At 50.4% G+C, this 57,671-nt stretch carries 42 protein-coding genes, 1 tRNA gene and 1 pseudogene (1 of these 44 running past the window's edge); 24 read left to right on the forward strand and 20 right to left on the reverse strand.

Features of this window, described 5'->3' with window-relative positions; all coding sequences use genetic code 11:
• A partial coding sequence (locus tag BAQU_RS01720; RefSeq protein ID WP_211277084.1) for a transposase occupies positions 1-449 on the reverse strand: 449 nt, incomplete at its 3' end.
• A 288-nt stretch (positions 450-737) separates the two neighbouring features.
• Here BAQU_RS01720 and BAQU_RS01725 point away from each other — a divergent pair.
• The 3 genes from BAQU_RS01725 to BAQU_RS01735 all read left to right on the forward strand — a co-directional run bounded on the left by BAQU_RS01725 (position 738) and on the right by BAQU_RS01735 (position 9,982).
• The gene (locus tag BAQU_RS01725; protein WP_094692359.1) at positions 738-5,753 is read left to right on the forward strand and encodes a SpaA isopeptide-forming pilin-related protein; all 5,016 of its coding nucleotides are present in this window, start codon (positions 738-740) and stop codon (positions 5,751-5,753) included.
• 330 nt (positions 5,754-6,083) lie between these two features.
• Positions 6,084-9,392 (forward strand): GH92 family glycosyl hydrolase, encoded by a 3,309-nt coding sequence (locus tag BAQU_RS01730; protein ID WP_094692360.1) that lies wholly within the window; start codon positions 6,084-6,086, stop codon positions 9,390-9,392.
• A 110-nt stretch (positions 9,393-9,502) separates the two neighbouring features.
• Complete coding sequence (locus BAQU_RS01735) at positions 9,503-9,982, forward strand: phage tail protein (RefSeq protein ID WP_094692361.1); 480 nt, start codon at positions 9,503-9,505, stop codon at positions 9,980-9,982.
• A 2-nt stretch (positions 9,983-9,984) separates the two neighbouring features.
• Here the strand turns inward: BAQU_RS01735 and BAQU_RS01740 are convergent, their stop codons facing one another.
• The 4 genes from BAQU_RS01740 to BAQU_RS01755 form a co-directional block, all read right to left on the reverse strand.
• Positions 9,985-14,040, reverse strand: a complete 4,056-nt coding sequence (locus BAQU_RS01740) for an Eco57I restriction-modification methylase domain-containing protein (RefSeq protein ID WP_244568394.1) — start codon at positions 14,038-14,040, stop codon at positions 9,985-9,987.
• A gap of 30 nt (positions 14,041-14,070) precedes the next feature.
• The gene (locus BAQU_RS10565) at positions 14,071-14,562 is read right to left on the reverse strand and encodes a hypothetical protein (RefSeq protein ID WP_244568395.1); all 492 of its coding nucleotides are present in this window, start codon (positions 14,560-14,562) and stop codon (positions 14,071-14,073) included.
• Positions 14,563-15,198: 636 nt separating this feature from the next.
• Positions 15,199-15,271, reverse strand: a tRNA-Ala gene (locus BAQU_RS01750).
• 157 nt (positions 15,272-15,428) lie between these two features.
• Entirely contained in the window at positions 15,429-16,100 is a 672-nt protein-coding gene (locus BAQU_RS01755) for a VTT domain-containing protein (RefSeq protein WP_094692363.1), read from the reverse strand.
• Positions 16,101-16,443: 343 nt separating this feature from the next.
• Here BAQU_RS01755 and BAQU_RS01760 point away from each other — a divergent pair, with 343 nt between their 5' ends.
• The gene (locus BAQU_RS01760) at positions 16,444-17,412 is read left to right on the forward strand and encodes an ABC transporter ATP-binding protein (RefSeq protein WP_094692364.1); all 969 of its coding nucleotides are present in this window, start codon (positions 16,444-16,446) and stop codon (positions 17,410-17,412) included.
• Complete coding sequence (locus tag BAQU_RS01765) at positions 17,409-19,034, forward strand: ABC transporter permease (protein ID WP_211277085.1); 1,626 nt, start codon at positions 17,409-17,411, stop codon at positions 19,032-19,034. Before BAQU_RS01760 ends, BAQU_RS01765 begins: the two co-directional genes overlap by 4 nt.
• 41 nt (positions 19,035-19,075) lie before the next feature.
• Here BAQU_RS01765 and BAQU_RS01770 read toward each other — a convergent pair whose 3' ends face one another.
• Complete coding sequence (locus BAQU_RS01770) at positions 19,076-20,623, reverse strand: dolichyl-phosphate-mannose--protein mannosyltransferase (RefSeq protein ID WP_244568409.1); 1,548 nt, start codon at positions 20,621-20,623, stop codon at positions 19,076-19,078.
• 314 nt (positions 20,624-20,937) lie between these two features.
• Here BAQU_RS01770 and rsmI point away from each other — a divergent pair.
• Positions 20,938-21,819 (forward strand): annotated as a pseudogene (rsmI, locus tag BAQU_RS01775) (16S rRNA (cytidine(1402)-2'-O)-methyltransferase); the annotation flags it as partial.
• On the opposite strand, the gene BAQU_RS10810 reads toward rsmI, so the two are convergent.
• On the reverse strand, positions 21,789-22,256 hold the full coding sequence (locus tag BAQU_RS10810; RefSeq protein ID WP_462906371.1) for a variant leucine-rich repeat-containing protein: 468 nt from the start codon (positions 22,254-22,256) through the stop codon (positions 21,789-21,791). The pseudogene rsmI and the gene BAQU_RS10810 overlap by 31 nt on opposite strands.
• Positions 22,183-22,971 carry a hypothetical protein gene (locus tag BAQU_RS01785; RefSeq protein WP_094692367.1) on the reverse strand — a complete coding sequence of 263 codons (789 nt, stop codon included), beginning with the start codon at positions 22,969-22,971 and terminating at the stop codon, positions 22,183-22,185. Before BAQU_RS01785 ends, BAQU_RS10810 begins: the two co-directional genes overlap by 74 nt.
• Positions 22,972-23,122: 151 nt before the next feature.
• Between BAQU_RS01785 and metG the strand changes: the two genes are divergently transcribed.
• The 6 genes from metG (at position 23,123) to gndA (ending at position 31,787) form a co-directional block, all read left to right on the forward strand.
• Positions 23,123-25,000, forward strand: coding sequence for a methionine--tRNA ligase (metG, locus tag BAQU_RS01790; RefSeq protein ID WP_094692368.1), 1,878 nt, complete (start codon positions 23,123-23,125; stop codon positions 24,998-25,000).
• Between the two features lie 366 nt (positions 25,001-25,366).
• Positions 25,367-26,323, forward strand: a complete 957-nt coding sequence (locus tag BAQU_RS01795; RefSeq protein WP_094692369.1) for a TatD family hydrolase — start codon at positions 25,367-25,369, stop codon at positions 26,321-26,323.
• The gene (locus BAQU_RS10400) at positions 26,313-26,468 is read left to right on the forward strand and encodes a hypothetical protein (RefSeq protein WP_158215608.1); all 156 of its coding nucleotides are present in this window, start codon (positions 26,313-26,315) and stop codon (positions 26,466-26,468) included. Before BAQU_RS01795 ends, BAQU_RS10400 begins: the two co-directional genes overlap by 11 nt.
• A gap of 93 nt (positions 26,469-26,561) precedes the next feature.
• Entirely contained in the window at positions 26,562-29,093 is a 2,532-nt protein-coding gene (locus tag BAQU_RS01800; protein ID WP_244568396.1) for a KUP/HAK/KT family potassium transporter, read from the forward strand.
• A 194-nt stretch (positions 29,094-29,287) separates the two neighbouring features.
• Positions 29,288-30,157, forward strand: coding sequence for a class II glutamine amidotransferase (locus BAQU_RS01805; protein WP_094692370.1), 870 nt, complete (start codon positions 29,288-29,290; stop codon positions 30,155-30,157).
• 163 nt (positions 30,158-30,320) lie between these two features.
• On the forward strand, positions 30,321-31,787 hold the full coding sequence (gndA, locus tag BAQU_RS01810; protein ID WP_094692633.1) for an NADP-dependent phosphogluconate dehydrogenase: 1,467 nt from the start codon (positions 30,321-30,323) through the stop codon (positions 31,785-31,787).
• 299 nt (positions 31,788-32,086) lie between these two features.
• On the opposite strand, the gene pgl is transcribed toward gndA, so the two are convergent.
• The 3 genes from pgl to zwf are packed head-to-tail and all read right to left on the reverse strand — an operon-like array spanning position 32,087 to position 35,497.
• Positions 32,087-32,893: a 6-phosphogluconolactonase gene (gene pgl / locus BAQU_RS01815; RefSeq protein WP_094692371.1), complete on the reverse strand. Its 807-nt coding sequence runs from the start codon at positions 32,891-32,893 to the stop codon at positions 32,087-32,089.
• The gene (locus BAQU_RS01820) at positions 32,886-33,818 is read right to left on the reverse strand and encodes a glucose-6-phosphate dehydrogenase assembly protein OpcA (protein WP_094692372.1); all 933 of its coding nucleotides are present in this window, start codon (positions 33,816-33,818) and stop codon (positions 32,886-32,888) included. The genes pgl and BAQU_RS01820 overlap by 8 nt, the downstream gene beginning before the upstream one ends.
• Positions 33,815-35,497: a glucose-6-phosphate dehydrogenase gene (zwf, locus tag BAQU_RS01825; RefSeq protein WP_094692373.1), complete on the reverse strand. Its 1,683-nt coding sequence runs from the start codon at positions 35,495-35,497 to the stop codon at positions 33,815-33,817. The genes BAQU_RS01820 and zwf overlap by 4 nt, the downstream gene beginning before the upstream one ends.
• A gap of 155 nt (positions 35,498-35,652) precedes the next feature.
• On the opposite strand from zwf, the gene BAQU_RS01830 reads away from it, so the two are divergent.
• Positions 35,653-36,291: an HD domain-containing protein gene (locus BAQU_RS01830; protein WP_094692635.1), complete on the forward strand. Its 639-nt coding sequence runs from the start codon at positions 35,653-35,655 to the stop codon at positions 36,289-36,291.
• Positions 36,292-36,502: 211 nt separating this feature from the next.
• Here the strand turns inward: BAQU_RS01830 and BAQU_RS01835 are convergent, their stop codons facing one another.
• Entirely contained in the window at positions 36,503-37,135 is a 633-nt protein-coding gene (locus tag BAQU_RS01835) for a TetR/AcrR family transcriptional regulator (protein ID WP_143241944.1), read from the reverse strand.
• A 200-nt stretch (positions 37,136-37,335) separates the two neighbouring features.
• Entirely contained in the window at positions 37,336-38,427 is a 1,092-nt protein-coding gene (locus tag BAQU_RS01840; protein WP_094692375.1) for a hypothetical protein, read from the reverse strand.
• Positions 38,428-38,532: 105 nt separating this feature from the next.
• Here BAQU_RS01840 and BAQU_RS01845 point away from each other — a divergent pair, with 105 nt between their 5' ends.
• Genes BAQU_RS01845 through BAQU_RS01855 form a run of 3 tightly spaced genes read left to right on the forward strand, consistent with a single transcriptional unit; the run spans position 38,533 to position 41,165 of the window.
• Positions 38,533-39,072, forward strand: coding sequence for an NADPH-dependent FMN reductase (locus BAQU_RS01845; RefSeq protein WP_094692376.1), 540 nt, complete (start codon positions 38,533-38,535; stop codon positions 39,070-39,072).
• A 34-nt stretch (positions 39,073-39,106) separates the two neighbouring features.
• Positions 39,107-40,366 carry a CE1758 family FMN-dependent luciferase-like monooxygenase gene (locus BAQU_RS01850; RefSeq protein ID WP_244568398.1) on the forward strand — a complete coding sequence of 420 codons (1,260 nt, stop codon included), beginning with the start codon at positions 39,107-39,109 and terminating at the stop codon, positions 40,364-40,366.
• Between the two features lie 31 nt (positions 40,367-40,397).
• Positions 40,398-41,165 carry a CE1759 family FMN reductase gene (locus BAQU_RS01855; protein WP_094692377.1) on the forward strand — a complete coding sequence of 256 codons (768 nt, stop codon included), beginning with the start codon at positions 40,398-40,400 and terminating at the stop codon, positions 41,163-41,165.
• A gap of 137 nt (positions 41,166-41,302) precedes the next feature.
• On the opposite strand, the gene BAQU_RS01860 is transcribed toward BAQU_RS01855, so the two are convergent.
• Positions 41,303-42,742 carry an Nramp family divalent metal transporter gene (locus BAQU_RS01860; protein WP_094692378.1) on the reverse strand — a complete coding sequence of 480 codons (1,440 nt, stop codon included), beginning with the start codon at positions 42,740-42,742 and terminating at the stop codon, positions 41,303-41,305.
• Positions 42,743-43,102: 360 nt separating this feature from the next.
• Between BAQU_RS01860 and BAQU_RS01865 the strand changes: the two genes are divergently transcribed.
• Positions 43,103-43,801: a metal-dependent transcriptional regulator gene (locus BAQU_RS01865; protein ID WP_094692639.1), complete on the forward strand. Its 699-nt coding sequence runs from the start codon at positions 43,103-43,105 to the stop codon at positions 43,799-43,801.
• A 30-nt stretch (positions 43,802-43,831) separates the two neighbouring features.
• Here the strand turns inward: BAQU_RS01865 and BAQU_RS01870 are convergent, their stop codons facing one another.
• From BAQU_RS01870 to BAQU_RS01900, 6 genes are all read right to left on the reverse strand, one after another.
• Positions 43,832-44,725, reverse strand: a complete 894-nt coding sequence (locus BAQU_RS01870) for a putative RNA methyltransferase (RefSeq protein WP_094692379.1) — start codon at positions 44,723-44,725, stop codon at positions 43,832-43,834.
• A 209-nt stretch (positions 44,726-44,934) separates the two neighbouring features.
• Complete coding sequence (locus BAQU_RS01880; RefSeq protein ID WP_094692381.1) at positions 44,935-45,993, reverse strand: ATP-binding cassette domain-containing protein; 1,059 nt, start codon at positions 45,991-45,993, stop codon at positions 44,935-44,937.
• Entirely contained in the window at positions 45,990-47,387 is a 1,398-nt protein-coding gene (locus tag BAQU_RS01885; RefSeq protein ID WP_094692382.1) for an ABC transporter permease, read from the reverse strand. The genes BAQU_RS01880 and BAQU_RS01885 overlap by 4 nt, the downstream gene beginning before the upstream one ends.
• A gap of 221 nt (positions 47,388-47,608) precedes the next feature.
• Positions 47,609-48,310 carry a DUF4232 domain-containing protein gene (locus tag BAQU_RS01890; protein WP_094692383.1) on the reverse strand — a complete coding sequence of 234 codons (702 nt, stop codon included), beginning with the start codon at positions 48,308-48,310 and terminating at the stop codon, positions 47,609-47,611.
• A gap of 31 nt (positions 48,311-48,341) precedes the next feature.
• Complete coding sequence (locus tag BAQU_RS01895; RefSeq protein WP_094692384.1) at positions 48,342-49,652, reverse strand: MFS transporter; 1,311 nt, start codon at positions 49,650-49,652, stop codon at positions 48,342-48,344.
• An 810-nt stretch (positions 49,653-50,462) separates the two neighbouring features.
• Entirely contained in the window at positions 50,463-50,864 is a 402-nt protein-coding gene (locus tag BAQU_RS01900) for a glycerophosphodiester phosphodiesterase (protein ID WP_094692385.1), read from the reverse strand.
• Positions 50,865-51,128: 264 nt separating this feature from the next.
• Here BAQU_RS01900 and BAQU_RS01905 point away from each other — a divergent pair, with 264 nt between their 5' ends.
• From BAQU_RS01905 to BAQU_RS01935, 7 genes are all read left to right on the forward strand, one after another.
• On the forward strand, positions 51,129-52,145 hold the full coding sequence (locus tag BAQU_RS01905; RefSeq protein WP_094692386.1) for a LacI family DNA-binding transcriptional regulator: 1,017 nt from the start codon (positions 51,129-51,131) through the stop codon (positions 52,143-52,145).
• Between the two features lie 99 nt (positions 52,146-52,244).
• Positions 52,245-52,643 carry a D-ribose pyranase gene (gene rbsD, locus BAQU_RS01910; RefSeq protein ID WP_094692387.1) on the forward strand — a complete coding sequence of 133 codons (399 nt, stop codon included), beginning with the start codon at positions 52,245-52,247 and terminating at the stop codon, positions 52,641-52,643.
• 36 nt (positions 52,644-52,679) lie between these two features.
• Positions 52,680-54,161 carry a sugar ABC transporter ATP-binding protein gene (locus BAQU_RS01915; protein ID WP_094692388.1) on the forward strand — a complete coding sequence of 494 codons (1,482 nt, stop codon included), beginning with the start codon at positions 52,680-52,682 and terminating at the stop codon, positions 54,159-54,161.
• A gap of 1 nt (position 54,162) precedes the next feature.
• On the forward strand, positions 54,163-55,122 hold the full coding sequence (locus tag BAQU_RS01920; protein WP_094692389.1) for an ABC transporter permease: 960 nt from the start codon (positions 54,163-54,165) through the stop codon (positions 55,120-55,122).
• Between the two features lie 133 nt (positions 55,123-55,255).
• Positions 55,256-56,236, forward strand: coding sequence for a substrate-binding domain-containing protein (locus tag BAQU_RS01925; RefSeq protein WP_211277086.1), 981 nt, complete (start codon positions 55,256-55,258; stop codon positions 56,234-56,236).
• A 131-nt stretch (positions 56,237-56,367) separates the two neighbouring features.
• Entirely contained in the window at positions 56,368-57,372 is a 1,005-nt protein-coding gene (locus BAQU_RS01930) for a ribokinase (protein ID WP_094692390.1), read from the forward strand.
• A gap of 143 nt (positions 57,373-57,515) precedes the next feature.
• Positions 57,516-57,671, forward strand: the start of a protein-coding gene (locus tag BAQU_RS01935; RefSeq protein WP_094692391.1) for a hypothetical protein. Its footprint extends 684 nt past the window's final position; 156 of the gene's 840 nt are visible here — the first part of the coding sequence; it begins with the start codon at positions 57,516-57,518; its stop codon lies beyond the right edge, outside the window.

The raw sequence follows: 57,671 nt of genomic DNA on the forward strand, positions 1-57,671 counted from the left end.
GGGCGTTCGCGCCAGGCGTCGATGTCCCCGTAGACCTTCCTGAGCTTGTCCGACAGGGTCTGCGACGGCATCCGCGCTCCCCACAGCGCCTGGGAGATGTCGTCGACGCGGCGGGTGGACACGCCCGCCAGGTACATGTCGATCAAGGCCTCCTCCACGCTCTCCTCCCGGCGTCGGTACCGTTCGATGACCGCCGACTCGAACAGGGCGCCCTTCAGCTTCGGCACCCTCACACTCAATTTGCCGGCCTTGACCGTCAGATCGCGTTCGTAATGGCCGGCACGATACGCCTTCCTGCCGCAGGAACGCTCGTAGCGGGCCGCGCCGGTGATCTCGTCGGCCTCGGCGTCCAGCATCCGGTTGAGGATCTCGGTGACCTTCTCGCTCACCATCCGGTCCAGTTGGGTCTCGAACATGGGTTGATTCACCTGTAAAATGTGCTTGGGCATGGCCCGTACCTGCTTTCCAATCGGTTTTCTCTTTCAGCGATTGAAAATCGTACACACAGGACGGGCTATGCTCCCACCACCTCAAAACTGCGCAAGAATCCGGACGTTATCGATTTATTGCATTGTAAAAAAACTAAGTTAACTAAATATAATAATATAAATCGCTAACTTTGTGGTATTCTTTGCCATTGGGGAATACGGGCAATCTTGCACAGATTCATTGTTATTAACGCCTTATATAACCTCGCTGCTGCAACGCCGAGCGCTTGATAAGGTCAAGGGGGATGTATGAAAAAGTCTTCTAGCCTACCGAAGACGGGAATAGTCCAAAAAATATTGGCATTCCTGGTGGCTGTAGCCACATTGGTAGTAGTATTCCAAACGTCAAGCCAAACAGCAGCCGCTGATGATCAGACTGTGACCCATCCGTTGGACATCAGTACATGCTTGCCAGATCCTAAGGCACCAGCAACTGAAAAAACAATTATTACTGATGCAACGACTTCATTCACGGACGCCAATGGAGGCCAGGTTGACCCTCTGAACGTGAATAAAGACACCAATGTGAAATTGCATTATGACTGGGCCATTCCCAATAGCGTTAATGAGGCATGCGATTTGCAGGCCGGTGATTACTTCACCTTTAAGCTCCCTGCTGGTGTCCAAGCCAGACAGGCCTCAGGCAGCTTAGGTGATTATGGTACCTATTCGATTGCAACTGATGGTACTGTCACATTTGTTTTCAACAACCAGGTCGAAAGCAACGATACCATTTCTGGGGACTTTGATTTTTCGTCAACAATTTCAACAACAACCAGCACGGGCAAACAGACAATTACCATCCCAACGACTGAGGAGCCGAAGAATACAACAATCGTTGTCAATCCGATTGGTGGCAGCGATATAACAAAATCCGGTACCCTCACAGGTGCAGATGGTTCAGGGAAGAATCCCACTGGAATCACTTGGGACGTTATCATCAACACCGATGGTAAAAATCTGAAAAATGCCACTGTTGCCGATACGATGCCGAGTGCAACTGATAAGACAGACACGTCGACTACAACGGTAAGTTCCTCACTGGATAAGCTTGTCGTTTATCCCTTGACTGTCAATCTTGATGGGAATGTGACTGCTACCGGTGACCCACTGGTAAAGGACACTGACTATACGGTGAATGCGGATGGCACTATAGCTTTCATTGGCAAATATGCGGATACGTACAGTGCCTTCAAGATTGAGTACCAAACTAGTCTGGATAATTCTCAGGTTCCACAAGACGGTGGGAACTATCCCTTTGACAATACAGCCTATCTTTCAAGTGACGGACAGCCAACTGCCCATGCAGAAGCTTCGACCACGGCCGAATACGGTAAGTTCATCAACAAGAGCTTCCAAGGTCAGGATAATCATGGCGGGCAGCTCTATAACTGGGAAATTGACTATAATGGTCAGAATAAATCGCTCCCGGCAGGTACCACAATTACCGATACTCTTTCAGAGGGGCAAGTATTTAATCAGGATGCAGAGTCCATCGCATTGGTCTATGCAGATTCGGGCAATGCTACTCCCATCAAATACAAAGTCGCTTACTCTGCAGATGGTGTAAAGCCTGCTGTAATGACAATCACGTTCCTGCAAGAGGTTGATTCTGCAGTCAAGATCACGTATCAGTCGAAAGTCACATCCCCAATCGATGCTGATACATCTGATGCCACAGAGCAAATTTCAAATACCGCCACGAGTAACGGGTCTTCGACAGATGCACATTCTAGAAACCTGAATCAGCAAGGTCTTACGAAGACGGTTTCAGCTGTGAATTATGATGCAAAACAGGTTACTTGGAAATACGACATTAATATGGCACGTCAGGAAATGTCGAACTGGCAATTGAAAGACACTGTTCCTGAAGGCCTTACCGTTGACTACGATTCTTTCAAGCTCGTTGATACAGATGATACTTCTGCTGATCTGAAAGAGGGCACGGCATTCACCGTTACGAAGACTGACACAGGATTTACAGTAGACTTCATTGGGCCTCTGGCCGGTGACACCAAAGACAGTGTCGCCAAAGATTGGTATACACTGACCTACACCACCACATTTGACACTTCTCAGCTCCCAAGCGCTGGAAAGTGGACCAACACAGGTAAATCAACCTGGTATGACCAGGATAAAAATGAGCATGACAACTCGTCTCAGGCAGATTTTGCTCCTAATACCAATTTCCAGAAAGATGGCAGCAAGTCGGGAAGCTACAATCCTGTAACGAAAAGAATTACATGGACAGTGGTAGTAAATTACAATCAGCGTAAGCTCTCAGGAGCAACGATTTCCGATAAGATTCTTGGAAATCAAACGTATGTTGAGGGAAGTGCCAAACTTTCCGAGGCGTCAATCAGTGCTGATAACAATGGCACTGCAAGCGCAACAACCGATGTGACTTCACAGTACAAGCCCTCCTACGATGACAACTCCAAGACCGTATCGGTAGAGCTTCCAGATGGCAGCACTCATGCCTATATTCTGACCTTCGAGACCAGTCTTGAAGGCACGGTCATTGGCAGTGATTCCACGGGTGAGTTTAATGACAATCCAGTAAAGAATGATGCCATATATACCAATGACTCAAAAAGCAGCACGCTGCATGGCGAGGTAACCGTACCCAATGCAGGTAACTTTGTCGAAAAAACAGGTTCGCAGTCTACTCAGAACGGTGCCTATGTTAATTGGAATATTACGGTCAATAAATCCCAATCGACATTGAGTGATGTAAAGCTCCTGGATGAACCAACTGCTAACCAGATCATTGATGAAAACAGTATTGCCATCTATCCAGAAACCACTGTGGATGGGAATACATTCACACCGCATACGGATCAGCCTTTGGTAAAAGATGTGGATTATTCCGTTGATTTGACTACAGGATCAGATGGGACACAAAAGCTCATCATCAAGTTCCTCAAACAGATTAATTCAGCTTATTCGGTGCAATATAACTCACTCATTCAGTCCGATGAGGACCAGCCGACATTGGGCAATACCGTCACCATTACAGGTGATGGTAGCGAAACCATCACAGACAACACTTCAACTTCTACACGAGTTCAAAACAGCGGTGGTTCTTCAACAGGCAAGAACACGAACCTACTGATCCAGAAAACAGACAAGGATACGGGTAAGGCTCTGCCTGGCGCGCAATTTGAACTCTTTAGCGTTGTTAATAATAAACCATCGGTGCAGTTGCGTGCTGGAACGACGGATGATAACGGTCAATTGAAATGGCAGAATGTCAAATCGGGCAAATATATTCTTGTCGAAACTCAGGCCCCAAATGGCTACGTGATACCGACGGATCTGGCATCTGGAAGAGCGATCGATATTAACTATGACAACGCTCAGAATGATTATGTTGAAGAGGATGTTACCAATCAGCAAGGCAAGCTGAGCATTGAAAAAACTGATGGGGACACTTCAAAACCGCTAGCAGGTGCAACATTCGCCTTGTACCAATGCCCGTCTGATTCAGCATGCGATTCGAATGGAACACTGGTCAGCGATTCCCTGAAGACTGATGAGAACGGCAAGGCCACTTACACTGGGCTCAATGCGGGAAGCTATTATGTCGTTGAAAAATCTGCTCCTGCTGGATATGAGCTGAATAGCCAGGTTCAAAAGTTCACAATCAACGGTTCAAACATTGAGCAGAGCGAATCCTTCACGAATGCTGAGAAGACTGGTTCGGTGGTGTTGACGAAGACCGATAGTGATACTGGCAAGGTGTTGGCTGGTGTTGGCTTCAATCTGTATGATTCTTCCGACAAGATTGTAAAAGAAGGGTTGACTACTGGTTCTGATGGCAAGATCACGGTTAATGATCTTAAGCCTGGTAACTATTACTTTAAGGAGACTTCTGCTCCTGCGGGTTATAGTTTTGATAAGGATAAGCAGTGGACCTTTACGGTTGACTTGCAGACATCTGAGAAGATTGCCACGGTTAATGCCACAAATGCTGAGATCACGGGTTCGGTGGTGTTGACGAAGACCGATAGTGATACTGGCGATCCTTTGGCTGGTGCGGTGTTTGATCTTTATTCGAAGGCTGGCGTGCTGGTGAAGTCTGGTTTGTCGACGGATTCGAAGGGTCAGATTTCCTATGATGGTTTGAAGCCTGGTGACTATTACTTTAAGGAGGTTTCTGCTCCTGCGGGTTATAGTTTTGATAAGGATAAGCAGTGGACCTTTACGGTTGACTTGCAGACATCTGAGAAGGTTGCCACGGTTGATGCCACGAATGCTGAGAAGACTGGTTCGGTGGTGTTGACGAAGACGGATAGTGATACGAACAAGGCTTTGGCTGGTGCGGTGTTCAGCTTGTATAAGGATGGTCAGACTGATGCGTTGAAGACGGATCTGACGACTGGTTCTGATGGCACGGTGACGGTCGATGGTTTGAAGCCTGGTGACTATTACTTTGTTGAGATTCAGGCGCCTGCTGGCTATGTGTTGAATGACTCGAAACTCAACTTCACGGTTGAGTTGCAGACAGAGGTAAAGGTTGCGACTGCTTCGGCTACGAATGCTGAGAAGACTGGTTCGGTGGTGTTGACCAAGACCGATAGCGATACGAACAAGCCTTTGGCAAAGGCCATGTTCGATCTGTATAAGGCCGATGGGACCAAGCTTCAGTCTGGTATCGAGACTCCTGAAAATGGCACGGTGACGGTCGATGGTTTGAAGCCTGGTGACTATTACTTTGTCGAGACGCAAGCCCCGGCAGGTTATGTGTTGAATGCATCCAAGCTTCCATTTACCATTGAGCTTCAAACCGAGACCAAGGTCGCTACCGTCTCTGCGCCTAATGCAGAAATTACCGGCTCCGTGGTGTTGACCAAGACCGATAGTGCAACCGGCAAGGCACTGGCTGGGGCAGTATTCAGCCTGTACAAGGCTGATGGCACGAAGATCAAGGATGGCCTGAAGACGGGAGCGAACGGCAAGCTGACAGTGAATAACTTGAAGCCTGGCGACTATTACTTCCAGGAGACTCAGGCTCCTGGAGGCTATAGGTTGAATTCGAACAAACTCAAGTTCACGGTTGTGCTGCAGACCAAGGAAATCGATGCAGCTGTGAATGCAAAGAATGTGAAGATTCCGGCAGCTGAGCAGAAGTCCACTGGCGAATCACCTCTTGCCAAGACTGGAACTGCAATTGCAGGTATCGCTGGTGTAGCGGCAATACTTGCCCTGCTTGGATTTGGCTCAGTCTTCGCAAGAAGCAAGTATTCAAACAGAAGACACTGAATATTTTGGTGATGTGCTTGTATAGTCGTTCATCTCATTGAGATTGCGAGATCTACGACCTGCTGCACATGCAATAATGGCACCTTTCCCGATGCGTTTCGGGTAGGTGCCATTTTTGTATATGCAGTGTATTGTGTGTGCTGGTCATTCACTTTGCCATCAACTCAATGGCACGACAGCGGCAGACACGTTGTTATAGACATGAAGCTGTATATTAATAGTGTCAAGCGAAGGGGTTTGACAGGGGGATTTTTCAATAGGGCGGCTCAACAATGAACCAGTGCAGTGTTTCATTCGAGTTCAGTCCCAAAAGACAAAAGGTGATATTTCATGGCGTTCAATTCAGGCATTCAGGGTCCGACAGACGCACCCACATCTCGTCCGCTCACTGGTCTTGAAAGCGTGGAAAATATTCCCTATCAGATTGAAAGGCGTGGGGAAGCGATTCAGCGAACTCGAGTAGAATATCCGAAACATACGATTGGGCCGAATGAGATCCTCCAGTATGCAGTATTTCCAGTCTTCAACGATGATGCTGAAGACGGTTTCGGATTCGAGGCAACGGCAGCGGCAATCGATGTGCAATGCGATGATGGTAGTTGGCTATCGGAGCTGGGAGCACATGATGAAGCAGGATTCTCGATAGCGCCCCGTGCACAATATGAGTCCCATGTGCTGAGTGTGAATCAGTGGAATCTGAAAACCGTCGATCTTTCGCAGGCAATGGGGAAAACCATCGTAGAAATCGACATAGTAAGCTGGCACAGTGCCGAGTCCCATACAAGCTTGCTCCCGCACGGTTGGTTCAGTGACATTGCTATTGCAACGAAGCCAAAGCCAAGCGAGAACCTCGTAGAATTGATCGATATTCGTCGAGGGACAAACTCGTCATTGTCTTATTCGCGAGGAAATTGTGCTCCAGCGGTCACGGTGCCGCACGGTTTCAATTTTGGGATCCCGATCACGGATGCGGATGATATCTCGTGGACATATAAATATCACGTCAACAATCATTCGGACAATACGACGCCTCTGCAAGCGCTTGCGATCTCCCACACCGCAACGAATTGGGGGTCTGAACGCAATGTCCTTCATATCATGCCAACGGCTGATGTTGAGAAGGGCGCATTTGGGCGCAAGGAACGGGAACTTTCATTCCGTCACCGTGGTGAAGAGGCACGACCTTACCATTATTGTGTGAGCTTGCCGCATCACATTGACGCTGAAATGACGTCCACGGACCATGTTGTTGCAATGAGATTCACGCTTCCTGAAACAGGTGGACTGATATTGGATCAATACGATTCGCATGGATCCTTGGTATTCAACACAGACAATCCCACCTTCCAGATATCTGGCTATAACGATTCCAAGTTCGGAGATAATCCGAGTGCTCCAAGAATGTTTTTCGCCATTTCGTGCAATCACCCCATTACCTCAGTGCATGAAGGAGCGATTCCAGAACGCAGCAACGTGTCCGCGGCCATCTCGTTCAAAGGCATTGGTCCGGTTGTGATACGCATCGCAACGTCGTTCATCAGTCTTGAACAGGCTGTGCATTCACTTGAGCTTGAGATGCCTCCAGAAGTCACCTTTGATGATGTAGTCATGCGTTCCAAGCATCTTTGGGAAGAAAAGCTTGGTTTAGTCAATATCAGTGGGGCATCTTTAGAGCGTCGGGTGAGCTTTGCGTCTGGCATGTATCGCATGTTCATGTATCCCAATAATGCCGCCGAGAACGCCGGCACCGTTGAATGGCCCCACTGGGTGTATGCCGATGTATCCGACCCACGTGACTGGCGCCATGGCAATGATCGAACGGGATGTGAGGTTCGACAGGGCAGATCGTATGTGAACAACGGCTTCTGGGACACATACCGAACAATCTGGCCGGCATATTGTCTCTTTGAACCCGATGCGGCGGCACAGCTATTGGACGGTTTCGTCGATCACTATCGTGCGAGTGGATGGATTGATCGTTGGTGTGCTCCTGGACCGACCGGGGGCATGGTTGGGTCGAGTGCCGATATCGTCATAGCAAATGCGATGATCTCTGGTGTAGATCTTATCGATGCCGAATCGGCGTATGATGCAGCGTTGCGCGATGCCACCACAATTTCGCACCGCAGTCAAGTCGGACGCTTTGACAATGATCATGCAGTTTTCCGAGGATATGTCTCTACGGCGACTGAGGAAGGGTTGTCATGGTCGTTGGAGGATTGCCTCAACGACTTTGGCATTGCACAGGCATCGCGTTGGATGCTCGACCATATAGATGAGCATGATCCTCGACGTGGCGAGTATGCGGCAAATTCCGTATATTTCCGCAATCGGGCAATGACTTATGCCCAGATGTTCAACTCTGATGTTGATTTCTTTATGGGACGCACCGAAAGTGGTGATTTCCGAAGTTCGCCTCAGAATTTCGATCCCCGCGTCTGGGGTGGTGACTACACCGAAACCAATGCCTGGGGCATGGCATTCAGCGTTCCCTTCGACGGTGAGGGTCTGGCGGCGCTGTATGGAGGACGTGATGGCCTTGAGAAGAAACTTGACGCTTACTTCTCAACACCTGAAACGGCTCATTTCGTCGGAACGTATAACAGGGTCATCCACGAGATGCTCGAGGCACGAGACATTCGCATGGGAATGTTCGGATTGTCGAATCAACCAGCCCACCACATTGCGTACATGTATGCATTCACTGGAGCGCCATATAAGACGCAGGCAATCGTCAGAGACTCATTGAGACGCCTCTTCCTCGGTTCTTCGATAGGTCAGGGCTATCCCGGTGATGAAGACAATGGAGAAATGTCTGCTTGGTACGTTTTCAGCAGCATTGGGCTGTACCCGTTAACGCCTGCAAGTGGTGAGATGCTCATCACCTCCCCATCGATGCCTCAGTCCACAATCGCATTCCCCAATGGAGTGAAGACAACCATCCTTGCTCATGACTGGACTGAAGACAATGTGTATATTCAAGATGTACGGGTCAATGGGAAAACATGGGATTCCCTCAGCATTCCGATTACCTTGATTCGCAAGGGGATAACCATCGAGATTGATCTCGGTCCCGAACCTGGTGACTGGGGAACCACCAAGAATTCGGCTGCCTATTCATTGACAGAGCATGGAAAAATGCCTGTGGCAGTTAAGGATATGACAAGCCCCGCAGATGCCATGGATCGCGCTTTATTATCGTCTGAGGGGTCAGTTTGGTCGGATTCGTCATCACTGGGGCATGCGCCGCAACCGAATGCAGCATTGCTTTTCGACGATTCGTTCGATGCCGGATTGAAGCTGTGCCCGTCTGACTGTGTGAGCTATGAGTTCGACAACCGACGATCAATCGCGCTCTATACAGTAAGTCTGGGGGAATCGAGCGTCTCTCTTCAGAAGGCCCAGCCTGATGGGCCTTCTGAAGGTGGCGTTCGTACCTCGTTCGGTTGGGCCATTGAAGTCAGTGACGACGGATCAAGCTGGACAACGATAGACGAGCAACATAGTCCTACGTACCCTTGGGATGAGCAGACTCGCGCATTTCTGATTTCAGAGCCGAAAGCAGCACGATTCGCCAGATTCCGAGTGGTGGGCGAGCATGAACTTGATGTTCGGCAACTCGAATATTTCGAAGGATGAAAATGAGTGCATTGCCTTGACAATGCCTCGTTGGAGAGCACAATATTGGAGAACGCTGGTTGGAGGAAGTTGTTGGCAGGGCTGGAATTGTTTGGACCTTGGAGGATATTATGTCTTTGATCGTGGATTTCAAGAACGTTTCCATGCAAGGGTTGGAATCCTCGCCTTTCGCTGAAGCGTTGGCAGGGGTGAGGGCGAATGAGGCTCGATACTATTGGAACAAGTATCAGCATCGCTTTGTCGTTGAGGCTGCTGAGGATAGCGTTGACACCATCGACTATGTGAACCATGTCCTTGAGAACGAACGTGGTTTGAAGTTTGCGTCCAGACCTTTGGAATCCTCACGTTTTCAGGTTGCCGATCTGAATATGGCATATGTCTTTTACCAAAGTGGACTCTCCATCAACGTCTTGTATTCGGTTGAACCGGGTGGGAAGCGTGCAGTCGGTTTCAAGCTCTGCGAGGGCATGGATGTTCCAGACGAGCTTGCGGATAAGTTCAAATTCGCGAGACAGAAATCGAAACTTGCCGGTACAATACGAGGCTCATACTTCGTCATCAAGGGCGAGTATCCGATAGAGGCAGAATAGCTTCAGCTCATTGGATCAACGTGCGATAGAACGAACTCTTTTTCTTTCTTTGTGAAGTGATAGTTCCTGAATAGTTGAAGATCGATGTTTTGGATAGGAGCATTCCAATCTATCTCTGAATCTGAAGAAAAGTCTTGAAGAGGTACGGCGACCCAAACCTCGGAATTATTATCTTGGGTGGCTTTTTTTGTACTGAGTAGCGCCCTCGCGAACTTGGTTTTAATATAAGTCAGCGCCGCCTTTGCCTCATCCTTATGTTCGAACGATCCTATGCTAATAAAACTTTGTGTGAAACCCGAGAACGGGCCCAGTATTTCTGGATTTGTCAACGCCTCGCCGAACTTGCCGCTTCCGCTCGTTTTCGGTAGAACCACCTTCCAGGTATCGATGCTCTTCGAATGATTGATATATCGTTTGTTCACATATCGTATGGTTCTTTTTTTGTTGAGCAACCCAAGAATCTGTATATCCTCTTCATGCCGTTCCTGAGTAAACAGGTTGGGAAGTCTTTCGAAAATATTTGTAGTCAGTCTTCTTTCATTCCCTTTGCTGCCGATGATGGATTTGTATTGGGGATAATCTTCATATAGTGCATCGAGATTGAATTTGAGCTGTAGCTGAACGGTTTCCTTGAGTGATCTATAGTTTCCGTTCTCATGCGATGTAACCTTATCAAGGATGCCTTTCAACTGAGGATAGATAGACCAAGGTCCAAGTTTGTCAGTCAGTCTTGAGGCATCTCTTAGTGTAACTATTATCCCGCCCTTTAAATCGATATCAGGAAACACAAGGGATGCATCCGACCAGTATTGTGACACCTCGATGTGCCTGTCATTGAGAATCTTTCTACTCCAATTATCATTGTTCTTCCCTGCTCCCCAGACGAATCTCGCGGGAGTGACGAGGCATGCAATCGGCGCAATTTTATATGCGGCATCCATGAAATATGGGTATAGCTGCCGAGCGCTCGTGCCCTTGTTGAGTTCCTGGTAAGGGGGATTGCCGACCACTGCGCCAAATTTCACGCTATTTGCTCCTTCTGGATTGTCGTCCAAACGAATGATATTAAACACTCTATTCTGCGTCAGCAGCTGAGAAATTTTGTCATAGTCTACATTACTATCGGAGTTTTTTACTTCGAGCAAATCATAGCTGTCGAATGCCGCGGCGATATTTGCACAGTTAAGTCCCAGGATCTCATAGAATCGTCTTGTAAATTCGTACGCGATACTTGAAGTCGGTACTGAGAAGATGCTGTCTTTGATCAAAGAGGAATCACGATGGTGGTCCTCGACGAAAAGTTTGTAGAGAGCGACTGCAAATTCTGCTGATTTGCTTGAAATGTCAAGTATTTTTTCCCCTCGGTCTATCAATGTCGCGAGCTTGTCGAAGGGAATTGCCTTCACCATTTTATGGCAAAGATCCGTGGGAGTTCGGACCTCGGAGTCTGATATACGATTGAATTTGCCTAATGCCCGTATGGAGCGTTCAAGCGGTGTCAGATGGTCGTCATGGCATAGTTGCGAAATATTTTGAATTTTATAGTCAAGTGCGCGCAACTTAAATGGATCAAAAATATCGAGGCATTGCTGCAGAATCTCTTTCTGCAAACCAATATTATGCGCAATTCTGGCATTGTCTTCTTGGCCAATGCAGTCAACTATTTGTTGCAGGGAATTGACATACGTTTGGGAGAGCATAGCATAGCAAAGAATGCGTTGATAATATGTTTGCAGTTTTTTCTTCAATGACGATTCATCTTCAGGCATTGTCCCATCGTTGGTTGCACTCGCATTGCCCTCTTCGCTCTCCTGTGAAGACGATCCTTGAACATCTTCATGGTCGCCTTCGATGTCCAAGTCGGTCTCTTCTCCCTCATATGGGATGAGTGCAAGCCCCTCATTTGTACCCATTTCTGCCTGAGACTGTACGACGCCCAAAATGTCTGTGTTTGACAATAATCCGAGATCGACAGGGATATCCCTAGCCTCGTCTGAAATCGAGCGCCTGCTGTTGTAGTCGCTAACGGCTTTCAGAATATCGGTTGCCTCAACTTTAAGTATCTTATTGGAGTTCATGGTGATGATTGGAGAAATCTCAAGATCTTTCCTGAGACGAGTTTCGAGCTTGTCATTTCCCACGTTCTCACTATTAATATTGTAGATAAGCGATTTTTGCTCTTGCAAACGGAACATTCTCGCGGGATCGAAATCGACCAGCAATGTTTGGGGTTTGAGATTCTGACGAATAATATCCCCGTTGGAACTTACCAACTCACGAATATACTGATTTTGCAGTCTGAAAATAGCCTGATCATATTCTTGCGGAGATGACGTATCCTTCAAATATATCATCGTGTCCCATTGCTCGACTGTGCTTCCCGTAAGCATTCGATTCACGGTAAGAGTCAGTGTCTTTTGATTATTCTTCTCGGCCTCGCTGATGGCTCGCTTGACGTCCTCTGTTTGCCGATACGCTTGGGAACCTTCCACTCCGGAAATATTGATTATTTTATATTCGCCGAGGTTCTTGAAAGTCGCTCTTTGTTCATCTATGAGTTTTTCCATTGCGTCGCATGAGGCGCAATACGGAAGGACCATAACAATATGCCGGCACATTTTGCCCTTTTTGATCTTGTCGTAGTCAAGAAAGCCCAGTATGTTCTCATCCTGTTGAGAGCCATCGATAATGTTAAGCAGGTCGGAGATCTCAGATTTGAATTTGAATTCGCGATTACGATGTTGTTTGGTGTCGAGCTTGACGCATTTTGGTTCAAGTAAGGCAGATAGGGTACATGAAATTCCATGATTGTGGAACTCTTCGATCTTTTTTCGGGATGAAGCATTGGGGTTGAATGCAAAACGGACCATTTGTGGAAAACCAAAGTATGGGTTATCCCATTCGTTCACAGCTTCATCATCGAGGTGATCGAAATCCCATTGCTGCTGATCGTGAACGATGTCAGAGAATTGAACAAATGAGATGATATCTTCCTGTTGAAACTCGTTGCTCATAAGAATTCTGTATGGTGTTCCAGACAAGTGCAGACGAACTTTTGCGTGAAGCCGTTTAATTTCATTTTCAGCAGTCTGGTGCTCAACCAAATCGTCATAATCGAGTTTCTGGCTGGAGGTTGGGTCGACCGGCTGGGAGGCGTTTCTTAGGATCTGACCGAATTCTTTACCACGAGCTCCAAAATGTGTTTCATCAATGATGAGCATATCGATGCTTTGAGCGAATACTTCGCGATGCTTATCTTTGATTTCGCTGCCTTGGAGATCCTGAAGGGTAAGAAAGATCACGGCAGTGTGGTTATTCTGATGAATCTTCGTCACAATCTTTTCATCAAGTATGAGCGCTTGAGAATCGACAAAATCCCATCCTTCAAAGTTTTTTGGACATTCGACTGTTTTCTTCCATTCCTCTTTGACGTCAGCCTTTGCTGAAACAACCAAAATGGTTTTGGCGTGAATCGATTGAGCGCAGCTCAGCGATGTAAATGATTTTCCAAAGCGCATCACCGCGTACATCAAAAGTTTTGTGCGTCCTTCCTGTACACGCTGCTTGAACTTATTGACGGCCTCTTGCTGATTTGGTCGCAGAATCCACGTCTTGTCTCGCTCGTATGTAAAAGGCTGCGGAAGGTGACTGACGGCATCATAAAACTCATAACGTCCGCCTTTGCTGTTGTAGTCGCGCTGGATGTCTGCGATAGCCTGATCAAGATCCTGTGTCTGAGCTCCTTGAAAAAACTCACGACTGTAATGAATGCCGGGGTTCAGTTGCCGTGATTGCAATCGAGTACGATGCTTATCTTTTTCTATATAGTCATGAACGGAGAAATCGCGGAAGAAAATATCGTCATTAATAGTCGCTTCCCCTTCATACTGCTGGACGAGATCGGAGTATTTGTGTCTCCATTCCTTGAGTCTCGTTGCAACCGGTCTATAGGTATCGCCGACTTTGAGATAATTGGGAATGGCCGCTGTTGAAAATGCATAAATCTTGGGACTCACACGCCCAACAATCACATCACTGATATTTTCAATATTCTGCATTCTCGACACTTCCAACCGCATTGTGGATCTTCAAACGAGAAGATTCTCGTAGCTTTCAATTTTCTTGGTGCGCCAGTCTTTTATGTAGCACATGTTGCTTTTCGATGTTTTCTGTTTTGAAAACAGTTCAATCTGCTCTTCGGCCAAAGACTTTTGCTGATATGGAATGGTCCCGGTCAGACCATCCATCTGCCACAGATTCCAGGAGATAATCGTGGCGATGTTCAGCAGCTCTTGTTCTTTGGGACTGCGTCTGAGAAATATATTGGTGTAGTCAATGTAGGTAGTGAGAAGGTTTTCTCTGGCAAGGAGCAAACTATCTCCCTGAAATTCAAAGCCGTATATGCTTTGGAATGCCCGTTCTGCCCACTTGAGCCATTCGGCTTCCGTGGTGACGTTCTCATGGATTATACGCATTTTTCGGTCAAGCAGACCTATGCGTCGTAACGGTGCTATCTTTATGCCCGTTGTGGCATCGTACGGGCTGACAAGATACGGAGCCTCCCCGCAGGCGTATTCCATCCTCCGCTCGTCGACGTAGTGTTTCCAATTTTTGTCAGATGAGTTAGGGAAAGCAATGTGAGCCCTGTGAGTGATCCACCTATGTCTGCGAGGTGTGTTGAAGAGGTTTCGCTTGTTGAACCATGCATCATCAATGATGTTATTCTGGATGTTGCAAAGCCATGAAGGTGTATAGACCTCTGCCTTGATTTTTGTTCTTGAAAGCTGTAGCTCGTCCGATTTGAAAAAGCGTGGTTTGATAATCGAACGGTTTCTGCCAACGATCAGCGCTGTTCGAATCTCACAATGTGAAGAATATGCATTCCCCAATTGTGCATAATCATCGCTTGCCCAAAGTATATTTTGGTCAGTATTGCGATCTTTGAGTAGGGAATCTAGCACTCGAGGATACTTTTCGAACATGGATTGTTCGCTAAAATCTCCGAAAGCCAATGCCTCACCCCCGCGTCCATTGTGATTTTCGTCCGAATTTCATCATGTCATTGAGTTTGGACCGATGGCCATGGGTTAATGCCTGTATCCGTCGCAAAAGATTCCCGCGATTGCCAAGCGCATACTCGCCGCTGAAGAGTGACATTTGTATCCTGATCAATCATGACGATGCATTGTGACGCATTGTGATGGAGATGAAGCCTGTGGAGCTAGGGAGAGTCGAACTCCCGACCTCTTCGATGCGAACGAAGCGCTCTACCAACTGAGCTATAGCCCCAAATGGGTGTTGCCCTGCATTGCATGACAACGAATGTCACTTTAGCGCAGGGTGTGTTCTTTCGCAATGCGAGGATGTGTCTAACGCATACTTCTGCTTGGTATCACGCCAAAAAAGTGATTCCGCATCCAACACGCGAATCACGCTGAGCCGAGAATTATTTCGCGTGAGCCGCAGGCTTCTTTGCCTTGCCGAACTTGGCCCTGATCAGTCCGATGACCGTTGGAAGGATGGAAACGACGAGAATCAGAATGATTACCAGCTCAAAATGCTTCTGCACGGCGGGAATGCCGCCGAAGAAGTATCCAAGGAAGGTAAAGAGACTGGACCACACGAGTCCACCTAGAACGCTGAATGGGGTGAAACGAGCCCACGTCATACCTGAGATACCTGAAATGAATGGCATAAAGGTACGAATGATAGGGAAGAATCGGCCGAGGAACACGGCGAGCGGTCCCCATTTTTGAATCATCGTCTCAGTCTTTGCAATTCTCTCGGGAGTGAGTGCCTTGACCTTACCTGATTCAATGATCTTTCGCCCGAAGAAGTGGCCAATGAAGAAGTTGCTCTGATCCCCGAGAATCGGTGCAACCCATACCACCGGAAGCAACACTGCAAGTGTCATCCCACTTGTCTGGTCGTGGGTGAACACTCCGGCTGCGAACAGCAGTGAATCGCCAGGTAGGAATGGCATGAAGACCACGCCGGTCTCGATAAATACAATAAGGAAAATGAACGCATACGTTGGGACAAGGCCAATGGCAATCCATGAGGCGATAGCACTTCGAGGATCCTTCAGCAACTCAATAAACCAGCGAACAACACCCATATTGCCAAATCCCCTTGCTTATTGTGCCATGCGCACAGTTTTCCCAACAATTCCCAACAATCGACATTCAGTGAACAGACTACAAATAGTCGTTTGATATGTCTCTCGAAGAAATTTCAAAACCGTGATACACAGTACCAGTAGAGCGCGAAGCTCTTGGAACTCTTGAAAAGCTGGGCTCCTCTTGCAGGAAACGTTGAAAGGAGTTCCCAAACAACGTGCGAAAAACTCCCGGAAAACGATTCATGCTGGGTATGTATGCACGCGGCTGCGAAAGATTTATACTGATTGCGAGTTGTTTAGGGTATTGGTCATTGATTACGAAGCTCTGACAGGAGGAGCTATGACTGATGTTTTAGCGGTTGCGAACCTGAGAAAACGCTTCGGCAAGGTTCGTGCTCTGAGAAGTATCTCATTCTCAGTGCGTGAGGGAGAAGTATTCGGATTCATCGGACCAAATGGTGCCGGAAAATCAACCACTATCAGAATAATTCTTGGTATGCTGCGCGCAGACAAGGGCAGAGTCACCATCTTTGGCAAGGATGCGTGGAAGGACGCCGTTGAGGTTCACCAACACGTTGCCTATGTTCCGGGTGACGTTTTTCTGTGGCCAAATCTTACCGGTGGAGAAATCATTGATATTTTGCTCAAGCTCAATGGCGAACGGCATACATCCACAACGGATGATTTGATTCGTGAGTTCAATCTCGATCCAACAAAAAAATCTCGAACATATTCCAAGGGCAACAGGCAGAAAGTGGCATTGATAGCTGCGTTCTCGAGTGACGCTGATCTCTATATCTTTGATGAACCAACCAGTGGCCTTGATCCATTGATGATCAGTATTTTTGAGCAGCATGTTTCCGCATTGAAGAGGGCAGGGAAAAGCGTGCTGCTTTCTTCGCACATTCTGAGCGAAGTTGAGCGGATCTGCGACCGAATTGGAATTATCCGTTCGGGCGAAATCATCGAAGAAGGCACACTTGATGAGATGAGGCAGTTCAGTCGCAGTGTTGTTCGTGTGAAGACTGCACAGCCTCTCGCCGAAATTGGCACACTTCCCTTTGTCCACCAATTTGAATCAAGGAACGACAATGATGCGATGTTCTCAGTGGATTCCGAATCCATTGCAAACCTCATATCTGTGCTTCAACCCCTTGGCATCACATCGTTCGAGAGCACACCGCCGACGCTTGAGGATCTCTTTATTCGTTACTATAACGAGGACACTTCCAGTGAAGGCAATGTTTCCAGTGTCCCTGGCTTGCATGCGGCTGCTGCCGTAGAGTCTGAAAAACACGGAATCGCATGACCATGCACAATAATAGTTTTGCGAATGCTGGAGCCATTCTACGGATCAATCTGCGCAACGATTGGCTAAAAATCGTGCTATGGATTCTCGGCATGGTTGGACTGATGGCAATTGCGGCAGCTAAATTCGGTGATTTATATGGTACTCAGGCTGCGATGCAGTCAATCGTTGTGACGCTCAAGACCCCGTCAATGGTGGCCTTGCTCGGGCCTTTCTTCGGTACTGAACCGTACGAGAGCGCGATGATCTATGGCAGTGAAATGACCGTGTTCATGGGTCTTTTTGCTGCGATGATGAATATCCATATTGCTGTCGGGGCAACTCGCGCTCAGGAGGATCGCGGCACTGTCGAACTTATGCTTTCGCGGGCAACGGGCCGCCAAAGTCCTTTGATTGCAGGGATCGTCGAACTTGTTATCGTCAATCTCGCAGCAGGAATTCTTGAGAGTCTTGGGCTGACCGTTGCAGGCATGCCTGGTTCCGATGCTTCGGGGAACTGGCTATTTGGGATGGCACTTGCTGCTTTCGGCATGATGTTTGGCACGTTCGCACTGTTGATGTCGCAGCTTGCAAGCAGCGCTCGTGGTGCAACCATGCTGAGCTATATTATCCTTGCCGTGCTTTTCGTGGCGCGTATGAGCACTGATGTGCAGAAACCTCAGTGGACTCAATGGACTCTCTACGGTTGGATTGAGCTCATCAAGCCGTATATGGGCAATGACTGGATGCCGGTGCTGTGGATGTCTGTGGTGTGCCTTGCCGCGCTGGCGATCACGATTCCGCTCGCATCCGCCAAGGATCTTGGTGCAGGTCTTGTTACTGCGAAACCGGGGAGAACTACTGCCAGTGTATTTCTGAGAGGCCCTTTGAGTCTGCTTGCGCGTTTGGAACGTGTAAGCGCGCTGATCTGGGTTTTGGGCATGTTTCTTCTCGGAGCGAGTTACGGGTCGATTTTTGGAACGATTGGGGATCTGGTTTCCACGGATGGAGTTCTCGGAAATTTTCTTGCTGGAACGGTCAAGGATTCCGGTAACCAGGCGATCGTCCTCTCTCTTTCAGGAACTTTAACCAGTATTTTCGCTGTAGTCGTTTCGATTCCTGCGATTCTTGCGATCCTTCGCCTGAATGCCGATGAGAGCAAGGGCTATATGGAAATGTTTCATGTGAAGCGCGTCTCTCGCCGGCGAGTGTTTCTTGTGTTCCTTGCCTTTGGAGCCGTAATCGGTACAGTTTGCTTGGCAGCGGCTGTACTTGGTATGGGCATTGTTGGTAATCAGGCAATGAAGCAGCCTATCAGCCTTGCAATCTTTATGCGTGGCTTTGTTGGGTTCTGGCCGGCGGTGATGGTCGTCTGTGGTTTGGCGGCATTGCTGTCGGGGATTATTCCTCGATTTCAAAAGGTGATATGGATTATTCCGCTATATGGATTCATGTCGCTCTACATCGGGGGATTGATGAATCTTCCCAAGTGGACACAACGGCTTTCTCCATATGGCTGGGTCAATTCCGTACCGACAGATGGCGTCAATTCGACCACTTTCGCTTGGATGACTGCCTTGAGCCTGTTTTTGGCAGTCGCAGCTACAGAGCTCTACCGCCGCAGAGACCTTCAGCTTCGATGAGCGCCTTTCGGCCGTGACGGCTCATATGTGGTCTATTTGGTTTATATCCAACTGGGCAACCACATATGAGCCAACCAGAACTCATATGGCACTGGCATTGCAGTCCAGATTGGGTAGAAGAACGCTGAGACAATGGCAAGCACTATCAACACTGCGCTGACGGTGACTCTATAGTTCACTGCGGCAACGTTCTGTCTGAGCCAATTGGCTACATAACAGATCGCAAGCACAATCCACGGCAAGATGACAATGGAGTAGAAGGTGAATGTAGTTCGGTGCATGTACTGCGCCCATGGCAGCCATCCTCCGATGAATCCCGCAAGAATGGCGAGTATTCTCCAGTCGCCTTTCTTGATGAAGCATGCGATGACGATGCCGACCAGCACGCTCAGTGACCCGAGCCACCAGAGGAGTGGATTTCCCAAGGAAGTGACGGCAACGACGCATTGAGACGAAGGAGAGAGCGAACATAGGCCTGGACTTCCGCTGATCTTCTCCCAATAGAAACTCGTTGGGCGTATCTGCAAGGGCCAAGTCAATGGATTCGCCATGTAGCTATGAGGCGTGTCGAGCGTGGTGTGGAAGTCCCACATCTCACGGTGATATTCGACGAATGATCGCAAGCCTTGAGGGAGCCATGTCAGGCCCTGGCCAGGATTTTCAGCTGCCCAGTTATGCAGATACGAGTCGGAATGAATGAACCAGCCCGTCCACGATGCACAATACGTGCCGATCCACAGCGGCAACATGAAGCCTGCAGCTGGCAGCGCATCTTTCCATACGCCGTGCGAGAACCAGTTGCGATACCCGATCTCTCTGCGATTCCATGCGTCCCAGAGTACTGAAATAAAGGCAAATACGGCGAAGAAATAGATGCCTGACCATTTGGTGCCTGTTGCAAGACCTAACAGGATCGCCGCGAATGCCCTCCACCATGACCATGCAATCCTGGGGCCTTTCGCGTCCAGTACGAGCCGTGTTGTTCCGCGATGCTTGCCAAAATGAATGCCGACGGGCATGAATCTGGCGTTGCGACGTTGAGAATCCTGCTCATATGCTGCTGTGAGTTTTTCGTATGCCTTATCTTTATGGATCAGCAGGCATGCGAAGGCCATGAGCACAAAGATCATGATGAAATTGTCGAGGAGTGCGGTGCGACTCATCACGATGCCCAAGCCATCAATCGACAGCAGGAAACCCGCAAGCAGTGCAATGGGAAGATTGTGGAACATACGCAGTGCAACTCTGCAAAGTACGAGAATTGCCAGCGTTCCAACGAAGGCGGTGGCGAATCTCCACGCAAAAGAGCTAGCCGCACCTCCGAACAGTTGCAGGCCTATGGCAATCATCCATTTGCCGATGGGCGGGTGTACCACATATTCAGCCGATTGCAGCCATCCATGAGTATCACCCTGAGCGAACAGGGTATCTATTGGCGTGTTGTTGATTCCTACGGTTTTTGGCCAGTCTCTAGGCTCACCGGTCTGGAGCATCGTCCAGGCATCCTTGACGTAATATGTTTCGTCAAAGACAATGGCATGGGGTGATCCAAGGCGCACGAAGCGCAAGATTCCGCCAAAAGATGCCATCAGTATGCTTAATAGCCAGCCATAGACCGCATATGCACGCGTTCCTGCTGCGGGCAGAATGGAGTGATGCCCCTGCTCGTCAGAAGCATGTCCCCAAAAGATTTCATTTCGTAAACGCATCAATCCTAAGAGTAGAGGATACTGGAACCATGCAAACGCCCAATGTCCAATTATCACAAGACCCAGCCCTTCAAGAGTCTGAACGCACTGAGCTAAGACCGAAGGACACGCTTATAGACAACGAATTGCCAGCAGATCCAGATAGTAGCCTGTCGAAAACAGACACTTTACAAAACGAGGGTGTGGCGGCAATTGTTCCACGTGGAACATTGGTATTGGCAGCAACTCCCATTGGCAATATGTTTGATGCTTCGCAGCGTTTGAAATTGCTTATCGAGCATGCTGACATTGTGGCGGCCGAAGATACCCGCAGATTATATGACCTGGCAAACCGTTTGCATCTCCACGTTGGCGGATCCGTAATCTCATATCATGACCATAATGAGCGTGACAAAGCTGATGACATTCTGGATCAGGTCGAATCTGGTGCCTGCGTTCTCGTGGTTTCCGATGCTGGGATGCCAACGATTAACGATCCCGGTCTAGCGGTCGTCAGACGCGCCATCGAGCGTGGTTTGCCCGTGACCTGTGCGCCCGGTCCGAGCGCGGTGCTTGATGCCTTGGCGCTTTCGGGACTTCCCACCGATCGATTCTGTTATGAAGGCTTTCTTCCGAGACGTCATGCTGAGCGCGTGCAGCACTTGCGGATGCTGCAGTCAGAACAGCGAACGATGGTGTTTTATGAGACCTTGCATCGGATCGCTGATTCGATTGACGATGTCATGGATGCATTCGGTCCTCATCGGCGTATGGCGTTATGCCGAGAACTGACAAAGAACTATGAGCAGATTCGGCGGGGAACCGTAGATGAGATACGTCAATCGATCATCGACGATCCACCGAGAGGTGAGATGGTGCTCGTCATTGAGGGTGCCAGTGAGGATGAGGCGATTGCAGCAGCCCCATCAAGCTTGTCCACCGAAGATTTGGCCGTCTTGGCCATTGATCGTGCGCTTGAGGATGGCATACGAATCAAGGATGCCATTGCAGTCGTTGCGCAGGAGCACCCTCTGCCAGATGGCTCTTTGCCCAATCGTAAGAAAATCTACTCGGCAGTTCTGGAGCTCAAGTCCTGAGCCATGGATTCAAGCGAGTCCAATAGAATTCGCATGCAACGTGTTACCCCTGGACCTCCAGATTGGGCAATGTATTCGAGCAAATCGGCGGTGGCAAAAGGATTGGCAATGATATAACGCCGCAACTCTGGTTGTTCACGGGCAAGCGTCCAAAGTGTGCTGAGCGGGGTATAGGGATCGCAGGCAGTCAGTGGTGTACGCGGCAGTGGCGGCTTGGGAGGCTGTAAACTCGGTGCTGCGCCCGTTGCGGACGTGTTCGTGTTTTCCCGTATTGTCAAAAACCGTGTATTGCTTGTCCGGTGATGTGCCGTGATGGAATGAGCGGAGTGTCTGCCTCGATGCTGACCGATGCGCTTGGCCATGTCACTCGGAATCGAATAGGGATGACTGGTGCCTTCTGATCTTGCGGGCACCATGTTGTTGTTGAGCCCTGTCATCTGGTGCTGTGAGAGTGTCTGGCAAAGCTGAATTTCCGGTACATTGCTCTTGCTGGACATGAGTGTGTGGAGGATCCATGTCAAATTGAGAGATGCGTTTTCTCAAATCCTGAGACCCTGATACAAGCACGATCATTCTCAAAACTTCCAAGCCTTTGGCATGTCCCGGCCACCGCTGATTCTTCATGAGCAGATCCATGCATTCCTCTGGCTTGACATCATAAAGTTCTAGCATGCTGGTGATGCTCGCTACGGATTCGTTGAAGGATTCCCTCTCATCTTCGTTGCATGCGAGATCGCAGGCGGTGCGTGTTGGTGAGGTGAGCAACAGTGAGCCTATCTGAATCATATGGTCAGCTTCGATACGCCTGTTATGAACACGAATAAGATGGCCATGAACTGCAGCCCGGTAATGCGATTGCGAAATGATGTCGATAGTCCCTGGGAACGCGCCACCTGCCCAGATCCATCGTGCCAGATATGCGCATGCCGCCGCTCCAATCGGGACCAGACGTGCAGCGATGGTGCCTCGCCCGAATAAGGTTTGTGTGTCTGCATTAGAGAAGCAATTGCTTGAATCGAGAGCCACTACAATGTCGAGGGAATCCAGATATTGCATGCTGAGTGGTCCAGGAAGTCTCGCGATATTGATGAATGTGTCTGGCTGCCGAGAATATGCGGTTTGTCGCAGTGATTGCTGTTGTGTAACTTTCATGTCAAGAAACTACTTGAAATGATTCTTGTGTTGGGCCATGAGGGTGAGATAGGTGTAGTTGTGGATATTTGAACTATCCGGTAATGAATGTGGATAAGCTGGTGAAAAAATATCGGCTTCCTGTCCGCGCCGACACCAATAATCATGGATTATGAGTCATATCCTTGTTTCGGTCGCTTGGCCGTATGCTAATGGTCCGCGTCACATTGGTCATGTTGCTGGTTTTGGAGTGCCATCCGACGTGTATGCACGCTATGAACGCATGAAGGGCAACGACGTATTGATGGTTTCGGGCACCGATGAGCACGGAACTCCTATTCTGGTGCAGGCCGAAGCTGAGGGCGTGAGTGCGCAGGAACTCGCGGACCGGTATAGCCGTGTCATTTCAAAGGACCTGTGCGACTTGGGCTTGAGCTATGACCTGTTTACCAGAACCACAACTGGCAACCACGAACATGTCGTACAGAACATGTTTGAACAGTGCCTGAAAAACGGATACATATATAAAGGTACGCAGAAGGTTGCCATCTCTCCATCAACAGGACGCACGCTTCCAGACCGCTATATCGAGGGGACGTGCCCGATTTGTGGCGCTTCAGGTGCTCGCGGCGATCAGTGCGATAATTGCGGCAACGAACTCGATCCTGATGAGCTGATTGACCCGGTATCGAAGATCAACGGAGAGACACCAATTTTCAAGGAGACAGAGCACTTCTTCCTTGATCTCCCTGCATTGGCTAATGCAAATCTTGCTTGGTTGAAGACTCGTCAGGGTTGGAGAACCAATGTCATCAACTTCTCGATCGGTCTGTTCAAAGAGGTCAAACCGCGTGCTATCACGCGAGATATTGATTGGGGTATTCCCATTCCCGTCGATGGATGGATTGATAATCCGAACAAGCGCCTGTATGTGTGGTTCGATGCCGTAATTGGCTACCTTTCGGCTTCCATCGAGTGGGCACGCCGTCAAGGAGACCCTGACGCCTGGCGCGCATGGTGGAACGATCCAGAAGCCCTTGGTTATTACTTTATGGGGAAGGACAACATCACCTTCCACTCGCAGATCTGGCCTTCAGAGCTCCTGGCTTATGACGGTGAAGGTTCGAAGGGCGGCGAAGCGGGAGACTTCGGCAAGCTGAATCTGCCGCAAGAGGTCGTGGCGAGCGAATTCCTTTCCATGGAAGGGAAGAAGTTCAGCTCATCAAGGGGCATCGTCATTTATGTGAAGGATATTCTTGCGCGCTATCAGGTCGACGCTGTCCGCTACTACATTTCCATCGCTGGTCCCGAGACTTCGGATGCAGATTTCACTTGGGCTGAGTTTGTTCGCCACAACAACGAAGAACTTGCTTCGAGCTGGGGAAATCTGGTCAATCGTGTGGCAAACTTGCTGTTCAAGCATTTTGGTGCAATACCACATGTTGAGGAATCAAGTCTGAGAGCTGAAGATAAGAGACTGCTTGATGAAAGTGCCAAGGCCTTCGACACGGTCGGTGATTTTATCGAGCATCATCGTCAGAAGGCTGCCTTGGGTGAGACCATGCGACTTGTTGGGGAAGTCAACAAATATATTTCTGCTGAAGAACCATGGAAAATCAAGGACGATGAGGATCGCGTCGCGGTGATTCTGCATACTGCCGCTCAGGTTGTTTGCGATGCCAATGTGATGCTTGCGCCATTCCTTCCTCATTCTGCGCAGAAGGTCTACGAGACCATGGGGGGTAAGGGAACGTTCTCTCCACTGCCGCATTTGGAACAGGTGCGCGATCTGGACAAGCCAGATTTCGAGTACCAGATCATTACCGGTACCTACAAGCTTGGCGTGAATGTACATCCTTGGAAGCGTGGACCACTTGTTGACGGCACGCATATCGCAAAGCCAACGCCAATATTCCAGAAGATTCCAAAAGAGGCAGTTCAAGAGGAACTTGACCGTTTCCAGACTGCTTTGGACGCTCGTCGTCAGAAGGAAGCCGACCGACTGGCAAATGCTAAGGCAGAATTGGCGAAAGAAAGGCAAGAAAAGTAACATTTGGGGCACGTGAAGCGATAGGAAACATTGTGCGGGAGCTGCAACCTAACGGTGTCTGGCCAATATCGAGTTTTGTGGCAATTCTAAAGTATGCATCGCCAAAATCATTCCGTCACAAAGCCGACACACGATTTTCAGAGAACTTTGAGGAAAGCACATCATCTCGTCAAGGATTGGCTGGTTATATAAAAGATGTCAGCAGATGGTAGCGCTGATGAGATTCCCAGCCGAATCCCATAACTGAATCCCTTCTTCTCTCTTCTCTAATCCCGACGGTTCCCCCCGTCGGGTTTCTTCTTTTCTGGACTGGTTCACCCCTGGTTTCGCACAAGCGCAGTCGACACCCCACGCACAATGGAGGGTATGAGCAAACACCATCGCAATCGCAGTTGGGCACCGGCACCACAGCCGCTACCGGCAGATGCGTATGTCATTGATGACCATACGCATGTCGCATCCGTGGTGCCATTCGCCCGTGAGATGAACCGTCAGGCGCAGGAGCGCGGTCAAGCGGATGTCCCTGTATTTTCCATTGATGAACTTCTGAACAAGGCCAAGGCATCCGGAGTGGAGGGCATCATCGATGTCGGTTGTGAACTTCCTCATCTGCAGACAGCCCTCGATATGGCTTTGCAATATCCACAATCGGTTCATGCTGCGGTTGCGATTCACCCCAACGAGGCCGTCCTTCACGGTCATCGCGGTGTTCAGGGTCCTGACGGATTGCCGGTGCAATATAAACCTTGGCACGATACAAGCTTCGAGGATGCTTTTGCCAAGGTAGCAGAACTTGCAGAAGCATATCCGAAGCAGGTTGTCGCCATAGGGGAGACGGGCATGGATCTGTTCAGAACCGGTCAGGGTGCTGTCACAATCCAGCGCGAAGCCTTCCGTGCCCATATCGCACTCGCCAAGGAATTGAACCTACCACTGCAGATCCATGATCGTGACGCCCATCGGGAAGTGATAGAAACCCTACTCAACGATGGCGCGCCTGAAAGAACAGTATTCCATTCATATTCTGGCGATGCGCATATGGCCGAAATCGCAAAGGAACATGGCTGGTATTTGAGCTTCTCTGGAACCGTGTCGTACAAGGGCAACGACGGCATTCGAGAGTCGTTGAGAATTGTAGGTTTGGATCATGCCATGGTCGAAACTGATGCGCCATATCTTTCTCCGATGCCTTATCGTGGACGAACCAATGCGCCATATATGATTCCCTATACTTTGGCAGCCATGGCCGATGCCGTAGCCATGCCCGTTGCAGCAGTTGCGCGAGCCACGCGAGCAACAACGCGAAGGGTCTATGGTATCTGAAGTCTATCGCCCCAAGGCAGTGACCGGTTGCAGTGCATGGCAGTACGATGTCATGTCACGATTGCTTGGTCTGCGAGTAACGGCCGTCAGTATCTCACTGCCGTACACCATTCATTTCCTATTTTTCAATACAGGCGAAGCGTGAAAGTTCAGTATGGATATGAAAGGTGCTAACGTGTAACGGACGCGTAATTAACTCGTGAGGCAGCCTTACCAACCGACTGCCATTGGAGGGTGTATGGCTGGAACGCAGCATGATTCATCTGCTGAAAACATCGGCTTGAATGGTGATAACAACAACTCCCATGACAGGGCTGACAGCATTGATGGCAACACTTCGGAGGATCATAGTCCAAACCCACACAATTCGGACTCACATGGTTCGAAAGGGCATGATTCACACAATATGAAATCCGAATCGGCAAAGGATGATTCAGCCCGCTCGGATGAACCGGATTTCGCCGAAGACACAGCGGTTACTCAAATCATCAGAAAACAGGACATTGAAGATGAAGCCACGGAGAAACCAAACGCAGAAGAGAAGATTTCGCACGATGTGATTCCTGAATCGATTCTTCCCTCAGAGAGCATCACGAAGGCTCCCAAGGTTTCCAAGCAAGGCAGAACCCGTGAAGAGAAAGCGGCAATGAAACGCGCCCGCAAGGAGGCAATGCGTGAAGCGACACTTCTCGCGAAGAAGCCTCATGGACCGTTTGGACGTCTGATTCGCAAGGCCAGACAGTCGCCGGATAAGATCACCTTTGGCATGGCTATCGTTGCCTTGGGCGTTGTCTACGGCGATATTGGCACCTCGCCACTCTATATGGCCCAGACATTCCTTGCAGGCCAAGGCGGACTCGAGAACACGAATAGACCAGCCGTACTCGGCATGCTCTCCCTTGTATTCTGGTCGATTACGCTGATTACCACAGTGAAATACGTCATGATTGCCATGCGCATTGACAACAAGGGCGAAGGTGGCATCTTCGCACTCTATAGCCTGGTTAGACGCCATGCTCGGTGGCTGGTCATTCCTGCAATGCTCGGTGGAGCGGCCTTCCTCGCCGACTCGGTTCTTACTCCGGCAGTCTCGATTTCCTCCGCAGTCGAGGGTCTGAAGACACTGCCCATGCTCAACTCGGTATTCAGTGACAACGAGAATCTCACCCTGATGATCACGGTGGTCGTGATTCTGGTGCTGTTCTCGGTGCAGTCGCGCGGAACGGAGCGCATTGGCAAGGTTTTCGGCATCACCGTCATGGTATGGTTCGGATTCCTTGCCATCGCCGGCGTGCTCAATCTCAACAATGACTGGTCGGTGTTCGCGGCGCTCAACCCCTGGTATGGCATTCAATTCCTGTTCAGCCACAACAATGTTGCAGGCCTTGCCATCATGGGGACGGTATTCCTTTCGACAACCGGTGCCGAGGCACTGTATTCGGACATGGGACACGTTGGCCGTGGCAATATCTATGCCACATGGCCATTCATCAAGGTTGCTCTGGTATTGAACTACTTCGGTCAGGGTGCCTGGATGCTGCGCAACCAGAACAATAGGGAATTGCATGGTGTCACGAATCTGAATCCGTTCTTCCAGATGCTCAATCCGAGCGTGCGCTATGCCGCGGTCGTGCTTTCCGTCGCTGCAGGTGTCATCGCCTCGCAGGCATTGATAACCGGTGCATCCACGATGGTTTCGGAGGCAACCGGCCTGAATTGGATGCCGCATTTGCAGGTTCGCTATCCAGCCAGAACCCGTGGGCAGCTATACATTCCTGTCGTCAACCTGGTGCTGTGCAGTGCAACCTTGATAGTTCTTGCGCTGTTCAGAGACTCCGAACATATTGCCGCAGCCTATGGTCTGGCACTCAATATCACGATGATCACGACCACCGTGCTGCTCACCGTCTATATCTGGTTCAAGGGCAAGCATGTGCTGGCGATTATCTTTACGGTCGTGTTCCTTGCCATTGAGACATTGTTCTTCCTTGCTTCGATGTCAAAGTTCCTGCACGGTGGCTGGTTCACCATGCTGCTCACGATTGCCATTCTCTTTGTCATGTACACCTGGGACGAAGGCACACGCGTAGAGCGTTCACAACGCAGGCATATGAATCCGAAGGAATTTCTTCCTGCGCTGGATATGTTGCATAAAGACTTCAGAATTCCTTATTTTGCTGACAATCTGGTCTATCTGACATCCGATGCCGAGATGGGGCGTCTGGATACCGACATATTCTTCTCAATCTTTGCAGATCATCCGAAGCGGGCCCGCGCATGGTGGTCGGTGTCTGTGCAGACCACCGACGATCCGTTCACGCGTGAATACTCGGTAGAGAACTTTGACACGAACTATATGTATCGCGTCAGAATACGCCTTGGTTTCAAGGTGGATCCCAACGTTGCCACATATCTGCATCAGATCATGCATGAGCTGATTGATAGTGGGGAACTTCCCAAGCAGACTTCGCTCTATCCCAAGGTTGATGAGGATCCGCAGATTGGAACCATTAAATACGTGCTGGTGCATAAGGCACTTATGCCAGAGTCGAAGATCACGACGCGTGGTGCTATATCACTGGAAGTCAAGTATGCTATCAGACATGTCGCTGGATCGCCTGTGAAATGGTTCGGTCTGGCTCCATACAATCCATTGGTTGAAGTTCAACCACTCTTTGTATCGACTCGTCCGGTCCCTCGTCTGAAACGCATTGCCTTGCGTCGTTCGCGACATCATTCGAGCACGATTCGGCGGATGCCCAAGGAATAATTGCAACGAACACGATTCGAAGCTGTCATCAATGCCGGTTGTCTATCTTCAGCTGTGAGACCTTTTACACAGTTAACTCAAACAACTGGCATAATGTACAACATCGGTGACCATTTATGCCGAGTGCCCGACGCAGTGAGCATGTGCCATTGCGGAAAGGCTCTCGGCTTTTACATTTAGGTGCAATGCGTATTATGTGCAGATTATTGGGTTATGCAACAGACGGCCGCAATCTCAGTCTGGAGGAAGTACTCGGCCATGAGGCAGTTGTGGAGTTTCGGGAGATTTCAAGAATCCACAACGATGGTTGGGGGGCTGCACTCTTGGCTGCAACGCAGGATGAGCCGTTCAGCAAGGACGGCGGCGCGCCAAGTCCTGAAACTGAAAATCGCTACTACCGCTCAACAGTTGAGGCTGCGCTCGATCCTGCATTTGAGGCATTCGCCAGGCAGCCCGCTCGCGGTGCCATCTTCCATCTTCGCCTTGCATCATCGAACATTCCATTGATCATGGAAAATCAACAGCCTTTCTACAGTTCAGGCATCGCATTCAGCCACAACGGCGACATCAGCGATGATGACGGTCGCAATATTGTTCAAAATTCCGACTTCCCCATCGATAAGGAGCTTTTTCTCAGTACCGGGGGCAAGAGCGACACAGCCATGTATTTTTCCATTGTGCTGCAGGAACTCAGCGAAGGATATCCACTTGAGCAGGCGGTGAGCCAGGCGATTGGCAAGTTGCGCAAGGTATATCCAAAATCTTCATACAACTGCCTGATACAGAGTCGCGATCAGCTCGTGTGCGTTCGCGCTTCGGGAAGAGTTGAAATCCCCCCAAGAATCTCCGAGATATATAAGGAATACGGCGTTGAGAAGCACGCGCTTGATTATCGTGCCATCCGCTATCGCGAAATCAAGGACAAACAGGACAAGCAGGTCGGAGTGGTGGTTTCATCGTCTGGCTACACCCAGAGGGCAGAAGATGGCTGGGTGGAATTGCAGAACAATGAACTCATTTCCATTTCCAATAGAACGGGTGAGTATTCAATCCGCTCGCTGTGAAGTTTTCAGCGAACTTGGTGTATCCAGTCAAGTTGAGGCAATAGAATCAATTCGGTATTACTTCAAGGAAATGCCTTGTCGAACGCTTGGTGATTCGGTATCTGGCAGAGGTGGCGCCACAGTGTGTCATGCTGCTCGGTCTGCCGGCACAGAAAGGGATGCGATGACAGAGGAACAGGCAAATATCGGTGTTGTTGGGCTCGCTGCTATGGGGGCAAGCCTTGCACGAAATCTCGCCCATCACGGTAACACCGTTGCAGTATTCAACCGTCATTATTCACGTACGGAAACTCTGATGAACGAGCACGGTTCCGAAGGCAAGTTCATTCCTTCCAAGACCGTTGAGGAGTTCGTTCATTCACTGGCAAAGCCCCGCACGGCAATCATCATGGTCCAGGCCGGTGCGCCGACCGATGCCGTGATCAACGAGCTGGCCGATGTGATGGAGAAGGGCGACATCATCGTGGATGCAGGCAATGCCTACTTCAAGGATACGATTCGCCGTGAAAAAGCCATCCGCGCTCGCGGATTGCACTTTGTGGGCTGCGGCGTATCCGGTGGCGAGGAAGGTGCGTTGCTTGGACCTTCCATGATGCCCGGTGGCACGGAGGAATCCTGGAAGACTCTTGGACCGATTCTGAAGTCGATCGCCGCGGTTGCCGAGGGTGAGCCATGCGTGACTCATATTGGCACTGATGGTGCTGGTCACTTCGTCAAGATGGTGCACAACGGCATTGAATATGCCGATATGCAGGTTATCGCCGAAAGCTATGATCTGATGCGTCGAGGCTTGGGGATGGCTCCGCAAGAGATTTCTGACGTGTTTGGGGAGTGGAATAAAGGCGACTTGAACTCGTATCTCATCGAGATCACATCGCAGGTGCTGAGCCATGTCGATGAGAAGACCGGCAAACCGTTCATCGACATCGTCACCGATCAGGCTGGAATGAAAGGTACCGGAACATGGACCGTTCAGACCGCCTTGTCCCTCGCAACCCCCGTTACTGGCATCGGTGAGGCTGTATTCGCCCGTGGACTTTCTTCCGAATCTGAGCTTCGCAAGGAGGCACAGGAGAAGGTATTGCAAGGACCTGATCCAACCGAGTTCCTCTCCAAGATTGCCAATGATGCACAGGCCAAGAAGGCTTTCATCGAGGACATCCGTCAGGCGCTCTACGCTTCGAAGATTGTGGCTTATGCACAGGGCTTCACTGAGATCGAGGCCGGTGCCAAGGAATACGACTGGACGATCGATCTGGGTGCTGTTGCACGTATCTGGCGTGGCGGTTGCATTATCCGTGCCAAGTTCCTCAACCGCATCTCTGATGCCTATGGCTCGGGAGAAAGCTTCGGCTCGCTGCTCTTCGATCCATTCTTCAAGAAGGCCGTCGAGAATGCGCAGGAATCCTGGCGTCGCGTGGTCTCGACTGCAGCGCAGGCAGGCGTTCCGGTTCCAGTGTTCTCCAGCTCCCTGGCCTATTACGATGGTCTGCGTTCGAAGAGGCTTCCGGCAGCTTTGATTCAGGGCCAGCGCGATCTCTTTGGCGCTCACACCTATGGACGTGTTGACGAGCCAGGCGCGTTCCACACGCTCTGGGCAGGCAACCAGAAGGAAATCAAGCAGTCCTGAAGACTTTCAGTGTGTCTATGCGGATTCAATATGTTCGCGAGCTTTCGAGCGACAGACTGTAGATTTAAATAACAGAAAGCTCCTATGTTGACCTCTTGCTGCGTTAAGAGGTCAACATAGGAGCTTTTTCGTCCGAAAGTTACTACGATTTTTCCAGATTCCCGAGTTTTGTGGCAATTTCCATGAACTACATCCCAGAAACGGTATGCTATCCACCAATTTTTAATGATTTTGTGGTTGACACTTTGAAATTGGCACAAAACTCACAATGGTGTCTCCGCGCACGGTTGAGATCGTGTTCAGAGCAGCTTGGCGGATGCCTTGGTGATGAGCCAGAGAGTTTCGTGCTCTCCTGCTGCGAAGGAGCTGGGAACGTGAGGGTTGTTCACGCCGGAGAGTGCGCCTGCAACGGCCTTGGCCTTGCCTTCTGAACCGGCGAGCATCCACACCTTGTCACTGCTGCGAATGAAGGGTGAGGTCAGTGTCAGACGCAGTGGGGGTAGTTTGGGAGAGTGGGTGATACCCACGACTCGTTTGCGTGGGTCGTCAATGCGGATTTCCGGAAAATCAGGGAACAGCGAAGCAAAATGACCGTCTGGGCCAACACCGAACATCGCGACATCCAGCTTGGGATGCATACCCAGTTCGTATACAAGTTCCCTGTCATATTCATCCGCAGCGCGATTGAGCAGTGTCACATCATCTTCGTCTGATGAGGATGATGTTTCGGTTTCTGTACGTGTATCAGCAGGCATCTCGTGCACATGAGAAGCTGGCATCAGTCCATCGTCGATAAGTTTGCCAAACCAGGTCTCTCGTGCCTGTTGTGCATTGCGGTCTGGTGAATCAGCGGCAACGAAGCGCTCATCACCCCACCACAGATGCACCCGTGACCAGTCCACAGCATCGTTCAACGGGCTCTCTGCAACGGCTTTCAGCACGGCAGTGCCATCGGTACCGCCAGTGAGGGCAACATCGACGCGTGGACCCGCAGCGAGGCGGTCACTCAGTTCCAGCAGGAAGCGTTCGGCCGTGGCCTTGTGCATCAGTTCTGGACTCGCATACTGAATGACCCTCCGCATCGAGACACTTGCGGTTTCAGTCATGGTCGATCATTCCCCATCCGCGGTTGATGACTTCTGCATAGATTTCGTCAGGATCGAGTCTGCGCAGCTCCTCGCTCAGACACTCCTCAAGTGTGCGCATAGGCATTGCTATGGCCTGGGCCTGTGCACCAGCCTGCGTGATCATCGCCTGATCCTCGTCATTATGGCGTTCAATGCTTACTACGCTGGAATCCTCGCGTGTCAGGTAGATGCCTGTGATTGCATGCTCAGAGGTTTTCTGATCAAGGGTAACGGGAACTTCGAGCCGTACTGCAAGCCAGGCTGCGAGCAGATCCACTGGCAGATAATGCGACTGACCGGTTACTCGGGCCGACACCACGGCAAGATGCGGTGGCTGATCAAGCAGTGCTGCTGCCAGAGCTCTCCACCGTGTCAGGCGTGTCCAAGACATGTCCACATCCTGAGACGACCAGTGAGCTCGAAGTGCTGTGAAGGCAGCTTCTGGGTTAGGCGCGCGAAGAGCATCGGTGATACGATTACGGGCCATTGCACCCAAGGCATCCTTTGAAGGATCCTCGGGAACTCTGGTCGGCCACCAGGCGACCACAGGGGCATCGGGAACGAGGAGTGGAATCACCAAGGTATCGAGATGTCTTGTCAAGTTTCCGTACGGTTTCAGAATAATGATTTCGCCCGCCCCGGCATCGGCTCCGAAACGAACTTGAGCATCCAGACGGGGATCTTCATGCTTGTTGCGCTCTGCATCGACTATGGCGATCACACGGCAAGGATGCTCCCGGCTTGCCTCATTGGCAGTCTCAAGCGTCGATTCCAAGTTGTCTGAAGTGGTGCAGATGAGCATTGTAAGAACGCGTCCGAGGGCAACCTCACCGCGCTCCTTGTGCAGATTTTCAATCTTCGATGATATCGCAGACGTTGTGGTTTGTGACAGTGTGACAATCATGGCAGCCTCCAGTGGTTTCCGTCACGTTCGAGCATTTCATCAGACTGAGCTGGACCCCAGGTACCCGAGGCATACGGTTGAGGCTGCCCAAGCGTGCTCCAGTATTCCTCGACGGGATCGAGGATGTTCCATGACAGATTAACCTCTTCGGTTGTCGGGAATAGGGGAGGGTCGCCAAGCAGAACGTCAAGGATCAAACGCTCGTATGCTTCTGGTGAGGATTCAGTGAAAGAGCGGCCATAACTGAAGTCCATACTGACGTCACGCACTTCCATTGCGGTTCCAGGGACCTTCGCTCCAAAGCGGAGAGTCACGCCTTCGTCTGGCTGAATGCGGATGACGATTGCATTTGCACCCAGTTCCCGCGTGGCGGTCGTTTCGAATGGAAGATGAGGTGCTCGCTTGAATTCGAGCGCGATCTCAGTGACTCGCTTGCCGAGTCGCTTGCCGGTTCGTAAGTAGAACGGCACGCCTGCCCAGCGGCGCGTATCGACGTCAAGACGAAGCGCAGCATACGTTTCCGTGGTGGAAGTCTTGTCGATGCCCTTCTCGTTCAGATACCCGACGACCTTCTCGGAACCCTGCCAACCGTCGGCATATTGCCCACGAGCAGTGTAGTGTTCCAAATCCTTCGGCACACGAATGGCGGAGAGCACCTTAGTCTTTTCAGCGGTCAGGTCGGCAGCGGAGAATGATACAGGCTCTTCCATGGCGGTAAGTGCCATGAGTTGGAGCAGATGGTTTTGAATCACATCTCGTGCAGCACCGATGCCGTCATAATAACCGGCACGGCCTCCGATGCCGATGTCTTCGGCCATGGTGATCTGAACGTGACTTACATAATTTGCGTTCCACACTGGTTCGAACATCATGTTGGCAAAGCGCAGAGCCAAGATATTCTGTACCGTCTCCTTGCCGAGATAGTGATCGATGCGGAATACGGATTCGGGATCGAAGACGCTTGAGATGACGCGGTCAAGTTCCTTGGCGCTTTTCAAATCATGGCCAAACGGCTTTTCGATGATGACGCGTCTCCATGCACCCTTGGTCGAATGAGACAGACCAGACTTTGCCAGCTGACGTGAAACCTCGGGGAATGCCTTTGGCGGTACTGACATGTAGAACGCGTGATTGCCCATGGTTCCACGGTCGCGGTCAAGTTCTGAGACCGTCTTCGAAAGATTGGTGAAGGCCTGTTCATCGTCGAAGTTTCCTTGGACGAAGCGCAGCCCCTTGGCCAGGTGGCTCCATGTTGTCTCCTTGAAAGGAGTACGGCAGTGAGCCTGCATGTTTTCCTTGACAAAGTTGCCAAATTGCTCATCGGACCAGTCACGACGGCCGAAGCCGATCAGACCGAACCCAGCTGGCAACAATCCTCGATTTGCGAGGTCGTAGATCGCCGGCAGCAGCTTTTTCTTGGACAGATCTCCGGTAACGCCAAAGATGACTAAGGAGCAGGGCCCTGCAATTCTCGGGAGTCGCAGGTCGCTTGGGTCTCTCAGTGGATTGCTCCAATGCTCGTCGGACTGTGCGCCGGATTGCGATGACGCATCTGCACCTGGCGTGACCAGCGCATGTGACGAATCGGATGTCGTGCCGGTTGATGCCTTGACTGCTGCTGCAGACGTCTTGGTTTCACTGTCGGGTGTGGAACTTTGACCACTGCTGGAATTCCCCATATTGCCCCCTCGATGACTATTCTTACGTGACGATTCTACGTTCAGAACTCGAAGACATGCTTGAAAGTTCACGAATGACGTATAAGAGGCTGATGGCGATGGCTGCTTTGGGGCATGCGCAGAAGGTGCGTCAAGGGGCTTTGTACGATGCAGGTATGACTCGAAAATTACCAAATCAGCAAGCAATCGATGAACTCCACCACCACTTTGCGCCTTCAGAAGCTGCATACCGCATGGTTCATACCCATTGTCAGATTGTGGCGGATATCACACTTGAACTGGCAGAAGCATCAGGGGCAACTTGGAGAAATGATGATTTCGATTTGGATCTGGCTCTTGTTGGGGCTTGGTTACACGACATTGGCACTTACCAGGTGTTCGAACATGATGGTGCTGATGGTAAGCCGTTGAAATTCAATCGCAAGCGGTATATTCTGCACGGAGTCCTGGGGTATCGGTTACTGCTGCAGGAAGGATTGGACGAGGAAATTGCGCAATTCGCCAGAAATCACACGGGTGTGGGGCTATACAGGCAGGATGTGATCGACGAAGGTCTACCATTGCCCGTGGCCGATTATGTCCCGCTCAACGACGAGCAGGAGCTGGTTATGTATGCTGACAAATTCAACAGCAAATCGGTGCCATCGTCGTTCATCGCTGAAAGCAGGCAAAACAAAAGGGCTGCCAAGTTTGGCGATGCCAATTACGAACGTTGGAGAAAACTCGTTGCAAAATATGGGCTTCCTGACATCTCTCAGCTAGCAGAACGCTACAGTCAGCCCATTCGGCATTAGGTCCTTGCGGTCATGTGGCCGTAAGTCAGCAGACATTGCTGACGGAATATCGAGTTTTGTTGCCTTTTTGCAGTATGAGGTGCTCAATTCGGCGTAAACCTCGTTGATATCATCCCCTTTTATCAGTTCATACTTCGAAAAGGCAACAAAACTCGATATTCACCACGTTTATGGCCTCGATAGCCACGAACTCTGCGCTCAAAAGCATATCTCAGCCTTTGATACCGGAGAGGATCCAACCGACTTGCATTTGCAGGACCTTCTTCAAGTCGAGCTTGTAGATCTTTTCAAGATCCTTTCGATTCTTGAAGTCGAAGCTTATTGTGCCGAGGAAGGCATAGTAGAAGGCAGGAACGGTAGTTTCCGCGTCGAGTCCCTTGCAGACACTGCCATCGTCAAAGTTCTCGTTGAACATGGCAATGGTCTTGCCTGGTTTCCAGTGGGCGACGTTATAGGGGTTGTCCCAGAAGCTTTTGGGCTTGTCGCTTGCGCTGGAGAAAATGGTGAGGAACAGATCGAAGAAGATCGCGAAGGTCTTATCTTCGAGATAGTACTCATAGTTCGCTTCTGCATAGGCGCGAAAACGATCCATTGTGGTGTGCGCCGTCTTGAACTTCTTTTCCACGCGTGAAAGGAGTTCAGCCATCTTTCCGAAGAAAATGGCCCAGAGAATGTCCTCCTTGCAGGTGAAATAGTTGTATACCGTTGCACGAGTGATGCCGGCAGTATCAGCGATGTCGCCCATCGTAAAGCTGTCCACGCCCCCCTTGAGATACAAGTCTTCAGTCGCCTGAATGATTTTCTCAGCTTGTTTCTTTTGATGTTGAATATATCCTTCGGTCATGAATACCACCTCGTATTGTCGCTTATGTGATCCCCTGATTCTTCATTCTATCGAGAATGGCCATTTAGGCCGAGTTTGTACGAAGTGTACAAATGTCGAATAAGTTGACCAAATCATGACATAGAGCCAATGAGGCTAGTCATTCCACGCCTAACGGGGAATCGTGAACGCATCAGACATGCGATCTCAATGTGACCTCGCTAACGAATATAGCGCTGGGCATAATGCTCAATCATCCATCGTCCGGGCTTGAAGACCTTCATTGCAGTGACGGCTCTGGAAACATCAGGGCATGGGATGCTGCGAGACCCCTCCTGACCACTTGCACTGGGGGGTATTCTGCTTGATGCGATGGCCTTGAGAATCATGGCCAGTTCCTGAGCAGAGAAACCATACGGTCCCGAGCACCACAATGGCGATATCTCAAGTATTGCCGGTGGCTTTTTGTCTCGGAAAGCGATATTGAGCATTCCTGCAAAGTCGTTGGAAGCGTGCGTTTGTTCAAGCGCATCTGCAACAATGCCCAGCGCTTCTTGATGGTGACGTTCGTCAAAGTGGATGTCTTCTGAACATGAATGGTCTCGCAAATCAAAGATCGTGACGATCTCTTCCGAATCGGTGGACCCACGCGATGGATTGCCGCAGTGGATGCAATACGGACTTGCCGCGAAAGCCTTGCCATCAAGAGCTGCAACCATCCATTCCTCGGTGATGCCGTCGAGATGACCATGAAGCATCAACACTGAATCAAGTGGTGCGGGTGACGTAGGATCGGCTGATGCAAGAGCCGAATCTCGAGGCGACTGATGATCGGTATTGCCCCGAAGATCGTGCTTCAGCTGTGAGAGGGTTCGGCGTGCGGCTCTGAAGCCAGAAATCCTTCCCTCATTTGGCTGAGACCAAGGACGGTCACCCAGCTCATCCCCGAATTCGTCCATGTCAAGGATTTCAGCGACACTTCGCAATACCACCTCTCTGCCAAGAAATAGCCGACTCAACCCGCCAATCCAATCCTGAGGAGGTGCGAGCAGTGTGATCGGCGGTTGACCTTGACGCTCGAGCCAAGCGTTGTTGGCGACTAGACTTGCAGGATCGATCCACAGCGCATCCTTGTCATCCAAATGTGGGATAGGCCACAAACCCAGGTCGTGTTTGAATTGCCACTGTGCGGAAAGTTGCTCCGCACCACCCTGAAAAGAGTCCCATATCCATTGCAAATCAGCCACGATATGGAACGTGTGCCCATGTGAAATGCTCTGTGTACTCTGATAATTCTCAGCCAGACCCGTCATAATCTATAAGCATAAATCAGGAATTTTTTCATTGATTTGATTTTTAACACATATGCGACGGCAAAAGAGCCGTTTTCATTTCAATACACCTGTAAGGGGAGAAACATGACAAGCATTGCAGTTCTAGTGGGATCGCTGCGCGAGGATTCCTTCAACAAAAGTCTGGCAGAGGCCATTGAAACTCTCGCTCCTGAAGGCACGACCTTTGAGACCGGCGATCTGAACCTTCCACTGTTCAACCAGGATCTCGAAGCTGACTTTCCCGCAAAGGCAAAGGAACTCAAGGATTTGGTCGAGCGTTCAGATGGCGTGCTCTTCGTGACTCCTGAATATAACCGCAGTTTTTCCGGTGTGTTGAAGAACGGCATTGATTGGGCTTCACGTCCTTGGGGCCAGAATTCGTTCAACGGCAAGCCCGTTGCCATCGTCGGTGCATCCATTGGTGCCTTGGGAACCACCCAGGCTCAGGCGGCATTGCGCAACTCCCTTGTATATCTCAATACCGAAATCATGGGTCAGCCAGAGGTGTATTTCAATGCAACGACCGGCCTTAATCAGGATGGTTCAGTCGCGGACGATGCCAAGGATTTCCTTACTGACTTCGCTAACGCATTCGTAGCATTTATCGAAAAGCACAAGAACTAAGGCGCATCCGCTCATTCCGAGATAAGGAAACGACATGACACAGGACGCTCAAGAAATAATTGAGATCAACAAACGCAAGGGTTCGTTGGCTCAGCCGGGACCAATCCAGTTCGGTGTTATGTCGGTGTCCGATGTGACGCGCGACCCTGTTCGTGATTCGGTTCCTTCGGAGGCCGAGAGGATTCAGGCTTCGCTGAAAGAGGCAATGAAGGTCGAAGAGGCGGGATTTGATGTTTTTGCAATTGGAGAGCATCACAATCCGCCATTCTGGTCATCCTCACCGACCACTTTTCTCGCTGCGGTGGCCGCAAGGACAAAGCGCATCATCTTGTCCACCTCGACCACGCTGATCACTACGAATGACCCAGTTCGGTTGGCTGAAGAATATTCGATACTCCAGCATCTTGCCGGTGGACGGATCGATCTGATGCTGGGTCGCGGCAATACCGCTCCCGTCTATCCCTGGTTCGGACAGGACATACGTCAAGGTCTGCCGCTTGCATTGGAAAACTACAATCTGCTGCACGAACTCTGGCATAACGATGTGGTTGACTGGTCTGGAAAGTTCAGAACGCCGTTGCAAGGTTTCACATCGATTCCAAGGCCACTCGACGACGTTCCTCCATTCGTCTGGCATGGGTCGATTCGCACCCCAGAAATCGCTGAGCAGGCCGCGTTCTATGGCAATGGGTTCTTCGCGAACGGCATTTTCTGGCCAGTGGATCACTTCCGCAGATTGGTGCGTCTCTATCGCCAGCGATTCCAGCACTGGGGTCATGGCACGGCTGATCAGGCCATCGTAGGTGTTGCCGCGCAGACCTACATATCTCGCAACTCGCAGGATGCAATCCGCGAGTATCGTCCCTATTTTAATAATTCCCCGGTGTATAAAGGCGGTCCGCCTCTCGAAACCATGATTGAGGAGACACCATTGCTGGTTGGTTCGCCGCAGCAGGTGATTGATCGCATTCTTAAACAGCGTGAATACTATGGCGACTATGCCCGTCAGCTCTTTCTGGTCGATCATGGTGGTCTGCCATCCGATACTGTTCTGGAGCAGCTCGATATTCTGGGAGAAGAGATTCTGCCCGTGCTGCGAAAGGAATTCGCCGCAGAGCGTAGTCCTCAAGCTGTTGCCGTGCCTTCCCACAGTGATATGGTTCATGCCAAATATGGAGATAAGCCTGCTCGCCAGCCAAAACCACATGATAATCGTGGCGATAATGTGACTGGCACGAGTCCATACATCGATTCAGATCCGGATCAAAGGGTTCACATGCCGAGTTTGTATTGATAGGTTTAAGGAAATCATTGGGGGTATATGCATGAGTGATAGTTCTATGGAAGCTTCATTGGCTGATTCGACACAATCGCAGAGAGGGCCTTCTGCGGCTACGGGTGGCGGGAAAATTCATCATATTGCCATCGTGAGCGCAGGGGTGGGTGAACCTTCGACCACAACCGAGCTGGCGCGTGGTATAGCCCTTAAAACCGGTGAACTGCTCAAGAACCGGGGTGCACACAGTGAAATTGCTCTCATTGAACTGAAGAATCTCTCAAACGATATAGCCATAGCTTCCGTCACACTGCAGATATCACCCGCGCTGCAGGAAGCCTTGCAAACGGTTCAGAACAGTGATGCGGTTATCGTTGCCAGTCCGGTATACAAGGCTACGTATTCTGGCTTATTCAAATCGTTCTGGGATATCGCAGACTCCGACATTGTGCTCGGGCTCCCGCTGGCAGTAGTTGCCACAGGAGGCAGTGAGCGTCACGCACTGGTTCCTGACACCGCGATGCGCTCGCTTTTCGCATTTATGCGTGCGCTCATTGTTCCCACTGGTGTAATGGCTGCCACAGGTGATTGGGGATCATCCGATCTTGCAGCGCATCAGGATAGAGTGGCTGCTGAATTGTCGGCGCTCGTCATGGCTCATGTGCATCAGAACCTTCTCGATTCGGTAGGTGGAAAATATACGCGTACTTTCAAGGCAACGTTCGATGATGATGCTGATTCGAAGCAATCCGATGTCGCTGCTGATATTGATTTCGACAGCTCATTGATGCATCTTGCTGCAGGTGGCAGTTTGTAGATAGATGGCAGTGATGCTCTTGGCACCATCTACAACGATTGATTGGTGGTAGGTCACACTATGAAAAAAGCGCAGAACAGGTTCGGGAGAAGTTTTAACCTGTTCTGCGCTTTTTTCATGCGGTCAGTAATGAGTGATCACAAGAATGCAATCAGTTGTTGAATATCCTGAAAGACCAGCCAGACGTTCAGGCCAGAGAGGATCGCAACAATAACCCAGGCAAGAATCGACATCCATAGTGGATTGGCGTATTTCTTGCCCATGATCTTCTTCGATGACGTGAACCAGACCAGTGGCACCATGGATATTGGCAAGGCAATGCACAGGAAGACCTGTGAGTAAATCAGTAGGTTGTCGAGAGCGGACTCAGTGCCGCCGAAGACAAAAGTGCAGACGAGTACCGGAATTATTGAGATGACGCGGGTCACGACGCGACGAAGCCACATTGGTATGCGCATGCGGATGAAGCCTTCCATCACGATCTGCCCGGTGAGCGTACCGGTGATCGTTGAATTCTGACCCGAAGCGAGAAGTGCGACGGCGAACAGTGTACTCAGTGCGCCGCTGGCAACCGGGCCTGCAAGCTTGCTGTCGCCAAGTGCATTGTAGAGCGAAGTGAAGGTGTTAAGACCGTCTCCATGACCGAAGAACATTGCAGCGCCTAGAACAAGCAGGAGGCAGTTAACGATGAACGCTGCGGTGAGTTGGATGTTTGAATCCCAGGTGGCGAAACGAAGTGCGTTGCTGACTTCCTTGTCGTCCTTGCGGTTGTAATTGCGTGTCTGGACGATTGATGAATGCAGATAAAGATTGTGTGGCATCACGGTTGCTCCAACGATGCCCAGTGCCATGGTGAGCTGGCCATTGCCAAAAATCTGGGCGTTCGGGATGAATCCGGCGAACATGGCGCCGACGTTTGGTTGGGCAAGCCAGACTTCGTACACGAATACGGCCATGATGACAAGAATCAGAGTCACGACGATTGCCTCAATGCGACGGAATCCGACCTGCATCAGCAGCAGCAGAAGCAGCACATCGAAGACCGTGAGAACGACACCGACAGCCAGCGGAATGCCGAAGAGAAGGTTCAGCGCAATCGCCCCGCCGATGACCTCTGCGATATCGGTTGCCATGACTGCCAGTTCGGTGCTGATCCAGAGTGCAATGCCGGTCTTTTTGCCGGTATGAAGGCGCGTGGCCTGAGCCAGATCCAAACCAGCGACAATACCGAGCTTGGCGCACATGTATTGCAGTAGCATCGCGATAAGGCTGGAAAGGAGAATTACTGACATCAGAAGGTAGCCGTATTGGGCGCCGCCTCCGATGGAAGTAATCCAGTTGCCTGGATCCATGTAGCCGACTGCAACAAGTGCACCTGGACCTGAAAACGCGATAAGACTCTTCCAGAAGCTGTTGCTAGCCTTGGGAATGCTTACCGTTGAGTTGATTTCTTCAAGAGAGAGACCATTTGCAGTCTCAATCAGATTGCCCCTGCTGAAGATCCTCGATTCAGAACCGCCCAATGTACCATTTCGTTCCTTGGCGGTGCTCTCTGCTGCCACTGACGTATCGCTCATTATCCCCATCCTCGAACTTTAGACCTAAAACAAATTAGTTCTACCCCTCGAAGTATAGACGAATCTCATCTGAAAGCGAGTGCTGTCACATACTGTTAACCTGGCTTTTGACTTGCTGTAACCTGCTCGAAAGGGCGCCTTATGGCAGGGCTGAGCGAGGTTTTCTCGAGGCAATGGGTGTTTCCTGACCTGGATGTTTCTTGGCCTATGGAAGAAATGAATCTATCGAACCATCTGCGTGTCGGAGGTGATATGGACTGTTGTATTCAATGCCCGGAACATTGTGTTGTGAATGTAAGAAAAACACAGAAATATGAATCTTTCTCAGCCAAGACGGTGATATTGGTTAGACTGGTCAACATGACTTTTCAAGAGCTATCTACGAACTCACAGGACTACCTCAAGGTGCTATGGGATTTGCGCGAATGGTCTGACAAGGCCGTGCAGCCGACCGATCTTGCGCGAAAGACGGGAATGAAGCCATCCACCGTTTCTGGCGCCATGGCTCGTCTGACCACACAGGGTTTGGTGACGCACGCTCCATATGGCGATATCATTCTCACGCCTTTGGGTGAACAGTATGCTTTGAAAATGGTTCGTAGACACAGATTGCTTGAAACATTTCTTGTAGAAAAACTCGGCTATCGCTGGGATGAGGTTCATAAGGAAGCCGATCAGCTTGAACATGCGGCATCTGATCTGATGATTGAGCGCATTGACGAGAGCTTGGGACATCCGACCAAGGATCCCCATGGAGATGCGATTCCTGGACCGAACGGTGAGATGGATGAAGATAAGAGCATCCTGCTTACTGCAGCTCCCGAGGGTGCGAAAATTCGAATTGAACGAGTCAGCGATGAAGATTCAAAACTCTTGCGATTCCTGCAGCAACAGGGGCTTTCCATCGATGGCACTGCCACGATTGGCAAGTTCACGCCATATTCTGACATCGTCACCTTGGTATTGCCTTCAGGTGCCAACGTGGTTCTCGGCGCTTCTGCCGCCGAACGCATCCGAGTTACGCGGCTGGACGACGGAAACAGTCCAGGGCAGGCGTAGATGCCTTAGGCAGTTGATGTCCTGCATGCGCTATTGCATCGTTGCTTGAACGATTTCCGCCTCAATGGTGAGATTTCGCAGTGAATCGAGATCTATGGATGTCTTGTCGAGGTGGAACATGAGCGGTGTCATTGCAAGAAACTGCTCCCATTGGGCCTTGCTGAGCTGAAGCGTTGCGCTTGCGGTAGTGATGTGCTCAATCGTGCAGTGCTGCTCAATGCCCTGAACCACATCGTCATTGGAATAGCCTTTCGGCTGTTCTCCGTGAGATTTGGCAATTTCCTGCCGTAGTTCCATCAGATGATGCTTCCCGGGGATGACTTTGATAAGACTGCCCTGAGGTCGAAGGACGCGTCTGAATTCTTCGTAGTTTGCGGGAGAAAAGATATCGGTGATGATATCCATCGAGCTATCGGTGATGGGAAGGTTGGCCAAATCCGCCATGAACCAACGTATGGTGTTGCTGCCGCGAGAGGCGATTGAAATTGCGAGGGAGGAGATATCACATGCGAATATGGTCAATTCTCGGACTGCCTGCTCACGCTGATGTTGTGAATCGAATGATGACTGAGTGATGAGGCTCTGCAATCGTTTCGTCAAGGTGCCGTCTCCGCATCCAACATCGAGGAGAGTTGTAGCGTGAGAGTCGGGCAGACGAGACACATCATGGGCAACTTCGCGCACGATGTGGTCATAGAGTCCAACGCTCAACAGTGCACTGCGATTTTCAAAGAAGGATTGATTGTACAATCCGTCGTGGGCATGCTGAGAACGCAGAAATGATATATTTCCTTTGGCTGCTATATCAAAGGTATGTCTGTCTGGACATTGTAGGCTGGATCCCGCTGTATGCAGCGCATTGCCGCATATGGGGCATTGGAATGTCTGTGCTGAGTCGAGAAATTTCTGTATCGATGCCTTCATGGTGCTCTATTCTCCTCCACACGGCAAACCTTGGAGGGTTGCGTCATTCTTGGCATGCTCCTTGCGTGCTTTCGGCATCAGACTGACTTTCAGCTCAATCATGAACAAGTCGAAAGAAAAGCCCTCCATCCTGAGGTACATGAAGGGATGGAGGGAATGCCTGTGCTTGGCAGGAGTCAGAGTTGCCAGCGAGCAGTTCTGACGTACTCTCAGTCGTCTACGTAGATGGTTGAATCGGTCTGTGCTGCAAGATCTTCATCTGCGGTCACGATGATCAGGCACTTCGACTTCTTGTCAGCCAGGTATCGCAGGACCTCAAGCATGGTTTCGGTGTCGTCATCGTTCAAACCCTGAGTTGGCTCATCGGCGAGAATGATGCTGGCATCGCAGCTCAGGGCACGGGCGAGCTGTGCCTTGCGCTGATTCAGCAACGATAGCTGACCGATTGGAGTATCGAACTGATCATCAGGGAAATGCACTTGATTGAGCAGTTCCGCCGCCAAAACGGGCATCGGCTTGAGGAAGTTTCTGCCAGAGACATCCATCGTGAGCACGATATTCTCGCTGGCGGTCAGTTCACTGCGTAGATTGAAGTGCTCAAACAACACGCCTATATTGTGACGGCGGAACTCATTCGGTTCCATTTCCTGAATATCTTTACCATGAAAAGTAATGGTGCCATGATTTGGTGTCCGCATTCCAGAGCCAAGAGCGACCACGGCACGGCGCTCGTCATCAGAGCGAATCAGCACGCTCTGCACTCGAGAGTTATAGAACGACCAATCAACTTTGTTCAGTAGATCATAGCGCTCATGTCTGAGTGTGTAGGTGACCTTGTTGAATGCAAGAATCGGGTACTGCTCGAATCGTGTCTTGCGAAGATGGCGAATGCGCTTATTGATTTTCTGCGAAACGACATGCAATGAGTCTTCCGAGAGATCGTTGGACTGTGCGTGCGCGAGCGGCGCCTTGCCCTGAGTGTCAGCTGCAGACTGCTTTGCCTTTGGCAATTCCTTCTTCTTCGAGGCGGCAGAATCATCTCCGGCTGGGGTTTCGGCTTCCGCGTCGTCATCCTCAAAGACGATGGAAAAGTTCACCTCCTCGTCAGACGCGTCCGCATCGTCATCGGCATCTTTCGAAACGGCATCTGCCGATTGCATCTCTTCATCTTGTAGATGCTCTGAATCGGTATCCTTCGCCTGTGCCGGATCGGTTGTCGTTGTCTTGTCCAATGAATCGTCGTTGCTATCCAATGCTTCTGATTTCATGCGGACACCTCTTCCTTGTCAGTCCCCGTGGTTGATGCTGTATCGCCATTGATGGTGCCTGAATCAGTGTCATAAGGCTCGGTGTCGTAAGAAACTGAGTCAAGCAAAGTATTTATCCTGAACAAAGCCACACGAATAATCGCTGCGATCAGACAGATGACCCAGAGTGCAACGCCGCCCAACGCAACATATTTCATCAGTGTCAGGTTAGGAGTGGAACGAGCGACCTGTGATGCCGGGATATTTCCTGCGATGGCAAAGCTCAGCCCGACTCCAATGCCGAAACCAACGAGAACTCCCGGGACCGTTATCATCAGGAGCTCAACGGTGTACCGCCATGCAATCTTTGCGCGTCCCACACCGATGCCAATGAGCATGCCGATATCTTCATTGCGACGCATCCAGGCAAGAATCAGACACGCCAACAGAATGATCGCACCCAGTGAGCCGATTACGATGACCGTAATCTTCATGACATTGGCCAAGGTCGTCAGTGAAGAAACCTTTGACTGATAAGCAGTGAGAGTTGGCGAGCTGATGATGTAGTTGCTATTCAGACCAGCGGCTCTCGCCTTCTTCACGAAGGTGTTGTAATCCTTCGGACTGGAAAGCTCAAACACTATGCGCAGGTCATGGCCGACGCTGCCAGGCTTCGTTGCTGTATAGAAGCCGTTGCCCATAAAGGTATAGGAGCTGACATATATGGTGTTGTTGGCATTGCTGGCATCCGAATATTTCGTGGAAACATTCGAGCTGCCCGCATGATTCTTGTATATGCCGCTGATCGTCAATTCAATGGTTTTCTTGGCATCACTTGGATTTGCAATCTTGAATTTGCTGCCGACCTTGTAATCATTTGCCTTCGCAAAGGCTTGTGAAACGATAGCCTTGTCACTTACCGTGGTGGCGGTGTAGTCGACTGTTTTTCCAGAGACAAGCGTAAATCCTGAATCAGGCAAAGATCGAGTTGCGGTTTTGGAGGATGTTCCGACGACGGATATATCGCCGCGAGCCGTGGTGCTCTTGGTGTCGCTGCTTCCTGTGGCGGCCTTCACATCACCAGAAAGCTTGGCATCCGAAGTCTCGTAGTAATACGCATTGATGGTAACTCCTGCGGCTTCGGCGTAAGTGCTGTATTGCTCCCAACTGAGTTCATAGTTGCTCCAGTCAATGTTTGTTGTCTTGCTCTTCTTCTCGATCTTTGCCTTGTCGAGGCTGATGATCGCATTTACCTTTTGAGCGTCATATGCCGTTGTCCGAGCTGTGGTATCAGCCTCAACTATGGCTAACCCCATAAGCGTCGCCGCCGTGACGACAACCGTTGTCGTCATGGAAACGATGCTCAAGACTTTATGGCGCGCGATTGAACCCCATGCCTCTTTGAGAATGAACATACCGTCTACTCCAATATCAAGATGCCGAAAACTCCAACATGCTACTGTATACAACCTTCATGCCAAAGCTCCGGCACGAGAACCCATACCTCACTACTATGCCCGTGTGGTGTGGGATTTTTCTGGTCTCTACCTACAATAATGCTGTCTGCATGCTGAATGAATCCTGAGAGTGCATGTCATTGGTATAAAAATGGCTATCTGCTGGCGCTCGCTGATGCTCACTGACCGGTTCCAGCTTGCAATGGCTTGACATGGATGATTGGCGTGGCGCTGTTTGCACAGCCGGTGTAGTTCTTTGTTGCAATGGTGATTGGGCTCTTCTGGTTTGGCGGATATATCACGAGACTATCCGCTTGCGTCGGTTTGCAAGATGACGCAGAGAAATTGCCGGCTTCTGTGATCTGCAGCTGTGCATATGCTGATTGACCTCGCTGCACAGTAAGCGTCTTCAAGCTTCCGGAGTCGCGCACGGCGGCCGCGCCAATCTGTTTACCGGCGACTGCAAGAGAAACGCCCGGATATCCGTCCATCTTGCATGTGTTGCCATTATTGGTCAGCACGATATATGGATACATGCTACCTGCGCCACCGCCACTGCCCTGACTGATTGTGGCGCTCAGTTGCCCTGTTCCACAGCTTCCCTGTGTAGTTGTGGTCGATGAAGAATTTGACGAATCCGAGGTGCCTTGCGAGCTCGTCGAAGACGACGATGATGCACCGCTGCTCGATGGAGATGCTGATGTCATCGAAGAACTGGTGTCGCCTCCGCTAGCACTTGAGCCGGCGGAGCTAGCCGATCCGCAAGCGGCCAGTCCCCAGCTCATGGCTAACGCAGTCATGGATCCAGCCACCACCTTGAAAATCCAGCCGGATGTTCGATTGATTGTTTGCTTGTCCTGTATGTTCTCTTTTTTCCCCATGCATATAGTTTAGGAGATGATGGAGAGTCTTTCAGAGTTCTTTCGGATTAAGCTCGGATGTGAGAGAAACGCCAGGAATCTCGTTGCGCTCGATTCGCTCTCGCAAACGCTTGTCATAGAGCCGCGCTGAGGGTACTGCAATGATGAAGAGGCCGCAGAGCACTGCACCCAACCCAGAGATTGCGAACACCCATTCGACTCCAATTGCATCGCCCAGTGGCCCTACGAAGAGTAGGCCTATGGGTCCTGCAATGCCGGTGATGGAAAGGCATACGCCAAAAATTCTTCCCAGTTCGCCAGCAGGATAAGACTGTTGAATCAGAGCCATCGAAAGCGTAGAGGGGAAGGCAGTTGCCAGACCTGCAATAAAGTTAAACCCAACAAAGAGAACGAATCCGGGCATGGAAACAGGAAGCACTGAACATGCCATGAAGGCCAGACCGAGTACAATCTGTCCAGCGATGATAAGGGGGATGCGGTTTTTCCATTTTCCAAAGATGCCGATGAGCGCTCCTCCTGCAAGCGATCCAACAGACCACAGCACTTCAACGACACCTGCCTGGAATATGGTCCCCTTGAAATATCCCAAGGTCATGAGGGGATAGAGACTTGCCGCAGGCATGAAGGTAAGCGTCGAGAGAGCAGCCATTGCGAGAATCGACCACATACCTGGGGCGGACCCGATTCGCTTGAGTCCATATACCATGTCTGCCCAAGGACGCGCCTTGCTCTCTGGTTCGACCGAATTCGATACGATATGCACGAACATGAGCGATCCGAAGCTGAACGCTGCACCGAGGACATCGATGAGCAGCAGATAGTTGATGGGAACTGCGGCATAGAGCAGGGCACCAAGCGCCGGTGAAATGATCAGAGTTCCCGACTGAACCATGCCAAGCTGACCGTTCACTTTGGTTATTTCCTCGGGCGGTACCATCGTTGGCAGAATGGATTGTACGGTGGGCATCTGGAAGGCCTGAGCTATGGAACGGATGAGCAGAGAACCGAAAATCAGCCATAGGGGGAAGGTTTCGTTGATGGTCCCGACAATGCAAAGCATGATTGCAACCGCTGCTGCAACCATATCGGGAACGATCAGCAATGCTTTCTTGTTCCATCGGTCTACAAAGGTTCCGATGAACGGGCTTACGAGAACCATAGGCAGCATGGCGAGGATGGTTGCGATGCTCAAGATGGTTGCCGAGCCGGACTTCTGAGTCAGATACCAGATGATTGCGTATTGCACAATCATTGAGGTGATGCCGGTGATGAACTGACTGAATAGGAAGAGGTAACTGTTTTTACGCCAAATTCCACTGAAGTCTGTGGATGGTGAAGTCATGACCGGCCTTTACTCGTTTTCTTGCTCTTGCTGCTCGCGCATGGTTCTTATCTGTACTGCGAATGCGGTACATCACACGATTTCTGTGTGCGCCGCATTTGGATTCTCTCGAAAACCCAACGCTCATTCATAATACCTGAGATTTCAGTGCGATTAAGCCGGCCAAGTTGTTTCTGGGTTATAGGCATAGAAGTGTGGGTTTTTAGTCTTCGCTGGTGTGTCGGCGTGTAATTCGTTCCAGTCGATGCCATGCTCCTCTCCCGTCATCCCGAGCGAGCGGTGCGAGTCGGTGGTATGAACGACAACACTATCGTCATCCCGAGCGAGCGCAGCGAGTCGGTGGTATGAACGACAACACCATTGTCATTCCGAGCGAGCGTAGCGAGTCGAGGGATCTTGGCTGTTGATGCTCGCAAGGGTGAGATCTCTCGACTCGCTGCGCTCGCTCGAGATGACAATGGGTCGGGGCGACGAGGGCTGTGGATTCGGTCGGGGCGACGAGGGCTGTGGATTCGGTCGGAGTGACAAGGGAGGTGGGGATGGTGGGCATCGACACTGGGTCCGTTCCTGCTCTCGTGGTTGTGTTGCGATGCATGATGATGCCGCAATACGGGCACAGGGTTGCGTTCATGCACCCTAAGTCAAGCAGGATTATGAACCAGCTCGAACCCTAGCCAAGAGAACACCTCACGGCCTGTTTCACACGCACTTTCGTGCCTATAGCCAAAAATACCCCAAAATGTAAGATTTTGTTCAATGTACTCTGTGAACCTGCAATCCATGAGTGTGCAGGTTCACTACGTGGTGAATCTAGAGTGAATCGTGCTGGACAGTGAATCCTCGATCGTAATGGAGGAACATCCGTGCACCATAACGATCAACATCGCGATGAGTGAATAGCATGCGGATCGCGAATGCGGTCTGTACATCCAATGGCAGGTCGCGGAAAGCCTTGTGAGCATCCCACTTATCGTCTGCTATCGCATAATCAGGAACATAGGCAAAGCCTTCGCCATCCTCGTTGACATATCCAAAGAATGGCAGATCCCATGCCTTGTGATACGTCAGTGCATCCTTGAACTGTTCAACCTGTGAAAGTGCCTCGTCGCTGATGCCAAACTTCTTGGCAACCTCGTTCGCTGCCTGTGTCTTTGCTGCTGCATCTTCACCATAAAGATGGCGGTGCACCACTATCAATCTGTCGTTCTCCATAAAGGTGTCCTTCCGGTCCAAGAGCCACCGTTGAGTTACATCTCATCATGAGAAGTCATGTGGCCTCAGTTGTATAGCTTGAATGCCTTGACATCGATGTCTGCATATGGCAGATACAAAATGTCATGTGCATGGAGTTGGTACGGTATTTGTACCTGTGAGACAATCTAGCATAAAATTGCGTACCGTTTGCAATCGAAATGGTTTGGTGCGTGATTGGCATCTGACTCTTGAGGTTCACGAAAATACGGATCGAGGAATGTGATGAATTACGTCACGATCAAGGACGTGGCTCAGGAAGCCGGCGTGTCTGTTCCTACCGTGTCGCAAGTGCTGAATAACAGGGGCAGAATCTCGGCGGCTACGCGTCAGCGTGTGCTTGACTCGGCAAAGAAGCTTGATTACATTCCCAACTCAGCGGCCATCTCCATGCGATCGAGTTCGACCAAAACCGTGGGCATTTTGGTTCCTGACATCAACAACTCATATTTCGCCTATCTGATTTCTCTGATAACCCGAGAGCTGTTGGCCAGCGGCTATGTATGCATGATCGGATCCTCGTCCGAAAGCCTTGAAGGCCAAGATAAGTTTCTTCATTCACTCCTGACCCAGAGAATCGACGGTGCGATTCTGGTACCCCAGGGCACTGCATCGCATGGCTTGCAGAGATTCGTTGCTTCCGGCCTTCCACTCGTCATTCTGGATCGTAAGGTCAAGGAATTGGCAGACGGCGGCAGAATTCCCATCATCGACGCAGATCCACGACCGGGAATTACCGATGCAATCGAAAAGGTGAAATCTCAGGGACATTCGCGGATAGGATTCATTCATGGCCCGACGTCCAAATCTCCGAATCTGCTGGAACGTCAGCAGATATTCATAGATGTTGCAGGTTCACGGGTGGGCAGCCTCAATGCAATAGTCGCAAGCCATGTGAATGCATTGTCGGCAATCAAGGATCTGCTATCTCGTCATGTCAATACCTTTATATTCGGATATTCGCCGGACGCACTTGAAGCCATTCGATATTTTCACCATATCGGCCTGAAAATAGGTGAGGATGTATCAATAGTCAGCTTTGACGATATTCCTATCTTTGAACTGGCTTCACCCAGCATCTCCGTAATCTCTCAGCAGCAGAAACTGATGGGAAACTATGGCGTTACCACATTGCTTTCGCTCATGGAGCACCGACTTCGTGGCGAGGAAGCAGAGGAGAGTTTCGATAACGTAAGAATTCCCACGTTATTCATTGATCGGGAATCAGTAAGTAACCAATAGAATCCGCGCTTCGAGGATTTGACATCCCAGCGAAAAGCGGATATATTTTGTATTGTGATATAACGATATATCACCATCTCAGCGGACAATGGAGTCGTCGTGAAGAAAACAGGTATTTTAAATAGCGAATTGGCAAAAGTGGCTGATGACCTGGGTCATACGGATCTGGTATGCATCGGTGATCTTGGCTTGCCAGTCCCGAACGGGATTCATAAGATCGACATCGCTCTCAAGCGTGGAGAGCCAAGCTTTATCGATGTCCTTCAGGTCTATCTCGATAATGTGGTGGTCCAGCAGGTCTTTCTCGCCTCGGAGATCAAGACTCAGAATCCAGCACAGTTGCATGCAATCGAAGAGATGCTTCCACAGGGAGTGGGCATCGATTTCATCTCGCACGAAGAGCTGAAGCAGATGACCAGGGATTGCAAGGCCGTGCTGCGAACCGGTGAAGATACGCCATATTCGAATATCATCCTGCAATCCGGTGTCACTATCTGACTTCAGCAAGGAGCTCAAGAAAGAGAAAGGCCAATCATGAAAATTGAACTCAAGAATATTTCAAAAGCCTTTGGTGTTAATCAGGTCCTCAAAGATATCAGTCTTACGGTGAACTCCGGCGAAGTTCATGCACTCATGGGTGAGAATGGTGCCGGAAAATCAACATTGATGAACATTCTTACGGGACTTTTCCCCGCGAGTGGTGGAAAGATCTTCATCGATGGAGAGGAACGGACTTTCCAGAACCCTCGCGAGGCAGAGCTTTTTGGCATCAGCTTCATACATCAAGAGATGAATTCCTGGCCCGAGCTGACGGTGATGGAGAATCTCTTCCTTGGTCGAGAGATCAAGAAGAACGGTCTGTTGAACAACAAGGAGATGCGCAAGCAATCCCGTGCCGCTTTCAACGAACTTGGTGTCAACATTCCACTGAATGTCGAGATTGGCACGTTGTCGGTGGGCCAGCAGCAGATGATCGAAATCGCAAAAAGCTTTCTTTCCAACTTGCAGATACTCATTATGGACGAACCCACCTCGGCACTGACGGAGCGTGAAACAAGCAAACTTTTCGAAGTGATCCAACATCTGAAAAAGCGTGGCGTTGGCATCATCTACATTTCGCATCGCATGGAGGAGATCTTCAAACTCTCCGACGTCGTAACGGTGATGCGCGATGGGAAAGTCATTGATACCAAGCCAACCAAGGACACGAACGTCAATGAACTCGTCAAGAAGATGGTTGGTAGGGAAATAACGGACTACTATCCACACAAAAATACGCCTGTAGGAGATGTCACCTTCGAGGTGTCTCATCTTGAAAGCGCTACGAATAAGTTCCACGACATCTCATTCTCCGTCAAAAGTGGTGAAATCCTTGCGTTCTCGGGACTTATGGGTTCTGGACGGACCGAGGTCATGAGAGCGGTGTTCGGGATCGACAAGCCCAAATCAGGAGTCATCAAACTTCATGGCAAGCCAATCAGAATACGCAAGCCTCTTGATGCCATCAGACATGGCATCGGCTTCCTGACTGAAAATCGCAAGGATGAGGGATTGATCCTCGATTTCAGCATTCGAGAGAACGTGACTCTGCCGAGCACTCGAAATTTTGTAAAGAATCTGTTCTTCAACACCAAGATGGCGATGCTTTTCGTACGCGATCTGATACAGCGTCTGACAATTCGTTCGACCGGCACTGAGCAGATAGTGGGCAACCTTTCAGGAGGCAATCAGCAAAAAGTTGTTCTTGCCAAATGGGTCGGTATTTCGCCAAAAGTGCTGATTCTGGATGAGCCGACTCGAGGTGTTGACGTTGGCTCGAAACGCGAAATCTATGAATTGATGAATGAGCTTGCCGGCAAAGGTGTTCCCATCATTATGGTTTCTTCCGATCTTCCGGAGGTGTTGGGAGTGAGTGATCGAATAATCGTAATGCACGAAGGCAGGATCGCCGGTGAGATTTTAGGCAAAGACGCCAATCAGGAAAAGATAATGCAACTCGCGACTTTGGGAGAATAAGATGAAAACAGTTTCCAATTTTTTGAATAGATTCACCAGCCTTACCACGCTCGCGGCATTAGCTGTCCTGATGGTGTTGATAACGGTCATGAATCCAAGCTTCTTAACCACGAACAATCTGCTTAACCTGTTGCTCCAGGTAACGGCGAATGGTTTCATTGCATTTGGCATGACCTTCGTGATCCTCACCGGAGGTATCGATCTTTCGGTCGGCGCCATTCTTGCGCTTTCCAGTGCATTATCCGCAGGAATGATCGGTGCGGGAATGCCCTTGCCACTGGCAGTATTGATGTGCGTCGTGATTGGTGCCGGACTCGGTGCGATCAACGGCTTCTTCATTGCCTACGGAAAGATGGCGCCATTCATTGTCACCCTTGCCACGCAAATGATCTTTCGTGGGTTGACGCTTGTTTTTACCAATGGCAACCCCATTACCAAAGGCATGGATGGTTTCTTCCTGGCATATATTGGGCAGGGCTATCTGTTTGGCATCCCGTTCCCCTTCATTCTGATGATCATCGCCTTTGTGGCTCTTTACGTGCTTTTGCACAAGACCGCATTCGGAAAGTCGGTCTATGCACTGGGAGGCAATGAAAAGGCGGCATACATCGCTGGTGTTCAGTCGAACAGGGTAAAGGTCGCAATCTACACCATCTCAGGTCTGATGTCAGCGATAGCGGGTCTTGTCATCACGTCTCGACTCTCTTCGGCGACACCTCAGGCAGGCAATGGCTATGAAATGTTTGCAATCGCTGCTGTGGTGCTTGGTGGGACAAGCCTGATGGGTGGCAAGGGAAGAATGTCAGGCACCATCATTGGTGCACTGATCATTGGTGTTCTGAACAATGGCCTGAACATCATTGGAGTTTCCACCTTCTGGCAGCAAGTAGTCGAAGGTGCCGTGATCATCGTCGCAGTGCTTGTCGATGTGATCAGAAACAAGCGATCCCTTCAGTCTTGAGCGCACCCTGAGACCGGAAAGCAAACAAGAATCCAGTAATTCATCAATGTAAGTAAACAACAATAATTCAACGCAACCATCAATATGAATCAGAGAAGATTTTCATATTGCAAACAAAGAAGTGGAGAATATCATGAAGATTCACATGGCTCACCTGGCTTCAAAAATTGTGGCAGCAGGTGTTGGTATCGGTATGGCGATTGGTCTGAGCGCATGCGCAGGAACAGGGCTCGGCAGCTCGAATGGAGCCCAGGGGACCGTTGAAAAGAAGAGCCCTTCGGAATTGACCATCGGTGTTGCAATTTCAACCACCAATAATCCCTATTTTGTGGCCATGGACCAGGCGATCAAGGCAATGGCCAAGAAGAACGGCACGAAGGTCATCATTGCTGACGCACAGAATGACAGTTCAACTCAGCTGAACGACATTCAGAACTTTGTGAGTCAGAAGGTTGACGGCATCCTTGTCAACCCAGTTGATTCAGACTCGATCGTTCCAGCGATCAAGAGTGCAAACACTGCCGGCATCCCTGTTATTGCCATGGATCGTGGTTCGAACGGCGGCACGGTGCTGAGCACGGTCGCCTCGGATAATGTCAAGGCCGGTCAAATGGCTGCACAGGCGATCCTTGATGCATACGGCAAGGGTGCAAAGGTCATTGAGCTTTCGGGAACGCCGGGAGCTTCTGCAACCATCGACCGAGGCAACGGCTTCAACGCCGAGGCGAAGAAGCTTGGTCTTGATATTCTTTCGAGCCAGTCAGCGAACTTCGATCGAACGACCGCGCTGAATACCACCCAGAATATGTTGCAATCCAATAGCGGAGTCCAAGCAATCTTTTCGCAGAATGACGAGATGGCACTGGGTGCCGTGAAGGCTGTTCAGGCAGCTGGTGGCAAGATTGGCATCTTCGGTATCGACGGTGAATCAGAGACGCATACTGCAATCGAGCAGGGAACCGTCACTGCAACGATTGCACAGCAACCAGGAAAAATTGGTGAGATGGCCTTGCAGGCCATGTATGATCACTTCAATAAGAAGACCGTCAAGAAGTCCATTGATTCGCCTATCTATCTGGTGAAGAAAGACAATGTCAAGCAATACATGTGGTGAGTGGGACACATACGGTTCCCACTGAAATGTCAGTGATGTTGGGGAACGGTCAGGGCCGATATTCGCGAACGTGCCGACCGTTCCCCAATCTTTAACTGCCGGACGACAAAGTTCATAAGAAAGAGAACGTCATGAATGAGCCTTTTGACATTCGCAATGCCTTTGAAAAGATTTCATCAGGCACTCGGACCATTGCGGTAATTGGTTCGATGAATGCCGATTACACCGTTGAGACTGAGACCCTGCCCCAGCCGGGAGAAACGGTGAACGGCGGACCATTGCAGATTCTTGCCGGTGGAAAATCAGCAAATCAGGCGAGTGCAGCTGCACATATCGGGGCGCAGGTGAAGATGCTTGGCGCATTGGGCACAGATGACAACGCGGACTTTCTCTTCTCCACGCTTGCACAAGCAGGTGTCTCAATGGATTCAGTTGCACGAATGGAGGGAACAAGCGGAACGACCGTCATCACCGTCGATGCCCATGCTGAGAATACGATCGTATATTCTGCAGGTTCCAACGCCAAAGTCAATCCAGAATATGTGAGAAGTGTACAGAGAACCATACAAGAGGCGGCCGTTCTCGGCATATGCTTCGAATCGCCAGTTGAGTCCGTTATCGAGGCGGCGCGCATTGCTCATCGGGCAGGAGTGAAGGTTCTGCTGAACAATTCGCCATTTCGTCCGGAACTTCCGGCTGAAATACTTGCCAATATTGATATTCTGCTGGTCAACGAACATGAAATGTCGCATATGCTGCACCTGGCACCACCAACTGGTGGCGACTGGGCTCAGCTCGACTGGGATGGTGTTGCGCAGCGGTTATGCGAGTTGGGGTGCGATCAGGCTGTGGTGACCCTTGGGTCTCAGGGTGCATACGTGCTCGATGCCAATGGTTTTGTCGAGAACGACGGGCATTCATGGAGATTCCTCAAGGCGGTGAAGGTCAAGGCGGTCGACACCACGGGTTGTGGAGATGCGTTCATGGGTGCAATCCTGGCTGGATTGACTGCTGACTTGAGCCTGTATGATTCCGCTCGATTGGCAGTGTATGTTGCAGGCTATGCAGCAACAGGATTGGGAGCTCAATCCTCATACGGAACCAGCAAGCAGATAGTTGATCTTTTAGTCTCCTGAGCTTGGCGGTGGGGATATCGTGGTGGCCGGTCACCAATGTCTGTGCGCTTGTCGCTCGACTATGCAGTGGATGACTGGGCGACGCACATTATTGTGTTACCTTGTGATGGGGGATAATTCGAACACCTGGTAAGGGAGTGATTATGCTGGATTTATCTGTTGAAATGAGTGCCTCAACCACTGTGATTTCGAGCACACAGCCGACATTTACAATAATCATCGCCAGTCAATCGCAGATCCCTGAATTGCAGATCAATGCAGATTCGGCAATGATCCAACTGCCTGGCCTTGATCGCAGC

Source organism: Bifidobacterium aquikefiri (assembly GCF_002259795.1).
In the GTDB taxonomy this organism is placed as follows: Bacteria; Actinomycetota; Actinomycetes; order Actinomycetales; family Bifidobacteriaceae; genus Bombiscardovia; species Bombiscardovia aquikefiri.

Bases quoted from the DNA above. Each gene is read 5' to 3' on its own strand.
- BAQU_RS01805 (WP_094692370.1), top strand. From the start codon at position 29,288: ATGTGCAGATTATTGGGTTATGCAACAGACGGCCGCAATCTCAGTCTG.
- BAQU_RS10400 (WP_158215608.1), top strand. From the start codon at position 26,313: ATGGTATCTGAAGTCTATCGCCCCAAGGCAGTGACCGGTTGCAGTGCA.
- BAQU_RS01905 (WP_094692386.1), top strand. From the start codon at position 51,129: ATGAATTACGTCACGATCAAGGACGTGGCTCAGGAAGCCGGCGTGTCT.
- BAQU_RS01885 (WP_094692382.1), bottom strand. From the start codon at position 47,387: ATGTTCATTCTCAAAGAGGCATGGGGTTCAATCGCGCGCCATAAAGTC.
- BAQU_RS01730 (WP_094692360.1), top strand. From the start codon at position 6,084: ATGGCGTTCAATTCAGGCATTCAGGGTCCGACAGACGCACCCACATCT.
- BAQU_RS01855 (WP_094692377.1), top strand. From the start codon at position 40,398: ATGAGTGATAGTTCTATGGAAGCTTCATTGGCTGATTCGACACAATCG.
- BAQU_RS01765 (WP_211277085.1), top strand. From the start codon at position 17,409: ATGACCATGCACAATAATAGTTTTGCGAATGCTGGAGCCATTCTACGG.
- BAQU_RS01785 (WP_094692367.1), bottom strand. From the start codon at position 22,971: ATGAAAGTTACACAACAGCAATCACTGCGACAAACCGCATATTCTCGG.
- BAQU_RS01860 (WP_094692378.1), bottom strand. From the start codon at position 42,742: ATGAGCGATACGTCAGTGGCAGCAGAGAGCACCGCCAAGGAACGAAAT.
- pgl (WP_094692371.1), bottom strand. From the start codon at position 32,893: ATGACTGAAACCGCAAGTGTCTCGATGCGGAGGGTCATTCAGTATGCG.
- BAQU_RS01795 (WP_094692369.1), top strand. From the start codon at position 25,367: ATGAGCAAACACCATCGCAATCGCAGTTGGGCACCGGCACCACAGCCG.
- BAQU_RS01770 (WP_244568409.1), bottom strand. From the start codon at position 20,623: ATGGCATCTTTTGGCGGAATCTTGCGCTTCGTGCGCCTTGGATCACCC.
- BAQU_RS01900 (WP_094692385.1), bottom strand. From the start codon at position 50,864: ATGGAGAACGACAGATTGATAGTGGTGCACCGCCATCTTTATGGTGAA.
- BAQU_RS01930 (WP_094692390.1), top strand. From the start codon at position 56,368: ATGAATGAGCCTTTTGACATTCGCAATGCCTTTGAAAAGATTTCATCA.
- BAQU_RS01920 (WP_094692389.1), top strand. From the start codon at position 54,163: ATGAAAACAGTTTCCAATTTTTTGAATAGATTCACCAGCCTTACCACG.
- BAQU_RS01915 (WP_094692388.1), top strand. From the start codon at position 52,680: ATGAAAATTGAACTCAAGAATATTTCAAAAGCCTTTGGTGTTAATCAG.
- BAQU_RS01735 (WP_094692361.1), top strand. From the start codon at position 9,503: ATGTCTTTGATCGTGGATTTCAAGAACGTTTCCATGCAAGGGTTGGAA.
- BAQU_RS01895 (WP_094692384.1), bottom strand. From the start codon at position 49,652: ATGACTTCACCATCCACAGACTTCAGTGGAATTTGGCGTAAAAACAGT.
- BAQU_RS01835 (WP_143241944.1), bottom strand. From the start codon at position 37,135: ATGACCGAAGGATATATTCAACATCAAAAGAAACAAGCTGAGAAAATC.
- BAQU_RS01725 (WP_094692359.1), top strand. From the start codon at position 738: ATGAAAAAGTCTTCTAGCCTACCGAAGACGGGAATAGTCCAAAAAATA.
- BAQU_RS01755 (WP_094692363.1), bottom strand. From the start codon at position 16,100: ATGGGTGTTGTTCGCTGGTTTATTGAGTTGCTGAAGGATCCTCGAAGT.
- BAQU_RS10565 (WP_244568395.1), bottom strand. From the start codon at position 14,562: ATGGAATACGCCTGCGGGGAGGCTCCGTATCTTGTCAGCCCGTACGAT.
- BAQU_RS01925 (WP_211277086.1), top strand. From the start codon at position 55,256: ATGAAGATTCACATGGCTCACCTGGCTTCAAAAATTGTGGCAGCAGGT.
- BAQU_RS01850 (WP_244568398.1), top strand. From the start codon at position 39,107: ATGACACAGGACGCTCAAGAAATAATTGAGATCAACAAACGCAAGGGT.
- BAQU_RS01830 (WP_094692635.1), top strand. From the start codon at position 35,653: ATGACTCGAAAATTACCAAATCAGCAAGCAATCGATGAACTCCACCAC.
- zwf (WP_094692373.1), bottom strand. From the start codon at position 35,497: ATGGGGAATTCCAGCAGTGGTCAAAGTTCCACACCCGACAGTGAAACC.
- gndA (WP_094692633.1), top strand. From the start codon at position 30,321: ATGACAGAGGAACAGGCAAATATCGGTGTTGTTGGGCTCGCTGCTATG.
- BAQU_RS01800 (WP_244568396.1), top strand. From the start codon at position 26,562: ATGGCTGGAACGCAGCATGATTCATCTGCTGAAAACATCGGCTTGAAT.
- BAQU_RS01820 (WP_094692372.1), bottom strand. From the start codon at position 33,818: ATGATTGTCACACTGTCACAAACCACAACGTCTGCGATATCATCGAAG.
- BAQU_RS01870 (WP_094692379.1), bottom strand. From the start codon at position 44,725: ATGAAGGCATCGATACAGAAATTTCTCGACTCAGCACAGACATTCCAA.
- BAQU_RS01890 (WP_094692383.1), bottom strand. From the start codon at position 48,310: ATGGGGAAAAAAGAGAACATACAGGACAAGCAAACAATCAATCGAACA.
- BAQU_RS01840 (WP_094692375.1), bottom strand. From the start codon at position 38,427: ATGACGGGTCTGGCTGAGAATTATCAGAGTACACAGAGCATTTCACAT.
- BAQU_RS01845 (WP_094692376.1), top strand. From the start codon at position 38,533: ATGACAAGCATTGCAGTTCTAGTGGGATCGCTGCGCGAGGATTCCTTC.
- BAQU_RS01880 (WP_094692381.1), bottom strand. From the start codon at position 45,993: ATGAAATCAGAAGCATTGGATAGCAACGACGATTCATTGGACAAGACA.
- BAQU_RS01865 (WP_094692639.1), top strand. From the start codon at position 43,103: ATGACTTTTCAAGAGCTATCTACGAACTCACAGGACTACCTCAAGGTG.
- metG (WP_094692368.1), top strand. From the start codon at position 23,123: ATGAGTCATATCCTTGTTTCGGTCGCTTGGCCGTATGCTAATGGTCCG.
- BAQU_RS10810 (WP_462906371.1), bottom strand. From the start codon at position 22,256: ATGACAGGGCTCAACAACAACATGGTGCCCGCAAGATCAGAAGGCACC.
- BAQU_RS01740 (WP_244568394.1), bottom strand. From the start codon at position 14,040: ATGCAGAATATTGAAAATATCAGTGATGTGATTGTTGGGCGTGTGAGT.
- BAQU_RS01760 (WP_094692364.1), top strand. From the start codon at position 16,444: ATGACTGATGTTTTAGCGGTTGCGAACCTGAGAAAACGCTTCGGCAAG.